At 52.5% G+C, this 56124-nt stretch carries 58 protein-coding genes, 3 tRNA genes and 1 riboswitch (2 of these 62 running past the window's edge); of the genes, 48 read left to right on the top strand and 13 right to left on the bottom strand.

The features are described from left to right. Positions 1-242 carry the 3' portion of an LPS export ABC transporter permease LptG gene (lptG, locus tag Q8W32_RS13500; protein WP_305415364.1) on the top strand. The gene continues 823 nt to the left of window position 1, outside the view, so 242 of the gene's 1065 nt are visible here — the last part of the coding sequence; the start codon falls outside the window, past its left edge; it ends in the stop codon at positions 240-242. A gap of 19 nt (positions 243-261) precedes the next feature. Here the strand turns inward: lptG and Q8W32_RS13495 are convergent, their stop codons facing one another. Then, a complete protein-coding gene (locus Q8W32_RS13495; protein WP_303431933.1) occupies positions 262-711 on the bottom strand; it encodes an RDD family protein in 450 nt (149 codons plus the stop codon). Between the two features lie 237 nt (positions 712-948). Here Q8W32_RS13495 and pdxH point away from each other — a divergent pair, with 237 nt between their 5' ends. From pdxH to Q8W32_RS13480, 3 genes are all read left to right on the top strand, one after another. Next, entirely contained in the window at positions 949-1587 is a 639-nt protein-coding gene (gene pdxH, locus Q8W32_RS13490) for a pyridoxamine 5'-phosphate oxidase (protein ID WP_305415363.1), read from the top strand. A gap of 430 nt (positions 1588-2017) precedes the next feature. Continuing rightward, positions 2018-3064, top strand: a complete 1047-nt coding sequence (locus tag Q8W32_RS13485) for a YHYH protein (RefSeq protein ID WP_305415362.1) — start codon at positions 2018-2020, stop codon at positions 3062-3064. Then, on the top strand, positions 3061-3381 hold the full coding sequence (locus Q8W32_RS13480) for a hypothetical protein (protein WP_305415361.1): 321 nt from the start codon (positions 3061-3063) through the stop codon (positions 3379-3381). Before Q8W32_RS13485 ends, Q8W32_RS13480 begins: the two co-directional genes overlap by 4 nt. A 309-nt stretch (positions 3382-3690) precedes the next feature. Here Q8W32_RS13480 and Q8W32_RS13475 read toward each other — a convergent pair whose 3' ends face one another. Beyond that, entirely contained in the window at positions 3691-3966 is a 276-nt protein-coding gene (locus Q8W32_RS13475; protein WP_305415360.1) for a helix-turn-helix transcriptional regulator, read from the bottom strand. A 254-nt stretch (positions 3967-4220) separates the two neighbouring features. On the opposite strand from Q8W32_RS13475, the gene Q8W32_RS13470 reads away from it, so the two are divergent. The 12 genes from Q8W32_RS13470 (at position 4221) to Q8W32_RS13415 (ending at position 12290) form a co-directional block, all read left to right on the top strand. Next, positions 4221-4412, top strand: coding sequence for a hypothetical protein (locus Q8W32_RS13470; RefSeq protein ID WP_305415359.1), 192 nt, complete (start codon positions 4221-4223; stop codon positions 4410-4412). Between the two features lie 17 nt (positions 4413-4429). Beyond that, positions 4430-4648: a helix-turn-helix domain-containing protein gene (locus Q8W32_RS13465; RefSeq protein WP_305415358.1), complete on the top strand. Its 219-nt coding sequence runs from the start codon at positions 4430-4432 to the stop codon at positions 4646-4648. Between the two features lie 62 nt (positions 4649-4710). Next, positions 4711-5010 carry a hypothetical protein gene (locus Q8W32_RS13460; RefSeq protein WP_305415357.1) on the top strand — a complete coding sequence of 100 codons (300 nt, stop codon included), beginning with the start codon at positions 4711-4713 and terminating at the stop codon, positions 5008-5010. Positions 5011-5020: 10 nt separating this feature from the next. Further along, positions 5021-5284, top strand: coding sequence for a hypothetical protein (locus Q8W32_RS13455; protein ID WP_305415356.1), 264 nt, complete (start codon positions 5021-5023; stop codon positions 5282-5284). Positions 5285-5520: 236 nt separating this feature from the next. After that, a complete protein-coding gene (locus Q8W32_RS13450) occupies positions 5521-5757 on the top strand; it encodes a hypothetical protein (protein ID WP_305415355.1) in 237 nt (78 codons plus the stop codon). Positions 5758-5763: 6 nt separating this feature from the next. Continuing rightward, positions 5764-5961, top strand: a complete 198-nt coding sequence (locus tag Q8W32_RS13445; protein WP_305415354.1) for a hypothetical protein — start codon at positions 5764-5766, stop codon at positions 5959-5961. Positions 5962-6153: 192 nt separating this feature from the next. Beyond that, complete coding sequence (locus tag Q8W32_RS13440; protein WP_305415352.1) at positions 6154-6384, top strand: major coat protein; 231 nt, start codon at positions 6154-6156, stop codon at positions 6382-6384. Between the two features lie 43 nt (positions 6385-6427). Continuing rightward, positions 6428-8362 (top strand): hypothetical protein, encoded by a 1935-nt coding sequence (locus tag Q8W32_RS13435; protein WP_305415351.1) that lies wholly within the window; start codon positions 6428-6430, stop codon positions 8360-8362. 4 nt (positions 8363-8366) lie between these two features. Next, positions 8367-8702, top strand: coding sequence for a DUF5455 family protein (locus tag Q8W32_RS13430; protein ID WP_305415350.1), 336 nt, complete (start codon positions 8367-8369; stop codon positions 8700-8702). Next, on the top strand, positions 8702-9898 hold the full coding sequence (locus Q8W32_RS13425; RefSeq protein ID WP_305415349.1) for a zonular occludens toxin domain-containing protein: 1197 nt from the start codon (positions 8702-8704) through the stop codon (positions 9896-9898). The genes Q8W32_RS13430 and Q8W32_RS13425 overlap by 1 nt, the downstream gene beginning before the upstream one ends. Positions 9899-10032: 134 nt before the next feature. Continuing rightward, positions 10033-11319, top strand: coding sequence for a hypothetical protein (locus Q8W32_RS13420; RefSeq protein ID WP_305415348.1), 1287 nt, complete (start codon positions 10033-10035; stop codon positions 11317-11319). Beyond that, a complete protein-coding gene (locus tag Q8W32_RS13415; protein ID WP_305415347.1) occupies positions 11316-12290 on the top strand; it encodes a tyrosine-type recombinase/integrase in 975 nt (324 codons plus the stop codon). Before Q8W32_RS13420 ends, Q8W32_RS13415 begins: the two co-directional genes overlap by 4 nt. Positions 12291-12345: 55 nt before the next feature. On the opposite strand, the gene Q8W32_RS13410 is transcribed toward Q8W32_RS13415, so the two are convergent. Continuing rightward, positions 12346-12422 (bottom strand) — tRNA-Met (locus Q8W32_RS13410). 563 nt (positions 12423-12985) lie between these two features. Here Q8W32_RS13410 and Q8W32_RS13405 point away from each other — a divergent pair. Further along, positions 12986-13606: an FKBP-type peptidyl-prolyl cis-trans isomerase gene (locus Q8W32_RS13405; protein ID WP_305415345.1), complete on the top strand. Its 621-nt coding sequence runs from the start codon at positions 12986-12988 to the stop codon at positions 13604-13606. A gap of 59 nt (positions 13607-13665) precedes the next feature. On the opposite strand, the gene Q8W32_RS13400 is transcribed toward Q8W32_RS13405, so the two are convergent. The 4 genes from Q8W32_RS13400 to galU all read right to left on the bottom strand — a co-directional run bounded on the left by Q8W32_RS13400 (position 13666) and on the right by galU (position 15239). Further along, positions 13666-13917, bottom strand: a complete 252-nt coding sequence (locus tag Q8W32_RS13400) for a hypothetical protein (protein WP_305415344.1) — start codon at positions 13915-13917, stop codon at positions 13666-13668. A gap of 171 nt (positions 13918-14088) precedes the next feature. Next, positions 14089-14165, bottom strand: a tRNA-Pro gene (locus tag Q8W32_RS13395). A 10-nt stretch (positions 14166-14175) separates the two neighbouring features. Next, positions 14176-14251, bottom strand: a tRNA-Asn gene (locus tag Q8W32_RS13390). Between the two features lie 154 nt (positions 14252-14405). Then, positions 14406-15239 carry a UTP--glucose-1-phosphate uridylyltransferase GalU gene (gene galU / locus Q8W32_RS13385; RefSeq protein ID WP_303431939.1) on the bottom strand — a complete coding sequence of 278 codons (834 nt, stop codon included), beginning with the start codon at positions 15237-15239 and terminating at the stop codon, positions 14406-14408. Between the two features lie 432 nt (positions 15240-15671). Between galU and zwf the strand changes: the two genes are divergently transcribed. From zwf to Q8W32_RS13370, 3 genes are all read left to right on the top strand, one after another. Then, positions 15672-17129 carry a glucose-6-phosphate dehydrogenase gene (gene zwf / locus Q8W32_RS13380; protein ID WP_305415343.1) on the top strand — a complete coding sequence of 486 codons (1458 nt, stop codon included), beginning with the start codon at positions 15672-15674 and terminating at the stop codon, positions 17127-17129. A 10-nt stretch (positions 17130-17139) separates the two neighbouring features. Continuing rightward, positions 17140-17841, top strand: coding sequence for a 6-phosphogluconolactonase (pgl, locus tag Q8W32_RS13375; protein ID WP_305415342.1), 702 nt, complete (start codon positions 17140-17142; stop codon positions 17839-17841). A gap of 159 nt (positions 17842-18000) precedes the next feature. Further along, positions 18001-19731 carry a sugar phosphorylase gene (locus tag Q8W32_RS13370; protein ID WP_303431942.1) on the top strand — a complete coding sequence of 577 codons (1731 nt, stop codon included), beginning with the start codon at positions 18001-18003 and terminating at the stop codon, positions 19729-19731. Positions 19732-19778: 47 nt separating this feature from the next. Here Q8W32_RS13370 and Q8W32_RS13365 read toward each other — a convergent pair whose 3' ends face one another. The 3 genes from Q8W32_RS13365 to Q8W32_RS13355 are packed head-to-tail and all read right to left on the bottom strand — an operon-like array spanning position 19779 to position 22769. Continuing rightward, on the bottom strand, positions 19779-20996 hold the full coding sequence (locus tag Q8W32_RS13365; RefSeq protein WP_303431943.1) for a glycosyl transferase: 1218 nt from the start codon (positions 20994-20996) through the stop codon (positions 19779-19781). A gap of 11 nt (positions 20997-21007) precedes the next feature. Then, positions 21008-21820 carry a mannosyl-3-phosphoglycerate phosphatase gene (locus tag Q8W32_RS13360; RefSeq protein ID WP_303431944.1) on the bottom strand — a complete coding sequence of 271 codons (813 nt, stop codon included), beginning with the start codon at positions 21818-21820 and terminating at the stop codon, positions 21008-21010. Between the two features lie 22 nt (positions 21821-21842). Continuing rightward, positions 21843-22769 (bottom strand): hypothetical protein, encoded by a 927-nt coding sequence (locus Q8W32_RS13355; protein WP_305415341.1) that lies wholly within the window; start codon positions 22767-22769, stop codon positions 21843-21845. 366 nt (positions 22770-23135) lie between these two features. On the opposite strand from Q8W32_RS13355, the gene Q8W32_RS13350 reads away from it, so the two are divergent. Continuing rightward, the gene (locus tag Q8W32_RS13350; RefSeq protein ID WP_303431946.1) at positions 23136-23993 is read left to right on the top strand and encodes a prephenate dehydratase; all 858 of its coding nucleotides are present in this window, start codon (positions 23136-23138) and stop codon (positions 23991-23993) included. Between the two features lie 301 nt (positions 23994-24294). Here Q8W32_RS13350 and Q8W32_RS13345 read toward each other — a convergent pair whose 3' ends face one another. Continuing rightward, entirely contained in the window at positions 24295-25953 is a 1659-nt protein-coding gene (locus tag Q8W32_RS13345; protein WP_305415338.1) for an alpha-amylase family glycosyl hydrolase, read from the bottom strand. A gap of 230 nt (positions 25954-26183) precedes the next feature. Between Q8W32_RS13345 and Q8W32_RS13340 the strand changes: the two genes are divergently transcribed. The 11 genes from Q8W32_RS13340 (at position 26184) to Q8W32_RS13290 (ending at position 37008) form a co-directional block, all read left to right on the top strand. Continuing rightward, positions 26184-26684 carry a PaaI family thioesterase gene (locus tag Q8W32_RS13340; RefSeq protein WP_303431948.1) on the top strand — a complete coding sequence of 167 codons (501 nt, stop codon included), beginning with the start codon at positions 26184-26186 and terminating at the stop codon, positions 26682-26684. Then, complete coding sequence (locus Q8W32_RS13335) at positions 26681-27172, top strand: PaaI family thioesterase (protein WP_303431949.1); 492 nt, start codon at positions 26681-26683, stop codon at positions 27170-27172. Before Q8W32_RS13340 ends, Q8W32_RS13335 begins: the two co-directional genes overlap by 4 nt. Before the next feature lie 19 nt (positions 27173-27191). Further along, positions 27192-27294: riboswitch (TPP riboswitch) on the top strand. Positions 27295-27449: 155 nt separating this feature from the next. Continuing rightward, positions 27450-29393: a phosphomethylpyrimidine synthase ThiC gene (thiC, locus tag Q8W32_RS13330; RefSeq protein ID WP_305415337.1), complete on the top strand. Its 1944-nt coding sequence runs from the start codon at positions 27450-27452 to the stop codon at positions 29391-29393. Then, a complete protein-coding gene (locus Q8W32_RS13325; RefSeq protein WP_305415336.1) occupies positions 29386-30564 on the top strand; it encodes an FAD-dependent oxidoreductase in 1179 nt (392 codons plus the stop codon). The genes thiC and Q8W32_RS13325 overlap by 8 nt, the downstream gene beginning before the upstream one ends. Beyond that, positions 30561-30764, top strand: a complete 204-nt coding sequence (locus Q8W32_RS13320) for a MoaD/ThiS family protein (RefSeq protein WP_303431952.1) — start codon at positions 30561-30563, stop codon at positions 30762-30764. The genes Q8W32_RS13325 and Q8W32_RS13320 overlap by 4 nt, the downstream gene beginning before the upstream one ends. Positions 30765-30767: 3 nt before the next feature. After that, on the top strand, positions 30768-31589 hold the full coding sequence (locus Q8W32_RS13315) for a thiazole synthase (RefSeq protein ID WP_305415334.1): 822 nt from the start codon (positions 30768-30770) through the stop codon (positions 31587-31589). Between the two features lie 31 nt (positions 31590-31620). Beyond that, positions 31621-33351, top strand: coding sequence for a thiamine phosphate synthase (locus Q8W32_RS13310; RefSeq protein ID WP_305415332.1), 1731 nt, complete (start codon positions 31621-31623; stop codon positions 33349-33351). Positions 33352-33547: 196 nt separating this feature from the next. Next, on the top strand, positions 33548-35452 hold the full coding sequence (gene htpG, locus Q8W32_RS13305; protein ID WP_305415330.1) for a molecular chaperone HtpG: 1905 nt from the start codon (positions 33548-33550) through the stop codon (positions 35450-35452). 169 nt (positions 35453-35621) lie between these two features. Then, positions 35622-36197, top strand: a complete 576-nt coding sequence (locus Q8W32_RS13300) for a YfaZ family outer membrane protein (protein WP_303431956.1) — start codon at positions 35622-35624, stop codon at positions 36195-36197. Positions 36198-36209: 12 nt separating this feature from the next. Then, complete coding sequence (locus Q8W32_RS13295) at positions 36210-36692, top strand: DUF6586 family protein (protein ID WP_305415328.1); 483 nt, start codon at positions 36210-36212, stop codon at positions 36690-36692. 67 nt (positions 36693-36759) lie between these two features. Next, positions 36760-37008, top strand: coding sequence for a hypothetical protein (locus Q8W32_RS13290; protein ID WP_303431958.1), 249 nt, complete (start codon positions 36760-36762; stop codon positions 37006-37008). 71 nt (positions 37009-37079) lie between these two features. On the opposite strand, the gene Q8W32_RS13285 is transcribed toward Q8W32_RS13290, so the two are convergent. Both Q8W32_RS13285 and lexA read right to left on the bottom strand, forming a co-directional pair. Continuing rightward, entirely contained in the window at positions 37080-37523 is a 444-nt protein-coding gene (locus Q8W32_RS13285; protein WP_303431959.1) for a cell division inhibitor SulA, read from the bottom strand. A 57-nt stretch (positions 37524-37580) separates the two neighbouring features. Next, positions 37581-38183: a transcriptional repressor LexA gene (gene lexA / locus Q8W32_RS13280; protein WP_303431960.1), complete on the bottom strand. Its 603-nt coding sequence runs from the start codon at positions 38181-38183 to the stop codon at positions 37581-37583. Positions 38184-38692: 509 nt separating this feature from the next. On the opposite strand from lexA, the gene Q8W32_RS13275 reads away from it, so the two are divergent. The 16 genes from Q8W32_RS13275 to Q8W32_RS13200 form a co-directional block, all read left to right on the top strand. Then, the gene (locus tag Q8W32_RS13275) at positions 38693-39070 is read left to right on the top strand and encodes a hypothetical protein (RefSeq protein ID WP_303431961.1); all 378 of its coding nucleotides are present in this window, start codon (positions 38693-38695) and stop codon (positions 39068-39070) included. 68 nt (positions 39071-39138) lie between these two features. Next, entirely contained in the window at positions 39139-39870 is a 732-nt protein-coding gene (locus Q8W32_RS13270) for an SAF domain-containing protein (protein ID WP_303431962.1), read from the top strand. Between the two features lie 462 nt (positions 39871-40332). Continuing rightward, positions 40333-41004 (top strand): OmpA family protein, encoded by a 672-nt coding sequence (locus Q8W32_RS13265; protein ID WP_305415324.1) that lies wholly within the window; start codon positions 40333-40335, stop codon positions 41002-41004. Then, positions 41001-42836 carry a pilus assembly protein N-terminal domain-containing protein gene (locus Q8W32_RS13260; RefSeq protein WP_305415322.1) on the top strand — a complete coding sequence of 612 codons (1836 nt, stop codon included), beginning with the start codon at positions 41001-41003 and terminating at the stop codon, positions 42834-42836. Before Q8W32_RS13265 ends, Q8W32_RS13260 begins: the two co-directional genes overlap by 4 nt. A 71-nt stretch (positions 42837-42907) precedes the next feature. Continuing rightward, positions 42908-43594, top strand: coding sequence for a M48 family metallopeptidase (locus Q8W32_RS13255; protein ID WP_305415320.1), 687 nt, complete (start codon positions 42908-42910; stop codon positions 43592-43594). Continuing rightward, the gene (locus tag Q8W32_RS13250) at positions 43591-44829 is read left to right on the top strand and encodes a CpaF family protein (RefSeq protein ID WP_305415318.1); all 1239 of its coding nucleotides are present in this window, start codon (positions 43591-43593) and stop codon (positions 44827-44829) included. The genes Q8W32_RS13255 and Q8W32_RS13250 overlap by 4 nt, the downstream gene beginning before the upstream one ends. A 13-nt stretch (positions 44830-44842) precedes the next feature. Next, the gene (locus Q8W32_RS13245) at positions 44843-45730 is read left to right on the top strand and encodes a type II secretion system F family protein (protein ID WP_305415316.1); all 888 of its coding nucleotides are present in this window, start codon (positions 44843-44845) and stop codon (positions 45728-45730) included. Next, positions 45727-46554, top strand: a complete 828-nt coding sequence (locus Q8W32_RS13240; protein WP_303431968.1) for a type II secretion system F family protein — start codon at positions 45727-45729, stop codon at positions 46552-46554. Before Q8W32_RS13245 ends, Q8W32_RS13240 begins: the two co-directional genes overlap by 4 nt. A 38-nt stretch (positions 46555-46592) precedes the next feature. After that, positions 46593-47753, top strand: coding sequence for a hypothetical protein (locus Q8W32_RS13235; RefSeq protein WP_305415313.1), 1161 nt, complete (start codon positions 46593-46595; stop codon positions 47751-47753). Positions 47754-47874: 121 nt separating this feature from the next. Continuing rightward, a complete protein-coding gene (locus Q8W32_RS13230) occupies positions 47875-48774 on the top strand; it encodes a phosphate/phosphite/phosphonate ABC transporter substrate-binding protein (RefSeq protein WP_305415312.1) in 900 nt (299 codons plus the stop codon). 6 nt (positions 48775-48780) lie between these two features. Further along, a complete protein-coding gene (locus tag Q8W32_RS13225) occupies positions 48781-51816 on the top strand; it encodes a response regulator (protein ID WP_305415311.1) in 3036 nt (1011 codons plus the stop codon). A gap of 20 nt (positions 51817-51836) precedes the next feature. Continuing rightward, entirely contained in the window at positions 51837-53279 is a 1443-nt protein-coding gene (locus Q8W32_RS13220; protein ID WP_305415309.1) for a sigma-54 dependent transcriptional regulator, read from the top strand. Positions 53280-53482: 203 nt separating this feature from the next. Further along, a complete protein-coding gene (locus tag Q8W32_RS13215) occupies positions 53483-54133 on the top strand; it encodes a TetR/AcrR family transcriptional regulator (protein ID WP_368501365.1) in 651 nt (216 codons plus the stop codon). A gap of 81 nt (positions 54134-54214) precedes the next feature. After that, positions 54215-54721: a L,D-transpeptidase gene (locus Q8W32_RS13210; protein ID WP_305415308.1), complete on the top strand. Its 507-nt coding sequence runs from the start codon at positions 54215-54217 to the stop codon at positions 54719-54721. Next, positions 54703-55752, top strand: a complete 1050-nt coding sequence (gene nagZ, locus Q8W32_RS13205; protein WP_305415306.1) for a beta-N-acetylhexosaminidase — start codon at positions 54703-54705, stop codon at positions 55750-55752. Before Q8W32_RS13210 ends, nagZ begins: the two co-directional genes overlap by 19 nt. Positions 55753-55824: 72 nt before the next feature. Beyond that, positions 55825-56124, top strand: partial view of an S-methyl-5'-thioinosine phosphorylase gene (locus tag Q8W32_RS13200; RefSeq protein WP_305415304.1) — the 5' portion only. Its footprint extends 447 nt past the window's final position; the window shows 300 of its 747 coding nt (coding positions 1-300); it begins with the start codon at positions 55825-55827; its stop codon lies off the right edge, out of view.

Below are 56124 nucleotides of genomic sequence, written 5' to 3'. Positions count from 1 at the left end.
AGCCGCTGGGGACTCTGGCACTGGTGGTACTGGGGATTTCCTTTATCTTCGGGCCGCTGCGAGCGGTCACACCCGGTTATCGGATTTTTTCCGGCATTCTGGTTGGGTTGATGTACAAATACGCGGAAGAATTATTGGCACCTGCCAGTATTGTGTTCGGGTTTGAACCTGTGTGGGCCAGTGTGGTGCCAATCGCCGGCTGCATGGGAGTGGGGCTGCTGCTGCTGCGTCGCACCGGATAAACCGATGCTGTTGTTCCGCTTATTTCCCTGTTTTCGGGATAAACACAATACGGGTCAGCGAGGCCATGTCATGCCAGCTGCGGCCGCGGGTATCGAGCAGTGACCAGAAAAATCCCAGTCCGAACACTGCCAGCGAGAAAAACCCAATGCCTGTGCGTAACATGCAGTGGGACAACTTGACGGGCTTGGCATCTTCAGTAATCAGTTTGAGGCGCCAGGCTTTCATGCCAATACTCTGGCCACCACGGCGCCAGGATGAGCTGAAATAAAAGAAACTGATACAGAACATTACCGACAGGTTGACCGAGGCAGGAAAAGCCCCGGGCGGTTGTCCATCGTTGGCAGCGGTCGCAATACCTACCAGCACAAAACCAGTCACAATATAGAGCGCCAGCAATACCAGGCCATCATAGGACAGGGCTGCCAGGCGGCGTATCAGGGATGCAGTCGGGTAGTTCTGGTCTGACATGATGGTGCTCTTTGGGTTGGCTGGGTGTGAGTCGAAGTGAGAGGTCAGTACGTATTCTCAGCTGACCGGCAAAACCGGGCAAGAATGGTAGCAGATTTGTCCAGAGCTGGCTTTGATGGCGACACGTCAATGCAGAGTGGTTGCCAGGGTGACACACTGCTACTGACGGTACATCTGACAAATAGTAACGGTCACGTTAAAAGTGCCGGTTTGAATCATTATCGGAGTAAATAGAATATGGTTGATCTCAGTGACATTCGCAAGGAATACACGCAAGGACGACTCGACGAGTCCAAAGTGGCTGAGCACCCGGTGACGCAATTTCACGCCTGGTTTGAGCACTACCGTGCCACCGTGCCGGAAGAGCCGACGGTGATGACGGTCGCCAGTGTGGATGCGCAAGGTCAGCCCTGGCAACGCATCCTGTTGCTCAAGTCTTACGATGATGACGGCTTTGTTTTTTTTACCAATTATGAAAGTAACAAGGGCCGCCAGTTTTCCCATAACCCACGAGCCAGCCTGCATTTTTTCTGGATGACGGTGGAACGTCAGGTGCAGGTGCAGGGAGAGGTCGTGCCAATGAGTCGGGAAGAAGCACAAGCCTATTTCCACTCCCGTCCACGTGAAAGCCAGTTGGGTGCCTGGGCATCGCAACAGAGCCAACCGTTGGCCAGCCGCTCCGAACTGGAAACCCGCTTTGCCCAGTTAAGTGTGGAATACCAGGACAAGGAAATTCCGTTACCAGATTACTGGGGTGGTTATCGGTTACAGCCTTCACGCATGGAATTCTGGCAAGGTGGCGAGCACCGTTTGCACGACCGGGTGGAGTACGTGCTGCAACAGGGGGGCTGGAAAATCCAGCGACTGAACCCTTGATTCCCTCAGCAGAGCTGCATAAAAGCGGCTCTGTTTGCCGCTTTTATATCCGGCTGATATCGGCCGGTATCTTTTTTAATGCCACAACCAATGCCTGGTCATCATAGGTAGCGGACTATTCATTGATAAGGCGTTAACCTGCTTTATGGTGCAATTGTCGGTTTGAATATGACGCATTAGTATCTGATGTCGATGATATAAAGATCGATCATGTTATTTTTTTGTTTTCTGTAATTCGATGATTTCCCCGGTGTTCTGATTCAGGTTTCTTGTGCGGATTACTGGCATTGTCTACTTTTCTGATGGTGTGTTCAGCTTTACCTTGAAGTGTCAGGAGTCTGTATATTCAAGTGTGGTTATTACAGGGATGACATAGGATGCACTTTCTTGAGACTGGCATTTCAGCGCATTATTTCGAAAGAGGGAATCCATGAAAACCGAATATATTATCCCGCTGTTGTTTTCCGGCACGTTGGCCTTGGCGGGCTGTGGCAGCAGTGACGACAGTGAGGTCGTTGATACCACCGACGATTCTGACAGCTCTGTTGATATCGAAGATGATGATGTTGTCGACGTTGACACTTCTTATTTTGATCTGGCCTCTCTGGACTCGATCGAAGTGGTTGAATGTACTCTGTCCAACAACGAGAGCAGTACCTGTTATCAGATAACGGTAAAAGGTTTTCCGGCAGATCGTAGTGAAATCGGGCCATTTTGTCCGGAAGTGATCACAGCAACAGCAGAAGATGCCGGGAAATGGTTTGACGATGGCGTGCTGTATGATTTGACCGGTGAATTTATTGCCAATCTGGATGAATTTTATAATGACAATAACTGGCTGCTATATGACGAAGAGAGTGGTGAAGTCAATATAACCGATACGCAGACTTCGTGCGAGGCAGCAGCCGTTGTGGATGTTGCTGAGGAATACCATAACTACTGCGTCCAGTGTGATCTGGATTATTACAGTGATGTTGAAGGTGAAGGTATTTATAGCACATATCTGATCCCTACCACGCCGGTCGTTCGGGATAGCGCAGGCGATATCGACGGTGAAAACGTTGGTGTAGCGTTTAATGGCGTTAATCTGGCCGCTGCTGCACCTGCTGAAGTTATTCTCAGTGCGTACACCATTGCCGCATTCGACGACTGCGTGGGTCATGTGAATCCGGTTGCGGGCTATCACTATCACGGCGCCAATCATGGCGATGGCGACTGCCCGGCGATTGCTTTTGAAAGTGATGGCCATGGCGGTGCCTTTGCCTATGCGATGGACGGCTTTGTGATCTACAGTATGCTGGATGAAGAGGGCAACGAAGCCACTGATCTCGATGAGTGCCGTGGCCATACCGATGACGTGCGAGGTTACCATTACCATTCTGCCGGGCCGGGTGAAAATGCCTTTATAGGCTGCTTTACCGGAGAGACAGCCAGCGCCGATGATGATAACGAAATGGATGAGAGGCCTGGCCGATGAACAGATGGCATTCTAACGTATGTTACCTGGCCGGGCTGATACTGGTGCTCTCTGTTTTACCTGTGGCTGCGCACGAAGGGCATGGGGATGAACTGCCCTGGGAAGCCTGTCAGGCGTTGGAAAAAAGCGCTCAATGTGCTTATACCAACAGCCATGGCGATGTGTACCGGGGAACCTGCAGAGTGTTTAGTGGTGGACTGATGTGTGTGAGAAACCAGCCAATTATCCATGGTGAGGTGCAACAGACGGATAGCCATAAGGATTATGATGCCTTGCATCAGGGGGCCAGCGAGTCAGGCACAAGTGAAGGCTTGTAGGCCGGGAGCCGGGAGAGAGCTGGAGGCATAAAAAAGGCCCGTCAGTATTAAGCTGACAGGCCTTTGTAATTAGTGGTAGCTATGGACGGACTTGAACCATCGACCCCAGCATTATGAAAAAATAAATACTCTTCATTACTTTTTAAGTATTTGATTTGTAAAGAATATTTTTTATTCTCCTGCTGTGATTTGCTTGCTAAAGCACAGTATTTCATGTGTTTACGGCAACATGGCAACTCATCACGCTTAGTGGGCTGTCAGGTTCTGGGCTTCTCTTTTCCACTCCACCTGGCAGCGGCTTTTGGGCTATTAGCCTGCCTCTGGGCGTGTCTTTAATTCTGCTAGTGCCTTCTTTGTTTCAGGTGATATCTGTCCGGCTTCTGGCATTTCTTCGCCAAATGCTAACCAGTATTTGTACTCTGGGAACGCTTCGCCGATTGCCTGAATATCGTCAATTCTAACCGGCGTCTGTCCAGATAGCAGATTTCTTACCCTGCTGCCTTTGATTCCTGACTTTTCAGATAGGTCGTCAATGGTCAGCTGTTCGGCTGTTCTTAGCTCTTTGATTCTATCTCTAGCGTTCATTATTCCAAATCATTATAGTTAGAATACTAATATTAGTTGATGGTATCCGTAGTAAATATTAGTATCCTAATATTGGTTGATTAAGTGTAACAGTGTGCAGTAATGAGCATAACACGGCTTTGCACCTGGGGGGATAGGATGGATCTGCAACAATTTTTGGCGCATTACTCGCGTTATCAGCCCGTTTCTCTGGTGCTGTCTTTTCGTCGTTCTCGGCTCTCGCTGGCTGTTCAGTCTGCTAACCGGGGGTTCTAATGTCTGTTACTGATCTCTTTTCTGCTGCCTGTAAAAAAGCCATTGAGCTGAAAGGCTGGGCTGTTTCTGAAACGGTTGTTGAATGTTCTGAGCGCTTTGCCTGGGGATTCCTGTTCCCTGAGATGGCTTGGAAAGGTGTTTATAAAGAGTTGGTCGGTTCAGATTGGTTTGACGTTTTTATTGCATGTTGAAAAAAAGGCTAAGGCTTATGTCTGATTACAAAATAATGGCTATTCCTCCGGTTTTGACCCAAGAACAGTTTGCTGATTTGGCGGGTCTATCTCCCGATACTGTTCGCGGTTGGATTTACGCTAAAACAATACCGTCTGTGAAAATAGGGCGTCTACGTCTCGTTAATGCTGATCTTCTGGCGTTGCATATCCGTGAGGGTAAAGAAGTATTCAGTCAGGAAGATTATTCAGAATAACGCGCTTAATGCCGGGGCGCGTATTAATTTCAACCGGCATATCAATTGAAAAAGGTGATTATATGAAACAGTCAATGACTGCAACGCTGTATGGTGCTTTGGATTCTAGAGCGGATCAGAACCGATATACTTATTTGTGGCTTGGCGCTCCTGTTTATAATGAAAAAGAACAGGGTGCTAAGGGTATAGATATGATGAAAATGAAATGTGATCCAGAAGTATATGATTCGCTGTGCTTTAAGAATTATCCGTGTGAGGTGCAAGTAGAATTTATCCTGACGCGTGGCGGGCAAAGCAAGATTACGCAAAAGGCGGTGGCTGTGTTGCCTGCTCGTCAGCCTGCATCAGTGGCTAAATCCTAGGGGGTGGCTTATGTCTGGCTCTGAACGGCTCTCACTGTTTTTGACCTGGTTAACGTGTCCAGTGGAACGGGCGGGTTATATCGTTTTTCAGGCTGGTGCTGTTGTTGGCTGGTTGTCCAGTGTTGAGGTTTGCAGCGTCCATGATGCGGGGTCGGTGGCAGTGGATCGTCAGGGGCGTCAATGGGTTGCAGTCAAGGTGGAACAGGGCCGCGTTCGTTGGTGTGCTTCCAAGATTGCCGATAACAAACAACAGCGGGCGCTGCCGCTGTGCTGATCGAACGGTGCAAAGGCCGTGCGGTGACTGGGGCGTTGCTGGCTGGCTCGCACCTTGCGCCCTTGGCCGGTTGGAACGCTGGTCAACCTCCTGCGGTTGCGCGGGTTGCTCCGGTGTTGCTGAAACCATCATGTAGAAAGTTCGCTGCTGTTGGCCTGTGGAATACGGGGGCTAGTGTGGTCAGGCTGTTTTTAAGCTGTGTGATAAGTGCCCCAGCACTTATCCATGGCTTAAAAATGGCTCTGTCCACACGTTGCGAAGCAAGTCCCCGTAATCCACGGGTTGCTCTGCCAGTCGGCTGGGCGGCTGCACTGGGCGTCTGCTGGTTGCTAGGTGTTGCGGTGTTGCTGCGTTGGGGGCTGGTGCGGCGGATCGGTGAAATTCGTTTGCGGATGGTCTCGGTGTTGCTGGAACGATATGCACAGCGGCAGCGCCCGCTGTTCCAGTGGTCGCCGACCTTTAAAAGATGGTGAACGTGTATGGGTATTTTGCAGGGTTATCGTAAATCCAGCTTGTTGCTGGGGGATCAGCTGAATAATGAACCTGACGGGGTTCGTTATGCGTTAACTGGGGTGTTTGCTGGTGTGATGCTTGGGGTGCATTGCTGGGATTTGCTGATTAACGCTGTGTGTTTGGATGCTAAGGAATGGTTAACCGGTTCTGTAGGTGTTCAGTAATGGATGTGCAAGTTTTTGACCTGCTTTGGTTTGCTGCGCTCGGTATTGCGGCATTGATGGGGTTTGGTCGCGGGGTGTCAGGATGACTGAGTCAGAGGTGGTTTACTTCTTCGGTCAGTTGTTCGGCGCGTATGTAATCGGCTGGTCAGCTGGTTACTTAATTCATGTTGTGAAAAAGTTCTTGGGGTATATATGAAAAACTTTGTATCTGAAAACCGTCGTTATCTCGCTGTTGCCATTGGTTCAATGGCTGTTATGGCTTCCTCGGCTCATGCTGATTTGCCAGCGGCTGCGACGACTGCATTAACTGAGATCGAAACCGGTATTACTGACGCTAGTGATGCCGCCTGGCCTCTGATCGGTGCTGCTCTGGCGGCGGGTATCTTGATTAAGCTGGTCAAACGCTTTGCTAACAAGATTTAATTGTTTGGCGGTTTGATCATGCTGGAAAAGAAAAAGGAGGCATATGCCTCCTTTTTTGAATATTTATTCTGCGGTGGCTGCTGTGAAATATTTAATACTCTTCCTGATATCACTGTCTTTCTCTGAGCTGGCTTATTCGGCTGGTGATGCTTGCCCTTTTGGTTATCGTGATTTAAAAAAATCTCAATATTCTTTTATTGGACAGTGTGAGAATTATATGTTCGGTGTAACTATTGAAGAATGCGCCGATAGACGTGATGACGATTATTTTCCGCCTTATGTCGGTTTTTATGTTGATTCTGAGGATTGTGCGGTTACTCCTGGGGATGATTCAAAACAAGATGGTTGTTATCCTGAGGATGTTTTAGATAATGGGTATTGTAATGAAGTTAAGGAGTGTGAGTCTCCCACTGGCAATACTTATAAATTAGCTGTCACTAAATCTTGTGATGATTATTGTACCGGTGCTTCGTATGGATATGATTCTAATGGTGCGGTTACTTCTAACGGTGATCCTTTAGTGGTTCCTGCTGATGGTCCTACGGGATCGGCTTCTATTCACCAATGTGGCACTAACCCTCCTGGCTATGATGGTGATCAACTATCGTCAGAGAGTACAGAGCAAAGTAACGACTATGCTGAGTGTGGCGCCTTTCAGCATTGGAATGGTTCCTCGTGTGAATCCATTCCTGATAACTGCGGTTATTTGAATGGCGTCTATGCCTGCGCAGATGATAACCAAAATTGGTATCAGTGCGGTGCCGGTGGTGATGCCAGTTTACCGGTTTGCAGTGGCGATACGTCGGCAACCGAAGATGAAGGTTATATTTGTTCTGGGGCTGATTGTCTTGATGATTATGATTCTGGCTCAGGCAGTGATACCGGGTCAGGTGGTGATACTGGCGGTGATACTGGCTCAGGCGGTGATACTGGCTCAGGTGGTGATACTGGCTCAGGTGGTGATACTGGCTCAGGTGGTGATACCGGCTCAGGTGGTGATACCGGCGGTGATGCTGGCTCAGGCGGTGATACTGGGTCGGGTGGCTCTAGTGACCTGGGCAATTATGGTAATGGGTCGCTGGCAGATTATGCTGATACTGACGGTGATGGCGTTCCAGATGATTTCGTGATTTCTGATTGCTCTGAATTGACCAATGCTAGCTGTGCCTGTGATGCGTCAGGGGTTTGTTATGAATCTACGCTAGATGATACGTCAGGGGTTTGTGTGTCTGATTTCTATCAGGTAGGCACTTTTACTGGGGCGTGTGAATACAACTGGGATTGCCCTGTTGGTGAATATGATCCTGACGGTTTTGGATGTGTTGAGATTCCAGATGACTACAAAGGAGACGACAGCAACGACGACAGTAACGGTGACAGCAACGACGACAGTAACGACGACAGTAACGACGACAGTAACGACGACAGTAACGACGACAGCAACGACGACAGCAACGACGACAGCAATAATTATTCTGATTTTGATGTGTCAGGGCTAGAGGATAGATTAGATAGACTAATACAAGAAACTGAAACGACTAATTCTAAAATAACAACGGCAGACACTAATAATACCAATGCATTGAATGCAATTAACAATACGCTGAAAAATGGCATTGATGTTAATGTGGACTTTGATGATATTTTGGACTCTGTTGCCGATAATGAGGCGTCTTTAATTGTTGGTGATGTTGATTCATCGGGTGATGTTGCACTGGATGGCGTTGGGGTTGAATATACTGAATCATTAAGCGAGTCTGTCACGGTTGGTGATCCGTCTGCTGTTGCTGAATATATTTCTGTTGTTCCTGATTATTCGGCGTGTGAGCAATTTTCTGTTGATATGGGATACGTTGTTCTTGATTTGCCCTGTGAAAAAATAGAATGGTTTAAACAGTTGTTTGGTATGTTTCTCTATGTCATTACTGTTATTGCTATTATTGATATAGCATTAACCCCAGTTAATAATAAGGTTTAATAAAATGATTCCTGTCATTACTGGTATTCCGTTCCTTGCCGGTCTGATCGGTGGGCTTTTTTCTAGTGTATTTTCATTCGTAGCTAAATATTTAACCAAACGGCTTGCGGTTGTCGTTGCTGCTATTGCCGCTGCCGCTGCGGTCACGGCTGCTTTTTTGGCTGCTGTTGAGGCGGTTATTGCTACACTGACTGCGGTATCACCTGAGTATTTAACATTGGCTATACAGTTGGTTGTTCCCGATAATGCGACCACTTGTTTGTCTGCTTATTACTCTGCAAAGGCTTTGCACTGGGCGTATGGCTGGCAAGTGCGTGTGATTCAGTGGAAGTTGTTCTAATGGCTTTTTATTTTTTAACTGGCAAATTGGGATCAGGTAAAAGTCTGGTTGCAATTGCTCGAATTAGAGAAAAATTGGCTTTGGGTTGTCCGGTGGCTACCAATATAGATTTGAATTTGCTGGATTTAACAAAAAATAAATATAACAAGTCTGTTTGTGTCCGGTTGCCCGATAAGCCCAGTGTCTTTGATCTTGAATCCTTGGGTAATGGCAATACTACTTATGATGAATTAAAAAACGGCTTGATTGTTCTGGATGAGTGCGGGACTTGGTTTAATGCCAGAAATTGGAATGATAAAAGCAGAAAGCCAGTCAATGACTGGTTTTTGCATGCTAGAAAACTGGGCTGGGATGTCATTCTCATTGTTCAAGATATATCAATTATTGATTCTCAAGCGCGGGATGCATTAAGTGAATTCACCGTGTTTTGTCGTCGAATGGATAACTTTTCAATTCCGTTGATCGGTGGGCTGTATAAATTCTTGGTTGGTTCTCGGCTAAAAATGCCAAAAATTCATGTGGGCAAAGTCGTTTGTGGTCAATCAATTAGTGATCCTGTTTCGGATCGGTGGGTGTATCGGGGGCATGATTTATATTCAGCTTATGATACTAAACAAGCGTTTTTATCTGACTATCCTCACGGTGTGCATTGCGTGCTGCCGCCGTTTTATAAATTTGATCGAATTAAGGCAAAAAAAGATTGGGGGTTTATTGTGAGATTAACCAAAATTTATTTGAGGCGTTTTTCTGTGCCGGTCTCTGCTGTATACGGTGGTCTGTTCGGTATTTTCGCTGCCTATATGATGACGCTATACGTAAATAATCAATTCTTTGATGAATATAAGCGGCTTGCTGAAACCATCAAAAAAGCGGAACAGGTTCAGCAAATGCAAGAACAAGAACAATCGGGATTGACGGGTGTAATGCCTGCCGCTGCATTGGTCTTGCCCTTGCCTGAATTCAGTCGTTATCAAATTGTGGGGTATTCACAAGTGAATGAGGCGCGTGCCTATGACTTGGCGTTACGTGGGCAAAGCAAGCAACCTGTGGGCGGCGCTGAGGGGGATTCTGGCGCACTGGATATTCAGACGTTATCAACGGCTGAGATAGCAGGTTCGTTTGATGTGCAGCCTGTCAGTCCTTGTCATGTTCGCATTTCCAATGGGCCGGACTATGCAGATGTTTTTTGCTTTTAGCTGCTGCCGGCCGCCATGGGCGGGGCGCTTGCGGTTTGGTCATGGCGGCCGGCAGCAGGTACGCGCCTGTAACACGTACTTATAAAACCATATTACGAAGCACAATATTACACAGTGATACATGAGGCATAAAAATGAACTGTTCATCTCAAGTATTGAAAGCAAAAATGTTTGGCCGTTTTGGTGGTCGTTTTTTTCAGTCTGAACATACCAGTTATGACCTTCGTCCTTTGCAGTTCCTGCATTCTGGTGTGGACACTCTCAAGCAACTGTTTAGCTGCAATCTTCGTTCAGACGTGCTCATGCAACTGGAAACCCACTTTGATCATCATTCGTCCGACCTGATCAATATTGATGGTTATGATTTCATCCTGGGGCGTTCTGGCCGTGCCAGTGGCTATAAGTATGTTTTGAAAAATCTGGAAGCGGGTTTTGTGGTGTTGGTTAAGTCCCATTACTGTGAAGGTGATCAGAATGGTTCTCACCTGAAAATTGAGGTGACTCCACAAAAGCTGTATGAAACCTCTCCAGATGACCTGACGGCAGAGTTGCACCAACTGGCCTACGTGTTTGCAACCAATGTTAAGGCAACGGGTGTGGCGGCTCATATTTGTGTGGATGTTCATGGTCTTGAACTGCCTGAAGACTTTGAACGGCGTGTGCAAACCAGTGCAAGGCGGCAATTCAAAGTGAATGGTATCAGTGAAGCTACTTTTAATGCGTCGGCTATGTCGTTGGTCTACGGTCGAACAGATACCTATACGTTCGGCAGTCAGGGCGCTATACAAATGTGCTTGTATAACAAGACGTTAGAGGTTGAAAGTTCAGATAAAAGTCATTTTTGGCATAACGTTTGGGGGGCTGTGCCAGACGTTGATGATTATGAAAAACCGGCCTTTCGTCCCGGGGATACAGTCCACCGTTTAGAGTTTCGCTTTCATCATACGGTCATTGAACAGTTTGAACGCCATTTGCAGGCTGAAGGCAAAGCGGATTCTGTTCGGACTTATGCTGACCTGGCTCCTCATCTGTCCGGCTTGTGGTTGTATGCCCTGAACAATTTCAGGTTGATGGAAGATAAAGGTTATATCCATCCGCTCTGGCAAGTCCTGGCAGAAGATGTGCGGTTTTTTCACACTGAGCCATTGTTTTGCTACAAACGAGAATACAAAAAGGCTGACGTGGTTGTGGGTCGTCGTCATGTGGCGCACTACCTGGGCAATTACATCAAGTTAGCGGCTCGTAAAAATTTAAAGCCTGAATTGGTGGCTCATAAAATCCTGAATGATGCGATTGAACAGGACTTGTGCGATTACTTTAATGTGAAGCGATACGGTGACGGAGACTTGTTGCCGGTCGTGTTGCATGAGTTTGTCACCACCAGAATGATGCAACACCGAATGAATGGTGTGGGTGTATGACGGTTAGAAAGCATCGTGATGGCTGGATGGTTGATGTTACGGTTAAAAATCAGCGACATAGGGAACACGGTTTTAAAACTCGCACGCAAGCAAAACGGCGTGAAGACATTATCAGGTCAAGCGGTGGTATTGCCGGGCGTCATGTCTTGCTGGTTGAATTTGTTGATAAGTGGCAAACCTTGCATGGTGTGCACCTGCGTGATCGGTACCGGTATTCTCGTACTCGTGCCATTGCTGAGCGGATAGGTGGCTTTGTTCATAACTTTACGGCGGCTGATTTTGCCGATTATCGAATTGAACGCCTGAAAACGGCTTCTGTGTGTACCGTGAATCATGAGACGCGTTACTTTCGTGCGTTGTTCAATGAGATGAAACGTTTGGGCCATTACTATGATGAAAATCCAATGGCTGGCATCCGCGTGATTCCTGAGATGGAAACAGAATTAAGCTACCTGACCATTCCACAAATTAATCAGCTTATTCCTTTGTTGGATCGTTCACGTAATCCGCATGTGGGGATTGTTGCTCGTGTGTGCCTGGCAACGGGGGCAAGGTGGGCTGAAGCGAATGGACTTACTGAAAACGATTTGATTGATCGGCCGTCGGGTTGCTTGGTTCGGTTTACGCGTACCAAGAACGGCAGAACGCGGTATGTGCCTGTTGATCGGTCATTGATGGATCAGATCAGAGAGAAAGGGGATGCCGGCGGTGCGTTGTTTTTGCCTGCTCGTGATGCGTTCAGGTCGGTTGTTGCGCGGTCGGGTTTTGAGATGCCAAAGGGTCAGATGACGCATATATTACGCCATTCGTTTGCGAGTCACTTTATGATGAACGGCGGGGATATTCTGACACTGCAAAAGGTGCTGGGGCATTCTGACCTGAAGCTGACCATGCGTTATGCGCATTTGAGTCCGGATCATTTGTCGTCTGTGGTGCTTTTGAATCCGCTGGTCAGTATGACGGCAACATAGCGGCAACAAAATAAAAAAGGTTAGCAAGTATTAACCTGCTAACCTTTGGAATTAGTGGTAGCTATGGACGGACTTGAACCATCGACCCCAGCATTATGAATGCTGTGCTCTAACCAACTGAGCTACATAGCCACTGCACTCTTGATGCGATCCAACAGATGGAGGCGCTGTCTCGATCAAGTGGCGCGTATTATGCCAGTGTAATATTTTCTGTCAAATATTTATTTGCGATTTATTTCAACGGTTTAGCCTGGAGTGGGTGTTCATTGGTGATGGCCCGGTCTGGTGCAATTTGAGCAAGAGTAGGGGTTTTCAGGCTGGACAGGCTTCCTTGGCTGTGGGAGGCTTCGCAACCGTAATAAATACTCGTTTTTTATGAGCAAGTGTTTGGCTATTCTGGTTTGTCTGGCGATATCGTCAGTCTTGTTCTGGCGGCGGCGTGTGATCGATGAATGTCGGTAGGTTCATGTGGCCTCTGCAATATCAGAAACGACGTCTGGCAGTTCTTGTAATCAGCGCGGCTGGGTATCTTTACAGTGGTTCGATTATGCAATAATTGAAACTTTTCGATTGTATGGTTGCCAGTCCAGCATTCATTTCAATAAACGTGAGAGACAAGCATGAGTTTTATTAAATCAGTACCTGTCGTATTGGCGGGTACTCTGTTGTTGGCCGCATGTGGTCAGGAGGAAGTTGTGAAATTGGAAAACCACATTGACCAGGCAAGTTATGGCGTGGGTCTGAATATTGGTCGCCAGTTGTCTCAGGAAGATGTTGAAATGAACGCCGAGGCCATTGCAGCAGGTATCAAGGATGCGCTGTCAGAAGCGGATCAGCGTATTCCTGATGAAGTGATTCAGGGTGCTTTTGAAAAAATCCGTGAAGAGCAAATGCGCAAACAAGAAGCTCTGGGTGATGCGGTTGCCAAGGCAGGAGAAGAATTCCTGGCTGAGAACGCTGCCAAAGAGGGTGTAACTGTCACCGACAGCGGCTTGCAGTATGAAGTGATGACTGCTGTTGATGGTGATGCAGCACAACCGACTGCAGCGGATACCGTCAGTGTTCATTATCACGGTACCCTGATTGACGGTACTGTGTTCGACAGCTCTGTTGAGCGTGGCGAGCCTGTTCAATTCCCGCTGGGTAATGTTATTCCGGGTTGGACTGAAGGCGTACAGTTGATGAAAGTGGGTGAAAAATTCAAATTCTTCATTCCTGCTGAATTGGCTTACGGCGCACGTAGCCCAAGCCCTAAAATACCAGCCAACTCTGCACTGGTATTTGAAGTTGAATTGCTGGAAATTGTTGCTGAGTAATCAGCAGTCAGTCAAAAAAGTCGCTTCTGGCGGCTTTTTTTATGCCTGTTTTTTGAGTATCAGGAGAGTTGGTTGTCTTCCAGCATTATTTCTTCGACTGGTTCTGGTTCCGGCAGAGAGATATAGCCTTTCAGATCGGACAGCGTCTGTTTGGCCCTGCGTTTGAGTAATTCATCACTGGTGAACTGGTGGCCACAGTGTCGGCAAGTCAGCTGCTGACTGTTGATCAGGCTGTGGAGGGTATGAGCGGTATTGGCACCACACTCGTGGCAAGGGACGGGATATTGTACAGATCGGGCCAGACGAGTCATGTTTTGCCACCGCGCTATCGCATTAAAATTATTGGAATGTGGCGTTGTAGGCTAATAGAAAAGTATGAAGATAAGAAGGCTCATTTGTTGTATCTGGCACTTTAAAGTGTAAAGGATTGCATAATGCAGATATGAGCTGTATTTGACCAACCAGGAGAACCCTGAAAAAGTTGGTCGGGGTAGAGAGATTCGAACTCCCGACATCCTGGTCCCAAACCAGGCGCGCTACCAGACTGCGCTATACCCCGAAGTGTTAATTGGCTCCCCGAGCTGGACTTGAACCAGCGACCAATAGATTAACAGTCTACTGCTCTACCAACTGAGCTATCGGGGAACTTCTCAACAGCGAGACGTATAATACGGATGGGTTATGTTGCTGTCAATGCCATTTTTGAAATTAGTTTCGCTGAGCTATCAAGGCATGACTGGCTCGTGCGTTTTCAGTTGTTCCCGGCGGAGCCGAAGCTCGCCGGGACAACGGGTCGGTCTTAGTCTTTCAGGAATACATTCTGATAGACGTAGTTGGTTGCTTCAACAAAACCATCGATGCTGCCACAGTCAAAGCGGCGGCCACGGAATTTGTAGGCGATAACCTTGCCTTCCTGGGCCTGTTTCAACAGGGCGTCGGTGATCTGGATTTCGCCATTGATACCACTGCCAGTCTCTTCAATTTTAGGGAAGATGTCTGGAGTAAGAATATAGCGGCCAATGATTGCCAGGTTGCTTGGTGCTTCTTCCTTGGCTGGTTTTTCAACCATGTTGCTGACGCGGTAAACACCAGGCTCGATTTCTTCACCGGCAATGACGCCATATTTGTGAATGGTTTCTTCTGGCACTTCCTGGACTGCGACAACAGAGCAGCCATATTTTTCATGAATCTTGACCATTTGAGCCAACACGCCTTCATCGCCTTCGTCGGCGATACAGAGGTCGTCTGCCAGTACAACACCAAAGGCTTCGTTACCCATCAGGTATTGACCGGTCAGGATGGCGTGACCCAGACCTTTCATTTCATTCTGGCGGGTATAAGCAAAATCATTTTCATTCATCAGATTGCGAATTGATGAAATCAGGGCTTCTTTGCTGGTGCCCTGGATTTCATGCTCGAGTTCATAGCTGATATCAAAGTGATCAGCGATTGCCCGCTTGCCACGACCAGTGATAAATCCCATGAAATGCATACCAGCTTCGCTTGCTTCTTCTGCGCCGTACTGCACTAGGGGTTTGTTAACAATAGGCAGCATTTCCTTAGGCATGGCTTTGGTAGCCGGAAGAAAGCGGGTACCGTAGCCGGCGACTGGGAATAAACACTTGCGAACCATATTCGATCCTTCTTATTAGCAATTAAACAAAAATTTCCGTGAACACTAGAGCGGGTATATGTCATTTGTGCGACATATCACAGATGTTCCACTGATCATGTCCCAAAGGTAACCAATTGTAAACGATATGTCTGTCGGGATAACCTTGGCATTGATCTGATGTGTCACGGTTTGCAGTGGAGAGGCGGGATGCAGATGCCATGCCTGATTGCAGGCGTTGTGAATATATCGGCACGATTGGCAACGAATAAGTCTTGATAGTGAATCGACCGAAGTGGTCATTTCCGGCAGGTATTTCATGCTTGGTTGCCGCATTGCAATCAACTTGTGGCACTCTGCTTATATGTTTGGTGCAGCCGCTGCTTTTTCTGATTATCAGCTGAAGCGGCTGTGATTCTGGTTTTCATTGGACAGACAGAGCTTGGAGGATATATGCAGATCAGCGCACCGTTTGAATTGGTACTTTTTGGGGGCATGGGCGATCTGGCCCAACGCAAGCTGTTGCCAGCGCTCTACCTGTTGCAACGGGATGGTCGCTTGCCTGAAGGTAAAATCATCTCGGTAAGTCGCCGGGATATTACTCACGATGATTACGTTGAGCAGGTCCGTAAGGCGGTGACAACACATGTCGCCAAGGAATACCTCGAAGAAGCCGTCTGGCATGACTTTGCCAGCAAGCTGCTGTGTGTCAGCCTGGATGCAACCGATCCGTCGTCCTATCAGGTACTGAATGACGTACTGGTTCAGGGCAGCGCTAACCGGGTATTTTATCTGGCCACTGGATCGGCCTTGTTCACCCCGATCTGTAAAGGACTGCAGCAAAACAACTTGCTTGAGTCGTGCACCAATGTGGTGCTTGAAAAACCGATCGGGCACGATCTTGAATCGGCGCTGGCAATCAATCGTGCAGTGGCCGAATACGTCGATGAATCACATATTTATCGGATTGATCACTATCTGGGCAAAGAAACCGTACAAAATCTGCTGGTTTTGCGGTTCGCCAACTCACTGTTTGAATCCCAGTGGAACCATCAGTATATCGATCATATTGAAATCACGATCGCAGAGACAATCGGGGTGGAAAAACGGGCCGAGTTCTACGAGCAAGTCGGAGCCATGCGCGACATGTTCCAGAATCATTTGCTGCAGCTGCTGTGTATTGTGGCGATGGAACCGCCGTCAAAACTGGAAACCGACGCGGTTCGTGATGAAAAAGTCAAAGTGCTCAAGGCTCTCCGGCCAATTGTTGGAGAGGCCATCAATCGTAATGTCGTGCGTGGTCAGTACGACGCAGGTGTTGCGGATGGCCAGCCCGTACCGCCTTATCGCGCCGAGCCGGGTGTTCAGCAAAAAAGTAATACTGAAACCTTTATCGCTGCCAAGGTCGAAATTGATAACTGGCGTTGGGCGGGCGTGCCGTTTTATTTACGTTCCGGCAAACGATTGGCGGAGCGGGCCTGTGAAATTGTTGTCAGTTTCAAGGAAATCCCGCACTCTATTTTTCCGTTACAGCACAAGAGCACCATGGCAAACAAACTGGTGTTCCGCTTGCAGCCGGATGAAGGTGTCCGGTTGATGTTGTGTGAGAAACGGGTCGGGCCGGGTATGAGTGTACGGCCAATGAACCTGAGTCTGAATCCGGCAAACCACCGTAAAACCCGGGTTCCCGAAGCCTACGAACGTCTGTTGTTTGATGCCTTGAGTGGTAACGCGACCCTGTTTTTACGGGATGATGAACTGCAAGAAGCCTGGCGCTGGGTAGATCCTATTATTCAGCATTGGCAAGAAGTGGATCTGCGCCCTGAGCCCTATACATCGGGCACCTGGGGACCGGCGGCATCGACCTTGCTGCTGGCCAGGGATGGACGCTTGTGGATCGAAAACAGCTAGGAGTGCATGTATGAGCGACAATCGATTTGACTCCGCCAGTATTCTGGCAAAACAGTTAGCCGATGCGGTCAGTCTCTGCCTGAAAGAGCGGGTTGCGCAAAAAGGCAGAGCCTGTCTGGCCGTGAGTGGTGGTAACACCCCGAAAGCCTTTTTTGAAGAACTGGGCAAGCGGGCGTTGCCCTGGTCCCAGATTCTGGTGACATTGGTGGATGAACGCTGGGTTGATGAAAGTGATCCGTCCAGCAATGCCGGCCTGGTCAAGGCGCATTTACTGCAAGGCCCGGCTGCTGCCGCGTATTTTTTACCCCTGAAAAATGCAGCCCTGACGCCGACTGCCGGTTTTATGGACTGTGAAAACAGCCTGCATGAGCAAATTTCGCGGCTGGATGTAGCGGTACTGGGGATGGGAACCGATGGTCATACGGCATCCTGGTTTCCACAGTCAGCCGCATTGGAGCGATGCCTTGATGAAGGTGGTTCAGCCTGGAGCTCACCAGTCGTTGATGCTGAGCTGGCACTGCCCCGAATGACCCTGACCTGGGCGATGTTAAGCCAGTGTCAGAATATATTCTTACACTTTGAAGGGGCGGAAAAACAGGCTGTCTTCGAGGCTGCCTGTGATCCTGGCCAGCAGCAAAATATTGCCGCCATGCCGGTTCGTACCTTGTTATATCAGTCTCAAGTGCCGCTGAGTATATTTCGAACGCCTTGAAAGGAAGAGGCGGCCGGGATTTTTTGAGGGGTGCAGGAGTGATTGTCTTTTCTCTCTGTATCTTTTTCCTCTCTTGGCTGGCTTCCGCCCCGCTCGTGCCATTACGGCATAAAAATGGCAGTGAATTCAGTCTATTGCGACAGTTAACCAGGAAAGTATATGTCAAATGACCTGATCACCAGGCTTACCAGACGTCTCCAGAAGATCTATCTCGATGCCACTGTAGCAGCCGACACCGCGGCTGATCTGGAGCGTTTGTGCCTCAAGTTTCTGGAAGGCCGCAAGAGCCAGCCGGGAGAAATGACCAATGGACAACGCTGGAGCCAGGAAGACGTTATCCTGATCACTTACGGCAACAGCATCCAGCAGGCGGGGGAGGTGCCATTCCAGACTCTCAGCCGTTTTCTCAAGGACAATGTGGCAGACACCTTGAATGCGGTACACCTGCTACCATTTTCGCCCTACAGTTCGGATGATGGTTTTTCCGTGATCGATTACCGTCAGGTCAACCCTGACTGGGGCAACTGGGAAGATGTTGCCAGTATCGCTGAAAACTTCGATCTGATGGCTGACCTGGTGGTGAACCATTGTTCGCGAGAGAGTTTGTGGTTTATCGATTATGTCGCTAACTGCGAACCTTACAGTGACTATTTTATCGAGGTCGAAATCGGTACCGATGTGTCCGGGGTAACACGACCACGTAATACACCCTTGCTGACGCCGGTACATACCCACCGGGGTGTTCGCCATGTCTGGGCGACCTTCAGTGAAGATCAGATTGATCTCAACTACGCCAACCCCAAAGTGCTGGTTGAGATGATGAACATCATGCTGTTTTACGTCGAGCAGGGTGCCCGTTTTGTACGGCTGGATGCCATTGCCTACTTGTGGAAACAGCTGGGTACCAACTGCATCCATTTGCCGCAGACCCATGAAGTCGTCAAGTTGATGCACGATATCGTCGAAGCAGTAGCCCCTGAAGTGGTACTGATAACCGAAACCAATGTGCCGGTTGCCGAAAACCTCAGTTATTTTGGTGACTCGGATGAAGCGCATATGGTGTATCAGTTTGGCTTGCCGCCGTTGGTCTTACACGCGCTGAATCGGGGGAAATCTGACTATCTGGCTGATTGGGCCAGCAAGATTCCACCGCTGCCGGAAGGCTGCACCTATCTTAATTTTACTGCCTCCCATGACGGGATTGGCGTGCGTCCGGTAGAGGGCATCCTGCCGGCTCATGAAGTTGAAAACCTGATTGAATGCATGCACAAATTTGGTGGTTTCGTCAGTATGAAAGCGAATCCGGACGGCACGGAAAGCCCCTACGAAATCAATATTGCCCTGTTTGATGCCTGCATGGGAACCCGTCGTGGCCCGGATCACTTCCAGGTGCCACGTTTCCTGTGTTCCCAGGCCATCATGCTGGCGATGCAGGGGATTCCTGCGGTGTATATTCACAGCCTGACCGCCAGTCCAAATGATCTGGCCCACGTGGAGCAAACCGGCCGTACGCGCTCGATCAACCGCCGTATCTGGAATTGTGAAGAGCTGGAAACGCTGCTGAACAATCCGGTAACCCCCCAGGCCGAGATCTTTAATCGGTTACGGCAGATGATCCGGATACGTCGACGTCAGCCAGCGTTCCACCCTGACGCCCGTCAGGAGGTGATTCGTATCAACTCTGACCTGTTTATTATTAAACGCAGCTGTGGTGACCGCGGCCAGACCGTTTTTGCTATCTCCAACGTCACGGAGCGCAAAATGGCGTTGCCACTGGCGAGTCTGGGGTTCCTGGTATTGGGTATGACAGATTTGCTGGAAGAGGAGGCCGGACCACTAGGAGATACTCTGACTCTGAAGCCGTATCAGACCGTGTGGCTCACCAGTTGAAGCAAGCGTCGCTGGTGAGTGGTTGACTCACCAGCGACGTCGTGTTGTCAGGACTGGATATTATCTTCCTCAACGGCTTCGTAAAGACGATCGAGAATATCCGGGATGGCGGAAATAACGCGATTCCAGCTTGGGATAAACGGAGTTTCCATTGGGTTTTCGAGGAAATAATCACCGGCAGACATAATATTCTCTGCAAACAGTTCGACCGCGGCCTCTTCCTGGTGGCGGTCCAGTGTCAAACCGTTCATCAGAGCATCGTTGTAGTAGGTTTCAACAAAATCCAGTGCGACCCGGAAATAGGTTGCCTTGATGGTGCGGAAGGTTTCGTTGGTGAAAACCTCGCCCTGGGTGGCCAGTTTGCGGAAGATAGCCTTGCAGATATCGGTACTCATTTTGGAGAGGCCCAGCGCTGAATCTTCTGCTGACAGTGGTTGATGCTTGTGATCATAATTGTCACAAATATCCACCTGGCAGAGACGATTGGTGCTGTAATTGCGGTTCATCTCAGACAGCACACCAATTTCCAGCCCCCAGTCGGTCGGAATCCGAAGGTCATTCAGGACGTCGGCGCGCATCGAAAATTCACCCGACAATGGGTAGCGAAAGCTGTCGAGAAAATCGAGATATTCCTTTTGCCCCAGCACTTTTTTCAGCGCTCGAATCAGTGGCGTGACCAGCAGTCGGCTGACACGGCCATTCATCTTGTTGTCTGCAATACGGGCGTAATAACCTTTGGCAAATTCGTAGTTGAAAGCCGGGTTGGCGACCGGATAAATCAGTCGGGCCAGTAAGCTGCGATCGTAGGTGACGATGTCGCAATCATGCAGGGCAACGGCTTCTGCCCGACCGGATGCCAGTACATAGCCATAGCAATACCAGACGTTGCGACCCTTGCCCATTTCCTTGGGAGCCAGGCCTTTTTCTTCCAGTAAGGAATTGATTTTGCGCAGCCGTGGACCATCATTCCAGAGCACGCGATGATGTTGCGGCAACCGGGAAAACTCATCTTTGGCGTGTTGGTATTCAGACTCATCAGCCTGATCGAGACCAATAACAATCTCGTTGAGATAAGGGACTTCACTGATTTCGTCAATGATATGGCCAAGAGCTGGGCCTTGAAGTTCAGAGTAAAGCGAAGGCAGTACCAGGGACATCGGACGTACGCGGGAAAAGCTCAGCAGTTCTTTTTCCATTTCTTCCAGTGGACGATCAACCAAGTTGTGCAGGGTGGTGATTGTTCCATTCTGGTAAAAGTCAGCCATGACCAGGCTCCTTATGATAATTGTTCTAATAATGTGAGTATTTCAGTATTCCAGCCCGCTGGCCCTTTGTGGGCCGCCGTTCTGGCGGAGGGATGCTGCAGTGTCAGGGTCTGGTTTTCGCCCGGAATAACGATCGGATAATCGGCAGCTTCCAGCATGGCGCGATCATTTTCGCCGTCGCCCAGCGCGGCAACCTGTGGCGTGAGCTGCCATTGGTGTTGGTAATACTGACGGAAAAAATCCAGCCCGCTGGCTTTGTTGGTGGTACCCATGACGTGGTAAAAACGGCCACCTTTGGTGAGTGTCAGCTGATACTCAGCCAGCCGCTGGCGGAAGCGTTCGAGAGCTTCGTCGCTGTCGTGCCAGAGCAGTGGCTCAGAGGCTTGCCGTTTTTTGGCCAGCCAGGCGTTGTCTTGCGACAATCCGGTCATGGCCGCCACTTCCGTGGCCGGCATATCGTTAAACCCGCGAAAATGAAAACCTTCGTGCTGCAGTTGATGCAGGGCTTTGAGGATATCGACATAGCTGACACCAAGCACTTCGCTGTTAAAGCCTGTGGCATCGGGTTTGGGGATATGGATAACGCTGCCGTTTTCACAGACAAACGGATAACGGTTGTCCAGTTCGTGGCGCAAGCCACTGACTTCGTCACAGGTTTTGCTGGTATTAAACAGCACAGGAATATGCAGGGCCCGCAGGCGTTTCAGTGCAGGCAGGGCTGCATTGGCACTGTAGTTGTGGTGATCGAGCAGGGTTCCATCAAGATCGGTCATCACGACCAGAGGTACCGTCGGAATGTCGCATTGGCTGGTATTGCTTGACATGACGCGCTCCCGGCAATAGTAATCAATGGATGTGGTTAACGGCGTGCTGGTTGTTCAGTTCCAGTACCAGATCAGCATGCCCAGGCAAATCACGCAAGGCATTTTCGGTCAAACGCTGATAATGCTGGATAAATCGTACCAGTCCAGCGTGATCAAGTCCCCGATCGTGTTGTCCTTTGGCGTGCTTGCGGTTTTCAACTTCCTGCTGGCCGCGCCAGTTCAGTACGGCTTGCATGCCGGGGACTTTCAGCATGACCAGACGATCCATCATGGCAAACCAGTCGGCGTAGTCCTCGGCCAGGCGCTGGTTGACCCAGCGGCGCCATTGGCCGTCGGTGTCTTCCGTTGCTTCGAGCTGGTTGGCGGGTTCATCCAGCTGGCTGTCCTCGACGGCATGACAACCAACACACCAGCCTTCAAACAGAATCAGGTCAACAGGGCCAACAATCTGGTGCCAATCGGATGCTGGCAAACGATCGTCCGAAACCTTGTCGAAGGCTGGAATGGTCAGACACTGGCCAGGCTCCAGTTGTTTCAGATCGGTAAACAACTGGCGACCCAGGGTGGCATCGTGAGTGCCGGGAACCCCCCGTGTGGCCAGTAATGGGTGCACTGACTGGCCTAATTGCTGACGCTGATCATGACCGAGGTAAAGGTCGTCAATGGAGACGATGACACAGTTCCAGCCCAGCGCGGCTTTGTATAAGCTGGCCAGGGCCTGGCTCAGGGTCGATTTGCCGGAGCCCTGGCCACCATGAATGCCGATGACCGGAACACCACCCAGTTCATTTTTTTGCTGCGCCACCCAGGTGGCGACGGGTAGCCAAACATCAGGCCATTGTTTCAGCCAGGGCTCTGGTAACGACTTTAACGCGGAATAATTACTGGCGAAGGTGGTGCGGAGGTGTTCATCAAGAGGTCGTGTTCCGGGCCAGAGTGTGGTGGTCATGATAGTCCTCGCAAGTCGGTCATGCGCTGCTGAAGCCGCGTATTAAGGTTGGCCTCTATCGCGGGTTTATGCTGATATATCAGAGGCTTGCTGTATGCTTTGTAGCAGAGACCGTGCCAGACTATATGTCAAACTGGCCAATGTATGAACTTTGGTTCCAGTTGATAGTAAAGCCCCGTACTGACCGATGGTCAGCGTGACATCTTGCTGGCGGGGCGGGAGTGGGTCGGTTGGCGGCCTCACTATTTCAGAAAGTATTGTAATTTATTGGTGCATAATGCGCTCTTTTTTGGTGCTTGTGTTTTTTGTTGGTGCAAACCACTTGATTCAGCGGTTATCGCTGTAGTGGGAATTCAGGAGAACGTCATGGCTGGCCGTGTTGCTTATCAAGGGACTGCGGGTGCCTATTCTCACCTTGCGTGCAGCCGGGTATTTCCGGATTGGGAAGCGGTTGCTTGTGAAGATTTCCAGGCCGCGCTGGAGCTGGTCAGTGCTGGTCAGGTTGACCGGGCAATGATCCCGCTGGAAAACTCGACTGCAGGTCGGGTTGAGGAAATCTATCGAATTATTCCGCGCACGCGCTTGTGCGCAATTACCGAGCATTTTGAGCCGGTCAATCACTGTTTGCTGGCATTACCAGGGGTGCAGCTTATGGATATTGAGTCGGTGGCTTCGCATCCCCAGGCGCTGGCTCAGTGTCATCAGCGTATTGTGAATCTGGGGATGAAAGCGGTGCCGACCATGGACACCGCCCAGGAAGCCGAGGATCTCTCAGCCAGTGGTGATCGCCATCGAGGGGCAATTGCATCGGCCTTGGCGGCTGATTTGTATGGCCTGGAAGTGGTGCATGAAAACTTTCAGGATGTGATGGGTAATACCACTCGTTTTCTGGTGTTTGCCCGGGAACATCAGCACGAAATACGACAGCCGGATATCACCTATATCACCAGTGTGTTATTTACCGTCCGTAATATTCCAGCGTCGCTTTACAAGGCATTAGGCGGATTCGCCACCAACAGTATTAACCTGTTGCGGCTGGAAAGTTATATGGATGGCGCCAGCATGGAAGCCAGTCTATTTCATGCCGATATCCTTGGACATCCTCAGGAGGCCAATATGCAATTGGCTTTGAATGAGCTGGAATATTTTGCCCGGGATATTCGTATTTTTGGTATTTATCCATCCCATGCTTATCGCGATCAGCTGTTTGCCGGTCAGCGTTAGGGGGCATCTATTTAATCCGGTGCTCACTCTGGGCTACCGGATGGTTTCGAATCACGAAGCTGACTTGCAGGCCTGACGGGTCAAGTCAAAAGTCGGCGACACCGAGTCGAGATCATCCGGCAGCCCCCGAAGGGCGCGGGTTGCCGCCGTCCAGTGCGGTGTTGACGAATTTGAAAAGGACTCGTCATTTCGCTGCATTCGTCGCCTTGCCCTGAACAACGGCAACACTCGCGCAGAGCCGTGCAGGATTAAATGGATGCCCCCGTTAGCATGGGTCTGACTGGATCAGTGTTGCTGCTAGTCATGGAGCCACTGAGGCCCGTTGCGGAAAGTCCGGATTGATTTCCAGTATCAGTGCCTGTAGTGGCTCGAGTAATAACGAACCGTCCCGGTATGCCGGGGCAGCGGATGCATGGCTGTTGGCGAGGCAGCGCATAACAGCATGATGGTGCAGGTTAACTGGCTGTGGCTGGCTGGAAAAGTTCAGCAATACCAGTAAACGGTGTGGCTGTTCACAACGCTCGTAGGCAAGCACTTCGTCAGGACTGCCAATAAGTTTGAGTTTGCCCCGGTACAAGGCCGGAGTGCGTTTGCGCAGCCATATCAAGTGTCGATACCAGCTCAGCAGGCTGTCGGGGTCATGGCTTTGGTCGGTGACACTTGTACCCTCAATCGCCCTTTCTGGTAACCAGCTGGCCGCGCTGGAAAAGGTATTGGGTATTTGCCACATCATTGGCCGCCGGCAACCGTCGCGGCCAGGGTGAAAGGGCCAGTAACGTTTGCCCACCGGATCTTGTCGCTGGGGCAGGGAAACCGGTTGTTCCGGCATGCCAATTTCTTCACCGTAATACAAAAAGGGTGTACCGCGTAGTGTCAGCAGCAGCATCGCCAGCAGACGTGCCCGTTCGAGGCTGTGCTTGTGAGGTGGTTGTTCAGCCTGGGTGCGGTCTGAGTGAGCGGCATAACGGCTGATATGGCGTTTGATATCATGGTTGCTGAGGGTGTAATTCGGCCAGTTCTCGTGCCCTAGCAAGTCGATCCACTGATGAATGACGGCACGGAATGCTCGGGCTGAAAATGGAGCCCGCAAAAAAGCCAGATTAAACGCCAAGTGCAGTTCATCACCATTGCCGCAGTAGCTGGCGGGCAGGCTGGCATCATCTGAATCGGCGATAAATATTTCTCCGACCATCATGCGGTCCGGGTACTGATCAACCCACGAGCGCATCTGTTTGAGCAGCTCGTGCATTTCTGGCTGGTCCCGGTCGTGAATATGTCTCTGACGGTCGTAAGGCCGTGCCGGTTTGAGCCAATCTGTCGGGTTGTTCTGCAGGTCTCTGGCCTTGTAAAAAAGATTGACCACATCGAGACGAAAACCATCGACGCCGCGGGCCAGCCAGAATTCCATCACGGCTTGTATCGCTTGCTGTACCTCAGGGTGACGCCAGTTCAAGTCTGGTTGTTGGGGCAAGAACGAATGAAAATACCAGGCTTTTCTGACGGGATGCCAGCTCCAGCCAGAACCACCAAAGCATGCCTGCCAATTATTCGGACGGGTGTTACCATCGTGCCAGAGATACCAGTCGGCCTTGCTGGATCCAGGTTGGCAGCTATCGATAAACCAGGGGTGTTGATCCGATGTGTGGTTGGCGACCAGATCCAGAATAATACGAATATCACGCTGATGGGCCTGTTGCAGCAGCTGGTCAAAATCGGCCAGGGTACCAAATACCGGGTCAATAGCCTGGTAATCACAGATGTCGTAGCCAAGATCCAGCATCGGTGACGGGTAGACAGGTGAGAGCCAGATAGCATCTATACCCAGCGAATCCGGCGTTCCGTCATTAAGGTAATCGAGGCGGCTGATCAGTCCTTGCAGGTCGCCAATACCATCATTATTTGAGTCCTGAAAACTGCGTGGATATATTTGATAAACGACTCCATGTTGCCACCAGTTCATCCTCTTGCTCCTGTCGCGAAAACCTGACGGTAGATTCCGGCCGTGACAGGGATATGACGAACCTGTCAACAACCGTCAGAGTGAGCAAGGGGACTGGTTTTACCGCAGCGCTGGATGGTGCCGGGGCCGATTGGTGTTGACCTGAAGGCATGGTTGGCATGGATGTCTTGCGTGGTGGACTATCTTGGGTATTATTCCAAAAAGTTAATTATAAAAGAGACGAGTGAATTATGGGCAATAATGAAACCGTCGAGCCGATTTCTGACGCCGAGCGTTTTGCACGCGCAGCGCGTTTTATCTCGGTGTTGCGACATTGTCAGGTACTGGGTATCTCTCTGGTTTCTGCGGATGCCAACGGGCTGGTCATGATGCTGCCCTATGCGCCTGAACTGGTTGGTAATCCGATCACCGGAGCCTTGCACGGCGGCAGTTTGACGACTCTGATGGATACTGCCTGTGGCACCGCGGTAGTCAACGCCTTGCCGGGATTTGAGTTGTGCCCGACGCTGGATTTGCGGGTGGATTATATGCGTTCGGCTCGCAGCGGTCAGAACCTGTTGGCTCACGCCAGTGTGCAGCGGGTCACTGCCTCGGTGGTGTTTGCCGACTGTCGGGTGGTGCAGGCCGATGATGGTGAAGTGATCGCCAAATGCAATGCAACGTTTATGCGCTTGACGCATTTGCAACCGGCCAATGCGCTGGCAACGGGTATTCAGGGAGACAACGGATGACGGATCAAACGACCACCCAGCAGGATGATTTTGCCAGCAAGGTCCAATATGCCCGCGCCAGTGGAGACTATCAATCCTTGATGAATGCGATTCCCTATGCGGCGGTTATCGGTGCCGAAGTATTGCAACAAGAGGGAGAATTATTATTTCGCTTACCCAGGAACCCGGACAATATTGGTAATCCATTATTGCCAGCCATTCACGGTGGCGTGATCGGTGGATTTATGGAGTTGGCAGCCTCGATTCAGGTGCTGATCCGTGCGGAACCCATGGGTTTGCCCAAACTGATCGACTTCTCGCTGGACTATCTACGGGCCGGGCGCGATCAGGATACCCTGGTTGATTGCCAGATCTGGCGACAAGGGGTGCGAGTGGCCAATGTGGCTATCACTGCCTGGCAAAGTGACCGGCAACAACCGATTGCCACGGCCCGGGCACATTTTCTGCTGAGTGCTTCTTTTGGCGTAGAAGGCTTGTCGCCGTCATAAATAGCGTTTAATCTGCTCGAACATTCTGTCGGGGTGCCTCATTGGAGGCTGAGATCGCAATTGCGGATCCCGTTGAACCTGATCTGGTTAGTGCCAGCGTAGGGAACAGAAAAGTCACGTATGATCCGGCATCCTTTTACTGTGATGGATGTTTGGGTTCTGCATGAAGGTATCAGTCGCCCGGCTGAACCTGATACGTGATCGGCCATGACCCGCCTCTTTTCTTTCTTGTACCGCTGCCTGCCTGATCCTTTCCATATTCAGAGAGGTATCAAGTATGGCTTCCGCCAACAATGAAACACACGACAAAACACACGGCAATACCGCCAATGCCGAGTCGCCACTGACCCAGGCGCAGCTGGATCGCTTGAGTTATCCGGCCTCACGCAAGGTCTATATTCAGGGCTCCCGGGACGATATACAGGTCGGAGTTCGGGAAATTGAGCTGACGCCTACCCAATTGAGTGATGGCAACACCGAGCATAATCCACCGGTGCGGGTTTACGATATGTCGGGCTCGTACAGTGATCCGGCGCTTGATCTGGATCTTGCCAAAGGCTTGTCCGCACTGCGGCAACCGTGGATTGACGAGCGCTCCGATACGGAAGTGCTGGCCCAGTCCAGCTCATATTTCAGCCAGACCCGCGATATGGATTTGCGTTACGAGCAGTGGCGTATGAAAACCGAACGCAAGCCACGGCGTGCCTTGCCGGGCAACAATGTCACCCAGTTGCATTATGCCAGGCAGGGGATTATCACCCCGGAAATGGAATACATTGCCATCCGTGAAAACCTCGGGCTGACCGAGCAGGCGTTAGCCGATGCGCTGACACAGCAGCATCAGGGGCAAAGCTGGGGTGCCAATATTCCTGCCTTGATTACCCCGGAATTTGTTCGTGATGAGGTTGCGCGAGGACGGGCGGTGATCCCGAATAATATCAATCACCCGGAAAGCGAGCCGATGATTATTGGCCGTAATTTCCGTACCAAGGTCAACGCCAATATTGGCAACTCGGCCGTTACCTCTTCCATTGCCGATGAAGTGGAAAAGCTGGTATGGGCAACCCATTGGGGAGCCGACACCATTATGGATTTGTCGACCGGGCAAAACATTCATGAAACCCGTGAATGGATTCTGCGTAACTCGCCGGTGCCTGTTGGTACCGTACCTCTATATCAGGCGTTAGAGAAATGCGGAGGCATCGCAGAAGACCTGACCTGGGAATTGTTCCGCGATACCTTGATCGAACAGGCTGAGCAGGGGGTGGATTATTTCACCATCCATGCCGGGGTGCGGCTGGCACATATTCCACTGACCGCCAAGCGGGTAACAGGCATCGTCAGCCGAGGTGGTTCGATTATGGCCAAGTGGTGCCTGGCACATCACCAGGAAAGCTTTCTGTACAGTCACTTCGAAGACATCTGCGACATCATGAAAGCCTACGATGTCTGTTTCTCTTTGGGGGATGGCTTGCGCCCCGGTTCGATTGCAGACGCCAACGATGAAGCCCAGTTTGCCGAATTACACACCCTGGGCGAACTGACCAAAATTGCCTGGCAGCACGATGTGCAGACCTTTATCGAAGGGCCTGGTCATGTGCCAATGCATATGATCAAGGAGAACATGGATGAGCAATTAAAGCATTGCCAGGAAGCGCCGTTTTATACCCTGGGACCGCTGACCACTGACATTGCGCCCGGTTACGACCACATTACATCCGGCATTGGCGCCGCCCTGATCGGTTGGTACGGCTGCGCCATGCTGTGTTATGTCACCCCCAAGGAACATCTGGGCTTGCCCAACAAGGAAGATGTCAAACAGGGCATGATGGCTTATCGCATCGCGGCGCATGCGGCGGATCTGGCCAAGGGACATCCCGGTGCCCAGATACACGATAACGCCATGTCCAAAGCACGGTTTGAATTTCGCTGGCAGGATCAGTTCAACCTGGCGCTGGACCCGGAGACAGCCCGGGCCTATCACGATGAAACCATGCCAAAAGAAGGCCATAAACTGGCGCATTTCTGTTCCATGTGTGGCCCCAAGTTTTGCTCCATGAAAATATCCCAGGAAGTACGAGACGCTGCTAACGCGGAACAAGCCCAGCAAGCGATGGCCGACAAGGCTGAAGAATTTCGCCAGCAAGGCAGCGAGCTTTACCATCCCGCCAGTAGCACCGATCAGATGAGCGAGGTTGACGAGGCACTGGATAATGCATAACCGCTGCGAGTATGACTGGGAGGCGTGGAAAGCCTCCGGAGCCGAAATCTGTATTGCCGGAGCTGGCTTGATCGGGAGCCTGATTGGCTGGCGACTGGCACGTCAGGGTTATCGGGTACACCTGTTTGAAGCCAGTGAGGAAGAGCCCCTCGCACCAGCAACTCCCCGGGCCGCGGCACATACCGCCGCCGCCATGGTGGCCCCCTACAGTGAGTTGCCGCTCTGTAGCCCGAATCTTTTCCGGATGGGATTGCAGTCGCTGGAACTATGGCCAACCTTGTTGCAGGCGTTGTCGGCCGACACTGGGGAAACGATCGATTTTTGCCGGGGAGGGACTCTGATGGTGGCCCATCCCGCCGATAATGGTCTGCTGGATGATATGGGGCGATGCCTTGCACGGCATCATGTTGGAGCCGAGCAGGGTATTGCCTGGCAAAATCGCCAGCAAATCGAGGCGCTGGAGCCGCACTTGTCGGAGCAATTCCGGCGCGGCCTCTGGCTGATGCCGGAAGGTCATCTGGAAAATCGCCGTCTATTGGTTTTGTTACATCGGGCCATTATTTCCGCTGGTGGAAAAATCAGTCTGAATAGTCCGGTTGATTACGTTGCTGAAGACGCGCACAGCCATTGGTATGTGAACCAACAGGCTTATCCGGCAGTGTTATGGATTGATTGCTGTGGTGTTGGCGCCCAGCGTTGGCGGTCACAAGTGCGCGGTGTGAGGGGCGAGGTAATCTGGATTGAGGCACCGGATGTTGAAATTCAGCGGCCGGTACGATTACTGCACCCCAAATACCATCTGTATCTGGTTCCCAAGGAGCAGGGGCGCTACATCTTGGGGGCCACTGAAATTGAAAGCTCTGATCGATCTCCCGTCAGTGTGCGCTCAGCGCTGGAAATGCTCAGTGCCCTGTATGCCTTGTCACCAGCGTTGGCAGAAGCCCGCATCCTGGAGCTGGCCTCCAATTTACGCCCGGCACTGAGCCACCATGAACCTGAAATCACCCGCTCTGCCGGAACGCTGGCAGTGAATGGTTTGTACCGCCATGGGTTTTTATTGTCGCCGGCGCTTCTCGACCGTTTGCAGCAAGAGTATCAGGTACCGCTGGGGTTGATGCCGCTAGCGGCGGCCAGTCGTCAGACCAGCGCAACAGCGGAGGCCGCAGTATGAAGATATGCCTCAACGGAGAATGGTTACAAGTGAGTGTATTACGGTTGGATGAGCTGCTGCAGCAACAAGGGTTCGCTGCTGCCGCGGGCAATTTTGTGGTTGCCGTGGACCAGCGCCTGATCCATCAGGGCCAATATCATGAGCTGGCACTGGTTGATGGTATGCAGGTTGATATCTTGGGCGCAATGACAGGAGGGTGATGCATGATCGTACCAACAGTAAAACAGACGGTAACACTGGCCGAAGAGGACATTGCCGGACGATTGTGGCTGGGCAGTTCATTATACCCTTCGCCAGACCTGATGGCCGAAGCGATCACCGCTGCCAGCCCCGGCTTTGTGACGGTGGCATTACGTCGCCAGACGGCTCGCAATATTGAAGATAACGGTCACTGGGCCTTGCTGAAAGAAACGACCAGTCGGACGGGTGCCCGGTTATTACCAAACACGGCCGGGTGTTTTACTGCCAGAGAAGCGATTCTGATGGCAACGCTGGCCCGTGAATTGTTTGCCACATCCTGGATCAAGCTGGAAGTGATGGGAGATGACTATACTCTCCAGCCCGATCCGTTTGAGCTGCTGGAAGCCGCCCGCGAGCTGGTTTCCCAGGGCTTTAAGGTATTACCGTATTGCACCGAAGATCTGGTGCTGTGTCAGCGCTTACTGGATGCCGGTTGCGTTGGCATCATGCCTTGGGGGGCACCTATTGGCAGTGGCTGTGGTCTACAACATCCGGAAGGGCTGAAACGTTTGCGGCAACGTTTGCCGGAAGCCTTTATGGTGATTGATGCCGGGCTGGGGAAGCCATCCCAGGCAATGCAGGCCATGGAGCTGGGCTTTGATGCCGTGCTGCTGAATACCGCCGTGGCCCAGGCAGAGCAACCAGTGGCCATGGCTTCTGCGTTTGCTGCGGCTGTTTCCGGTGGGCGTATGGCCTACGAAGCCGGGTTAATGACCGAGCGGCCGCAAGCCAGCCCGTCAACACCGCTGCTCGGGTTGCCTTTCTGGCACCAGACAAGTTCTTAATACACAACGTTTTCAAGGAGGTAAACGACGCGTGACAACGCTTTTTTCAGAATGTTATTGCGGCACACCCAAGGCACCGTCCGAACGCGCCAGAATCTGGTCAATTACAGCGTCTGACTGTTCGGCGGGAGCGGGTATGCAGGCCGATGTGTCGATGGCACAAGCCATGGGGGTGGATTGTGCCACCCTGGTGATTGCGATCACCGCGCAAAGCAGCCGCGGCGTACAGGCGGTTGAGCCGGTGACGCAATCAATGCTGGATGCCCAATGGGTGGCATTACAGGATGATGGCTGGCCCCAGGCGGTTCGTCTGGGCTGGATTCCCCCCGACCCGGAGTTGTTCCGTTGGCTGTTACAACGGCTACAACTGCTGAAACAGCGTGGGGTTCCGATTATCTGGGACCCGGTGCTGGGGGCAACCGGAGGCGGTCTGGCCAGTTGGCATTGCCTGGATGAATACGCCGGGTTATTGAAGCTGACCGATGTGATTACGCCCAATGTAACGGAGTTATTACGGCTGACCGGTGATTCGGATATTCATCGGCAGGGGATTTTTACGGCCGCCCAGACCCTGTTGGCGGCTGGTGCCGGGGCCGTTCTGGTGACAGGTATTACGGCGCTGCAACTGGACTTGAAAAGCGATGAGGGACAGCACTGCCGTCAGGGAGAAAATATTCTGGTTGACTGGTATATCGGCCCGGACAGCGAACAGGAAGCCGCGGCGGGCATCGATATCCAGGCGCTGGACCCGGAGCAGCGACTGGCACCGTCATTTATGTTGATGCATTACCGCTTGCCCTGGTCAGCCCATGGCACCGGTTGTCATCTGGCTGCGGCTCTGGCTGCCGGACTGGCTTCCGGATTACGTCGTTATGACAGTGTGATGCTGGCGGTGGCGAATACCCTGGCCAGCCTGGCGGCGTCCAGCCAGCGTGCTTCTGGCTATCATCAGCTGCACGCCGCGGATGTGCGTCAGCTCGCCTTCGCCCAGCTGGGGCTGGAACTGTTACCGCTTACCAGCAGTGCTTCATTGACATCTGACCGGATGTTTTTTTCCCGAACCTTCCCGGCGTTACCACATAGCCTGGGACTGTATGGCCTGGTTGATAATCTGGCACATTTACGGCGGTTGCTGAAACTGGGGATCGACAGCCTGCAATGGCGGGTCAAAAACCCTGGCCCGGACTATCGTGACGAAACCTGGGAAGCCATTCGGTTATGTCGCCATGCCGGTGTGCCACTGTTTATCAATGACGACTGGCAACTGGCACTGGAACTGAAGGCCGATGGGGTACATCTGGGGCAGGAAGATTTGTTGGAAGCCGACCTGGTGGCCCTGTCCGAAGCGGGATTGATGCTGGGGATCAGTACTCATAGCGAGTGGGAAATACTTCACGCGTTGCGTTATCAGCCGTCGTATATTGCTTTTGGCCCGGTGTTCAAGCCACTTTCCAAAACACTCAAGTATCCTCCGCTGGGGTGCGATACCTTGAGCCGTTGGGTGCGACGCAGTGATGCGGTTGCCCTGACCTGTATTGGTGGTATTACCACCGAGACGATTCAGCCGGTTGCTGCCAGCGGGATTCGTTCTGCTGCTATTGTGACCGCACTGGCTGATGACGACGGACTGGAAGACCGGTTACAACAATTGCAGTGCTGGTTTCCGCCTCGAAGAGAGCGTTTTGGTGAGGGGGTAGAAACCTTGAAAATACGGAAATCACAACACCTGTCACCCCGGATCTGTACGATTTGTAAGCACTGAACTGCCTTTATATCGCCTGTTGGCATGGTATTTTCTGACACTGGCGTTGATAGATGTCTCTTTGGGCTTGAAAAGCGATGGGCTGTCCCCACCTTGTAGCCATGACATGTAGCGACCACTCGTATTGTGAGTGGTCGCCGGTTTTTTGATACAGGTAACGGAGTACACCGTGGGTGTACTGAGACAGGAGACAGGCATGACCGTAGCTAGCAAAGAAACGCTTGGTTTTAAAACCGAAGTAAAACAACTGTTGCATTTGATGATTCACTCCTTGTATTCCAACAAGGAAATTTTCCTGCGTGAATTGATTTCCAATGCGTCGGATGCTTGCGACAAATTGCGTTTTGAAGCGTTACAAAACGACGCTCTGTTTGAAGGCCAGAGTGAACTGGCGGTGCATATCGATTTTGATGCCGATGCGCGCACCCTGACCATTACCGATAACGGCATTGGTATGAACCGGGATGATGTTATCAATCATCTGGGTACCATTGCCAAATCAGGTACTGCCGAGTTTCTTGGCAACCTGACTGGTGATCAAAAACAGGATTCCCAGCTGATCGGCCAGTTTGGTGTCGGTTTCTACTCTGCCTTTATTGTGGCCGACAATGTCGTGGTGGAAACCCGTCGTGCCGGAGAAGCAGCGGACCAGGGGGTTCGGTGGGAATCCGCCGGTGAAGGCGATTTCTCGCTGGAGCCAATCGACAAGCCTGAACGCGGTACAAAAATCATCCTGCATCTGAAAGCCGATGAAGCTGAGTTTGCTGATAACTACCGTCTGCGCTCACTGATCAAAAAGTATTCTGACCATATTGCGGTACCGGTTTTCTTGCCACCAGAAATCAGTGCCGATGACGAGGCTGAAGACAGCGAAGCCAGCAAGGCACCTGAAGCGGTTAACCAGGCCAAAGCCATGTGGACCCGCTCCCGTTCAGAATTGACGGATGAAGAGTATCAGGAGTTCTACAAACACATTTCCCATGACTGGAATGAGCCACTGACCTGGATGCACAACCGGGTGGAAGGCAAACTGGATTACACCAGCCTGCTGTATATTCCCTCCAAGGCACCGTTCGACATGTGGAACCGCGACAGTGCCCGGGGCCTGAAGCTGTATGTGCAACGCGTCTTTATTATGGACGATGCCGAGCAGTTCCTGCCGCTGTACCTGCGTTTTGTAAAAGGGGTGCTGGACTCCAACGACCTGTCGCTGAACGTCTCTCGTGAGATCCTGCAACAAGACAAGCAGGTCGACAGCATGCGTTCGGCACTGGTCAAACGTATCCTCGATACCTTGACCAAACTGGCGAAAAACGACAGCGAAAAATACCAGACCTTCTGGAACGAATTTGGTGACGTATTAAAAGAAGGCCCAGCGGAAGACAATGGCAACAAGGAAAAAATTGCCGCCTTGTTCCGCTTTGCCACTTCGACCAGCGAAGGCGAAGCCCAGACCGTTAGCCTGGCGGATTATGTCGCGCGTATGCATGAAGGCCAGACAAAAATCTACTACATCACCGCCGAATCCCACGCGGCTGCCATGGGTAGCCCACACATCGAATATTTCCGCAAAAAAGGTATCGAGGTCCTGTTGCTGACCGATCGTGTGGATGAGTGGATGGTTGGTCATCTGAATGCCTTTGATGGCAAGTCATTCCAGGACATCACCAAAGGTGAACTGGACCTTGATGAACTCGCTGATGAAGATGAAAAGAAACAACAGGAAACCCTGCAGGAAAGCCATAAAAGCCTGACTGAGCGGTTGGAAAAAGTACTGCCGGATGTCAAGGATGTACGAGTCACCTCACGGTTGACCGATTCTCCCGCCTGTCTGGTGGTCGGCCAGTTTGATATGGGTGGCCATATGCGGCGCATGCTGGAAGCCGCTGGTCAGTCGATGCCAGAGCCGGAGATTACGCTGGAAATCAACCCGACGCATCCGCTGATCGAGCGTCTGGATCATGAACAGGATGAAGACCGTTTTGCTGAACTGGCTGGTCTGATCCATGCCCAGGCGCAGTTGGCCGAAGGCAGCCAGTTGAAAAATCCGGCGGAATACGTAGGTAAACTGAACAAACTGCTGCTGGATCTGATGAAGTAAAGCGCGTGCGCCACCCGTGTTGGCGGGTGGCGAACTGCTTCAAATTAGCGTCAGTTTTTGTAATCTGTGCATGTTACCGATTGCCGGGCACTGCTAATATGCCCGCACTTGTTATTTGATGCCCCGGCCGCAGTTCTGCTGGCCGGGGTTTACTGTTTTTGGGGGAATTATGAAAGGAATGACTCTGGCTGTTCGTCGGGTTATGGCTGCTTCTGCACTGTCATGCCTGGCAATGAGTGCCCAGGCGGGTGGCGCTCTGGATCTCAGTCTCGCCAATGATGCTGTCCGTATTGCTTATGATGGTACGCAGGCAAGCTCAGGCTTGCATATGAACCTGTCGGCCCTGCACGATATGGACGATGGCAATATGCTGGGTGCCGGTGTACATGTTGTCGATTTGCGCAAGCCGCACGGTAATCTGTATATCGGAGTGGGTGCCAAGGCCTTTGCTTTTGAAAGTGACCACTACGATGGTGCAGCTCTGGGTGTTGGTGGCTTTTTCCGTGCTGCCATTCCAACTCATCCGGATGTCAGTTTCGCCGCTTACGCCTATTATGCGCCTGCGGTTGTCTCTTTTGGTGATGCCGAAAACCTGATCAACAGTGATTTTCGTGCCCAGTATGCGGTGATTCCTTCCGCCCGTGTCTATGCTGGTTATCGTTATAATGGTATTCGTGTCGAACATATGGATGAACGCTACAAGTTGGGTGATGGCTGGCATTTGGGCCTGACACTGGACTTCTGATCTGTGGCCGCCATGAACTGGGTTGGACAGACCAATCAGCGCCTGTATCAATGCCGGCTGCTGCTGGAGCAATTACCTGCAGCCGCGGAGGCGAACCTGGGTCAGGCTTTGACTCAGGGGTTAAATGATGCAGCGCTGTTGCAGCTGCTGGCCGCTTATCGGTGTTATCTGAATGAGCTGGCACAGGCAGCCGGTGTGAACAGCCGAGTGGAATCGCTGCCACAATTGTTGCAGCAAACGTCTCTGGTGACGGGTGATATGCGCCAGTGGCAGGCGTTGTCCGAAGACGTGTTCAGCTGGTTTTACCGTTTTTTGCAAGCGGTGGAACAGCTGGGTTGGCCAGCGCTATCAGGCGTGGAGCCAATGTTGGCGACGCGCCTGATTACCTCGACGGCCGACGATCCGGTGTCGGGGGATGGAGAGGATGTGTCCGGTTGGCTGGCCTGCTTTCATCAGCTTATCGATGAGCAACGAGCCAATCAGCGCGAATCCTGAAATTCTGCCCTGCGTGTGTTTGTCGCACCTGTGTTAGACTGATCAGTCACTTTTTATGAGACGATATATGGCACGCTTTTTCGAGATTATTGAGCTTTCCAATGGGGATGTTGCATTACGTCGGGCCGATGAGCAAGACGGTGATGCATTAATGCGAATCCACTTTTCAGAGGATGCCAAAGCCAGCTTGAGTGAGCACCATATGGATGTTGCACGTGTGATGTTGGAAGCCGGTGTCCGTAAGGTCAGCGAGCTGTCGGGCATGGATGTGGATGATGACTTTGATGTTGAAGAACACAGCTATCCGCTGCATTAAATGCTTCGCTGGGTAATGAAAAAACGGGTAGCCTGGCTACCCGTTTTTTATGCGCGACTGTTATATGTATGTCAGAGGTTTGGGCGGACCTGTACCAGTACGACATGGCTGCCACTCTGCCGTGCCAGACTATGCAAGCGGCGACGTTCACGCTGGCTGATATTCCCTTGCCATTCAATAATCAGGTGACTATTACCACTGTTGAGAATGCGTTGGCACAACAGTTGTTGGGTATCTGCCTGGAGATCGATATGAATAACCGGTGCCTTGTCGAGATTCATATCAGCCAGTGATCGTTTGTTCAGCGTTCGGTTAGGGCTGAGCCACATCAGCCAGCGGTCACTGGCATTACAATGCGCCAGCATGGGTAATAGCTGCATCGGCTGGATCGCGCTGTCATCAGAGACAATCACTTCGGTCAGGCTGCCACAGGCGTGTGGCTTGCTTGTTATCGGGTTGATACTCGTAAACGGCAATACGGGCTGACGATCGACTGGCAAGCTGAGTTGGCGCATACAAAACCTCGTGAATGACTACTGACCGATACTGGCTGTCTTGTCTGGGCGGATTGATTAGTGATTACGGCGGATGACTCCGACATACAAACCTTCGATATTGAATTCCTGCTGACGCAAATCGACTTCGATCGGTCGGTAGGCGTCGTTTTCGGCGTGTAACAGCACCTTGTTACGATTTTTTTCCAGGCGTTTGACGGTGACTTCGTTTTCGACCCGGGCCACCACAATCTGACCGTTACGGGCGCTTTCACACTTGTGTACCGCAATCAGGTCGCCATTAAAAATCCCGACGTTTTTCATGCTGTCGCCTTGTACTTCCAGCAGATAATCGGCACTTGGCTTGAAGAAATTGGCGGGCAAGCTGCAGTATTCCTCGATATGTTCCTGGGCAAGGATCGGCTCACCGGCAGCCACGCGGCCAACGACTGGCAGGCCTTCCGGTTCCGTGCCGATAATCCGGATACCCCGGGAGGCACCGGGCATGATGGCGATTGCGCCTTTGCGTGCCAGTGCCTTGAGATGTTCTTCTGCGGCGTTGGGGGATTTGAATCCCAGTTCCTTGGCGATTTCTGCACGAGTGGGTGGAAAACCGGTTTCTTCCAGTGCGGATTTGATCAGGTTGAGTACCTGCTGCTGTCTGGCGGTGAGCTTGATCATAGGGTTTCCATATCTGTTTATCTGTACAGTAGATGTGAATATATACAGTAAAAAACACTGTGTAAACCCACAGTAGTTGATCTTTTCCGGGTTGGTTGCCTGCGAGGTTCCGGTACTGGGCTGTTTCTGATTCTCAAATTACTTTTCATTTTGCGAATCAAAAAACGTCATGCCATGGCAAAGTCAGGTATTGAGAGGCATTACGTTTTGTTATTGAGCTGATATTCAGGGTTTCTGGTGCAGGCCAGGATATTTTATAAAATATTCCGGCATCGCTGTAACCCGCATTAATAAAGGGTTTTTATGTTTCTAGGGCTGGCAAATATGGTGTTTTTGTATCGCCGGATACGCCGCTGGAAAGGGTATTTCAAAAATTGGCACAACGGCTGCAATACCCATGTAACCCCGGTTAACGACTGGCTAGAGCAGAGTAAACAAGGGGTTAACAATGAAATGCTTGAACGTTTTTACAGCCTATAAAATACCTAAAATGCAATGAGGATTACATTATGACAACTTCAATTACGGCGCATAAAACCAGACAGGGTGGTTTCGTTATGACCTCGGAGCTGGTGCTGCTGGTGACTACCATGGTGGTCGGTTTGACAGTGGGTCTGGTGACCATGCGCGATGCACTGACAGCAGAAATGGAAGACGTTGCGGAAGCCATTGGCAGCCTGGATCAGACCTACGCATTTAATGGTCTGGTGAATGGCGAAAGTACCGCCGCCGTCGAAGGGTCGGTTTATGGCGACGCGCCAGATGTGATTGCCGGGGACAATACCGAGTTTACCTTCGTCACCGCCACCGCACTGGAAGGTGGTGCAACGGCTGCCAGTCTGGGTGCCAGTTCTGCTGCTGTTGCAGGGACCTTGACTGCTCCTTGATCGCCTGATCAGGTTCTGACCAATGGGTCAGAACCTTTATTCGTTCAGTGGTTACGGAGGAATGGATCATGAAACGCAGATTAAACGGCAGTGCCATTGTTGGTTTGACGGTATTTTCTATTTCAGCGTTGCTGACCGCGGTGCTGGGATATCGCCAGATCGACAAGATGAATTACCACACGGTGCTGGTGGCTAACCAGACCTTGACCGCCGGTACCCTGGTGACTGAAAACACACTGACGATGCGCGAAATTGAAAAAACGGATCGACAGGCGCTGGATGCCAGTCTGGTGGTCGGCAAGGTGCTCAAGGTGGCTAAACAAGCGGGCATGCCTTTTTATTTTGGTGAGCTTGCGGCTCCGGATATCCCGACGTTATCGGAACGACTGGCGGATAATCGTGTTTTATATACCTTGACCGTCAGCCACGGTTCCATCCCGGTTTCGCAAATACAGTCTGCAGACCGTTTTGATGTGCTGGTCAAGAATGCCCAGGGCGTGCGTAAGGCGGCCAGTAATATTCGTATGGTCGGTTCCATGAAAGCGCTGCGGGCAAGTGCGGGTAAATCGGGCAATCATTTGTCGTATCAGGGAGATACCACGCTGGTGATTTCGATCTTGCCGGAAGAGGTGTATCCGCTGGCGGCGATCAATAATTCGGATACCGTCAGTCTGGTGCTGCATAATCCGGCGACGGCAGAGGTGGCCACCCAGGCTGTCTGGATGCCGACAGCACCGCAGAATCATACGATTGATGTTTATTCCGGGCTGACGAAAAAAACCGTCATTGTTCATCGCTAGGCCGGAGCCAGACTCCGGTTTTACTGTTTTTGCCTGAGTGGTGAGTGGGCAGCGGCATTTGTTCCTTGCCCTTGCGCTTGCCGATCAGAGTTTATCCTGTCTCTGTCTCTGTCTCTGTCTCTGTCTCTGTCTCTGTCTCTGTCTCTGTCTCTGTCTCTGTCTCTGTCTCTGTTTTTATCCTCGTTACGGTCTGTGGCGTCGAACTTTGCTGTTCGATCTTCGTGCTCCCTCCTGGGGTTGCCTCCAGCCGTTTATGCGCGACTATTCTTGTCTGTTCTTGCTCGTCCGCATATTGCGATTCGCTCTGGCTGGTTTCGCATTTTGCAATGCAATTTGAGTAATCGCTGTGCGGTTGTATTTCGATAATTATAAGTTATTGAATTTTAAGGTAAAAATTTAAAATACTAGTTGGTATGCGTCCTGCAAACACCCTCTGACTACATTCAACAGAAGGGGGTTGATGTGCCGAACTTTATTCAACAGATGATCGTGATCGGACTGGGTGTCTTGTCTGTCATTGTGCCTGTCAACGCCGCCGGTGAGACGTCTTACCCTGCTACTTACCCGGTTACGGTACCTGCAACAGGGCATCGTGAGCAGGTGTTTGCGCCACCGCATGAGCTGGATTGCCGCCGGGAAAACGGCTTTCAGGTCTGTGAAACCCGGCTGGATCAGGATGCGGTCACAACGCCGATGATTTATTGCTCGGTGCATTTACCGGATGAAGCCAGTCCGTCACAGGCAACCGCGGTGGATATCCAGCGTCTGGTTTATCTGGGTTACAACGCATTCGATACCGATAAGGCAGAAGTAAAAGCCGCAGAAGTTGAGCACCTGCTGGCCTGGGCCAAGCTTAATAAAAACCGTGATGAAGCCATTCTGATTCTGGCGACAACCGATATACGTGGTGATGAACTTTATAACCGCAAGCTGGCTTACCAGCGGGCGCTGGCGGTGTACCAGTACCTGTCGACCTTCGGCATCCGTCGCATCCAGATCAGTATTCAGGGCCGACCGCTGCGGACGGGGGATTATCACGATTATCCGCCTCAACATTCCCATTATCGCCGGATTGAACTGTATCAGGGCGGCGATTCCTGTCGTTCACTCAGACAGCCAGGAGCTATGTCATGAAATACTTTTTTTCGCTGTTGGCGACCCTGGTACTGGTGTCATTACCTGTGGTGGCCGATACCAGCAACCCACTGAATTACATTGAGCAGGCCAATGGTGAGCGCTCGGAAAAAATCGATGAATTGATGCGCTGGACACATGTTCGTTTTGTCTTTAACCGGGAATTGCGCCGCGTTGCGGTAGGGCAGGAGGCGATCGCCGAGATCGATGTACTGAATGAAAAAGAATTGCTGGTGTTGGCCAAAGACGTCGGCAAGACCAGCATGATGGTGTGGTTCGTGGATGGCAGCAGCCATGCCTATATGTTGAGTGTCACGGCCGATCTGTCGTTTCTGGAGACTGCATTAAAAAATATCGACGCCAATATTCGTATCGAAGCGGCACCGGACCGCCAGGTCTTGCTGCTCAGTGGCAGCGTGGGTTATCAGCATCAGAAAGACACCGCCGAGCGGGCGGTATCCCGTTATTTGCAGCGTCAGGGTGGGCTGGTTAACCAGGGGCTGGTGAATGATGCGCCGTTGGCCGATATCTACCAGAACTCGTTACCGCTGATCAACCTGATCCGTGTCCGTCATCAGGCGGAGAAAATTGAAGATCGTATTGGCCGTGCCCTGAAGGAAATCGGCACGGATTCCGTCAGGGTGCGGCGCATTCGGCAGCAGGCCCGTTTTAATGGCGAGGACGATACCTTGATGCTGGAGGGCGAAGTACAAACACAGGCTGAGCTGTCGCGGGTATTGGCGGTGGTGTCGCGTCTGTTTATTCGCCCGGATGAGGATGAAATCTTGCTCAACAGCCTGATTCAGATTTATGCCGACGAAGCGGGTCGTGTGGTGTCGTCGCCCCAGGGGGGCACCAATCAGGGCATTGTTCAGGCAACAACGGCCGAGCTGTCGCGGGCCAATGTACTGTCCATTGCCGGTGGCCGGGTGCTGTCGATGATCCGGGTGAAAGACATTCCCCAGTTACGGGTCTCGGTGCAGATGTATGAGGTCAGTCTCAGTCGTCTGAAAGAATGGCAGCCGGGCATTGGTCTGAGCTCCAATGCTGCCGATACGTCGACGGCACTGGGCAACGACAGTCTGGAGACCGCGCTGAATATCTTTAACGGGGCCTTGTCCGGGCAGTTGCAGATCGCCGGGCAACAGGCGTCGTTGAATGCGCTGTTTTCGATGCTGGAATCAGAAGGCATTTCCCGCACCTTGTCGAAACCAACAATCACCTTGATGTCCGGAGACACCGGTACCATTCAGGTGGGTGGGGAAGTTCCAATCCGGACGACCTACACGAACTTTGGTCAAAGTACCGATAGCAGTGCACTGGGTGACGCGCTGTTAAGCAGTACCGAGTTCAAGTCATACGGTATCGAGCTCACCGTCAGTGCGGTGATCGATGAGACCGATCATATCGCCTTGCAGCTGAACCCCAGTGTCTCCACGCCGGATACCGCGCTGTCCCAGCACATTACCGACAGTACCGGTTCGACACTGGACACCACGGCCTTTGATGTCCGCAGTATCAATACGTCGACCCGGCTGCGTGATGGCCAGCCACTGATATTGGGTGGCCTGGTATCGCGGGATCAGTCCGAGAGTAACCAGTCGTTGCCGTTTCTGTCGCAGATTCCATTCCTGGGCAAACTGTTCAGCTCCGATGTGTCCAGCTATCGCGACCGTGAACTGGTGATTGTGGTGACGCCAACCATTGTACGGGAGCCTTTGCATCAGACGGCCTTGTGGGAATTTGCCGACAGCAGTGAATTGCTGCAATGGGCAGTCAACCCCATGCCGTTGAATCGTCATTCTTCTATCTCCGGGGAGGCACGACCATGAAGCCTGCAACGCCTGTTATAACAACTCTGAAGCTGGCCTTGGTGGGATTATTGCTGACGGGGTGTGCGTCCATGTCTCCTGAGTCCCAAACCGATTATGCCCCGGAAGAAGCCCTGACCCGGCAGTTGGCTGCCTTGCAGTCATCGGAGGATTTCAGTAGCGGTTGTGTGGATCCATCAAGCCAGCGCTCGGGTGTCCGTGACTGTTTGCGCCACCTGCGTGCGCTGGATGAGCTGGTGTTGCTACACCCTTATCATGAACGTATCCGGATGGCGGCGGCGGTGATGCACTACCGCGTTGGTGATGTTAATGCTGCCCAGGAACTGCTGGATCAACTGGTCTGGCTGCCCAGTCCGCGACCGGAGGCCCGTCTGCTTCGCAGCCGGATTGCACTGGAGCAAGGCAACTTGCGGTTGGCAGGCAGCCTGTTGGAAGAAGCGTTGATGCAATCCCCGGATTACCCGGAAATCAGGGAAGGTCTGGCCGCCGTCCGCTATGTGTCGGGTGATTATGTGCAGGCCGAGCAATTATTGGAACAGGCCGGTCGGCTGGGGTCTCCAGCCTGGCGCATTCAGTATCTGCAAGGGCTGGTACAGGAAGCACAATCCCATCCGGATCTGGCGTGCAGCCATTACAGCCAGGCATTGGCGATCAAGCCGGATCATCGGGCCTCCAGAGGCCGTCTGACCGGGCTGTCATACCACCCCGTTTGCTACCAGTATCTGCAAATGAGCCTGGAGATGGAGGTGTCCTTATGACCCAGGCCGAGAGGATGGATGAAGCGCTGATTCCACTGGCATCGGAAGAATACAGCCACCTGCGCCGCCGACTGCATCGGCGGGTGCTGGAAGGGCTGGAAGGTGTGTCCGAACACTCGGTGGTGGATCGGGTGGCCCTGATTCGCCATCTGCAAGAGCATCTGGATGACTTGCTGGCAAGCCATGGCCGTGCATTGGCGGACGGGGTGCGCAGCCAGTTGTTGGGCACCGTGGCCGATGAAATCCAGGGGCTGGGGCCAATTACCGAGCTGATGCTGGACCCACGGATATCCGACATTCTGATCAACGGCTATAACGATATCTGGGTTGATCGCAACGGCCGTCTGGAGCGCACCAGTGTCGCTTTTGATGGCAATGACCATTTGTTGCGCTTTCTGAACCGGATTCTGAGCCAGCAGGGGCGGCATATTGATATGGGCAACCCGATTGTGGATGCCCGGCTGAGCGATGGCAGCCGCCTGAATGCCGTGATTGCGCCGCCGTCTCCCCGTGGCCCGGTGATCTCCATTCGTCGTTTCCGGCTGACACCGCTGACGTCGGACGACCTGATCGCACGAGACTTTATGACCCCGGCGATGTGGGCCTATTTATCGGATGCTATCTGCCAGGGCGCAAACATGGTGATTGCCGGAGGCTCTTCGGCGGGCAAGACCAGTCTGCTGAATGTGTTGTCGGGCCAGATTCCCTTGACCGAACGGATTATCACCATTGAAGAAACCCAGGAACTGACGCTGGATCACCCCCATGTCGTGACGCTTGAATCCCGGCTGGGAAATGGTGAAGGGCTTGGTGTTATCCGCCTGACTGACTTGCTCAAAACGGCGTTACGGATGCGGGCAGACCGCATCATTGTCGGTGAGGTGCGAGGGGATGAAGTGTTCGACATGCTGCAGGCCATGAACGTCGGCCACGATGGCAGCATGACCACCGTGCATGCCAACAGCCCCAGGGATGTGCTTAACCGGTTTGAATATCTGGCACTGAAAAGCCTGCCGACGATGCCTCCGGCCATGATCCAGCAAATGATCGCGTCAGCGATCGATGTGATCGTTCATCTGCAGCGGGATGCTGATGGTCATCGGCGTATCGCCAGCATTGCCACCCTGACCCAGTCGGATACTCGTACCGAACTGGAAATCCGCTTTCAGGCGGCGTCCGCCACGATCAATAAAACGACTTATGAAACGACATCGACCTATGGGCCGAGGAGTTAGCAGAGGTGAGGCAATGATTGATTATCTGGGCGTATTGTTGGCGGCACTGGTCAGTCTGATCTCCGGCGGGCTGTTCTTCTTTCTGCGTGACCGGGCCTGGTCGGAATCCTGTCTGACAATCGGTGCGACGGAACAGCGTTCCGGTTTTCATCGCTGGCAGCACCGCATGAACCAGCGCTTGAGCACGCTTGGTATTCGTTTTGGCGTGCTGCTGCTGGGGACCGGTGTGTTTCTGGTGGCTGCTGCGGTACTGCTGGCGATGCTGACGCTGTTTCCGACGCATTATCTGGCCGCCACCGGTGCCGCCACCGGTGTGGTTATGCTGGCGGTCATTGTTATGAAAGACGGCCTGGCGTTCCAACAGAACCGGTTTGAACAACAACTGTACGAAGCCATGGAATTGATGTCGGCATCGCTGATGGTGGGGGTGCCCATCACCGACGGTTTGCGGACGGTGGCCCATTCATCCAAAGGGGCGTTTCGTCTGGAAATGCAGCGGGTTCTGCATCGTCTGGATGGCGGACTCAGTGCCGATCAGTCCTTCAGTTTGCTGAACCAGCGTTACCCCAATGAAGGGGTGCGGGCGTTTACGGCGGCAGTTGACTCCAGCTGGAACACCGGCGGCGACCCGCTAACCCTGATTCGATCGGTACGCAACCTGCTCAAGCGGCGACTGGATACCCGTGCCGAAATCCGCACCGGGCTGTCCAGCCTGCTGTCGGCATCGGTTTTTATCGGCTTGTTTCCCTACCTGTTGATTCTGGTTTTCCAGTGGAAAGATCCAACCTGGCTGACCCTGATTGTTGAGCATCCGAAAGGGCCAACACTGGTGGTACTGGCGGTACTTACCCAGCTGCTGGGGTTCTTCTGGCTACGTTACCTGGCGAGGCAAAGTCTATGACGTCCATGAATCTGATTGATGCGTTATTACTGGGACTGCTGGTCACCATCCTGCTGGGCGCGATGGTGATCTGGGGGCTGCCGCTACAAGGCAGGGCCAGGCTGGATGCCGATCATTCACTGCTGTACACCAACCACTGGATCGCCCCGCGCAAGCTGGTACGGCAAGCCGGGCTGTCCCCGGATGGCGTTGCACTCTGGTTTGTGCCGTCGAGTCTGATTCTGATGCCGCTGACGTTTTTACTGACCCTGAACGAGTTTGGTCTGGTGTGGCCGCTGGCCTTGCTGGTGGGCATGCTGGCGACCAGCTTGCCGTTACTGGTTTTGTTGTTGTTGCGGGGCCAGCGTGTTGCCGAAGTACGGCAGCGACTGCCGTTTTTTATCGACATGCTGGCTGCCTATCTGGCGGCGGGAGTGAGCTTGCCGCAGGCGCTGAAAACCAGCATCGATGTGTGTCATCGCAAGGATGATGTGCTGGTGATGGAGCTGGGGCTGGTGATGCGGGAAATTGAATTGGGAGTCTCGCAGGACGATGCCTTTGATGCGCTCCGGTTCCGTTTGCCCTGCCTTGAAATCGAACGGCTGGCCGCCCTGGTGCAGATGGGCAGTCGCATGGGGGTTCCCTTGTGTGAAAGCCTGCGGGCGTTTGCGGAGTCCATGAGTACTCGTCAGCAGCAATGGGTGCGCAAGCTGATTGCCCGCCGCAGCCTGGTGTCATTGTTCCCGATGTTACTGGTGGCCTTTCCTGTGTTTGGGGTGCTGGTGGTCTTTCCTGCTGTTCACAAAATATACCGGTTGTTTCAGGAATTGGGCGTCTCGCTTTGATTCTACCACTCTCAATACACCTGATGATGGAGGGCGTTATGAGTCAGGCATCGCCAAAACGGCAGCAAGGATTCGTGATTACCATGGAATTACTGCTAATTACGACTATTTTGATATTAGGGTCTCTGGTGGGGCTGGTAGCAATTCGTGATGCGTTGTTCAAACACAAGGTGCAGCAACAGAACATGACCCCCAAGGTACTGGACCAGCAAGGCCGGCTGCTGGGAGAGCCTGTGGCCTATGATGAGCACGAAGCGCCCTTGCTGGCCTATATCGACCGTAGCACCGATCCGTTGGGACGGGTGCTGATTGGCATCCGGGATGATCGGTTCTCCAGCCGGGAAGCGGTGTATTTCGATAGCGCCAGCTGTCAGGGTGATCCGTGTATCAAAAGTGTCAGTGATGAACTGACCGACAGCCAGGGAGCATCCCGCTTGAACCGGAGCGGTAATGTCAGCTATCTGAACGCCCTGCAAGGCGGAGCGAATTATGCGGTGGGGCCAGGCAGCGATGGTTTGCCGGGTTTTTTGTATCGGGAGAGTCCGGAGCAATGTGACTTTGACCTGGACGACGTGCAATCGCGCTGGCATTCCCAGAGCGTTGTGACCGGGTTGCCCTGCGAGGAGCTGACGGTGGAAGACATGAGTGTCCCGGCATACACCGGGTGCCTGCTGAATGTGACGCCATTGCTCACCGATCCGCTGGACCCGACCAGTCTTGACCTGAATTGTTCGTGCCCTGCGGGGACCACCGACCAGTTTAATCTGATTGATCAGGTAGCGCCTCTGGTCGGGGATTTGTATGACCAGACCTTTGCCACGCTGGGCGTGCTGATTGCTCCACCTTTTGACAGTGATGGGCTGGGCACAATTTGTTGTGAAACACCCTCGGAGTTGAACGAATCCGGGTTGGTCGAAACCCTGGCGTATCTTGTCTTGAAAGACCAGCTGAGCCAGCTGGCCTTGTCTGCCCTGGAGCAGGCCGAGCTGGAGTCGCTGCTGGAATCATTGCTGAGTCCTGCTGAGCTGACCTGCAAACCAACCCTGCCTTTGCGGGCAGCAGAATCGGTTGCCAGTGCGGATGACCCGGCAATGAATGCTCTGGAACCATTTGAGCCGCCGTTTCGGGTCACACTGCCAGCGGCGGCGTCGGATGTCTGGATCAGCACACCACCCGATGGTGTGGAAGGGCGCCCTTGATGGCGAGGGGCACGGCAGGTCGGAGAGAACGATTGGCTTGTGGTTTATAGCAACACAATCAGTAGGTGAGTGTTTTGGGTCAGACATTGCCGGACAAACAACCTTGATGAGGCAACAAGTCATGATGAAACAATGGTTACGCGTGGGAGTGATATGGCTGTTGACCGGCGTAACGATGGCAGTGGCGGCCGGCATGACCCTGTTAACGGCGACGGCAGCGGCTTCAGAGGCTCCGGTGGTCACCGCTGCAGCGGCAGAAACACAGACACAGACAGCAACGCTGACATTCGGTGTGGTGCCGCAACAAGCGGTGACCAGAATGTTGCGGGAATGGACGCCCTTGCTGCGCGTTATCAGTGACGCGACAGGGGTGGCAATACGCTTCGCCACGGCACCCAATATCCCGGCCTTTGAGCAACGTGTGCGCGATGGCCTGTACGACATTGCGTATATGAGTCCGTATCACCTGACGGTGTTTGCCGATGACCCGGGTTATGTGCCCCTGGTGCGGGTACAGAACAGGCAGATCAAGGGCATTATTGTTGTAAACCAGGCGTCGACCTTGACCCGGCTGGACGAACTGCACAGGCAGACGCTGGCATTTCCATCGGTGGGAGCCTTTGCCGCCACTTTGCTGACGCAGGCCAGTCTGGGCCTGAAAGGCATCGATTTTGGCAGCCAGTATGTTGGCTCTCATGATGCGGTTTATCAGGCCGTTGCGGCAGGGTTTTACCCGGCGGGAGGCGGCATTATCCGTACCTTTAATCTGCTGGATACCTCAATCAAGGACCAGCTGAGGGTCTTGTGGACCTCGCCCGGTTATACCCCTCACGCCATTGCGGCTCATCCACGGCTGTCACCGGCACTGCGTCAACGGCTGGTGGCGGCGTTTACTGAATTGCCGCATGAACCTGGTATCGACACCACCCTCGAGGCTTTGGGAATGGAAGGCTTTATCGCCGCCCAATACGCCGACTGGAATGATGTCAGGGCGTTACATATTCAACCTTCCGACAGGTAGCACTCGATGTCCTTGAAACTGAAAACCATTGTTGGCGTCGCGGCTATTGAAGCAGTCTTTCTGATCTTGCTGGTGTGGCAGGCCATGCAGATCCTGACCCTGTCTAATCAGCAGGCGCTGGAAACCCGAGCGCAAGAAACCGTTGGCCTATTTGGCACCCAGGTCGAAAATGCCCTGATCGCCACCGATCTGGCCACTCTGAACGAGATGGTCGATCAGCTGATGGCGCAGGGCAATATTGAATACGTCAGGATACTCGATCAGCGCGGTATTCTGGCCAGTGCCGGTGTCCCTGAAAAGCATGACTGGAACTTTCAGCGCGACCTTAATTTTGGCGATATTCACGATGGCATGTTGGATGTCGACTATCAGGTGTTCGAAGAGGATATTTATCTGGGCACCATACAGCTGGGCATATCAACAACCGGACTGAGTTTTCTGATTAGTGAATCAAAAACGCGGCTGATCGGGATCGCATTGGCCGAATTATTTATGGTTGCGCTGGTTTCATGGATTCTGGGCTGTTACCTGACCCGCACCTTGTCGCACCTGACCCGGCAGGCCCAGCGTCTGTCGAAAGGAGAAATGGTCGAGCCATTACCGGTGAGTGGCCGGGATGAGTTGGCCGTTACCGTCCAGTCGTTTAACGACATGGTGGAGAAGCTGGCCCAGGCGAGAGAAGAGGATGCGATCAAATCCGCCGTTTACGAGGCCAGCCTGGATGCCATGATTACGCTGAACAAGCAGGGTAATATCATCGAATTCAGTAGCGCGGCGGAGCTGATTTTTGGCTGGCGGCGTGAGGACATCATTGGTAAAAAAGTGGAAGAGACCCTGGTGCCAGAAGAGCTGATCGATAGCCATCTGGCGCGACGGAAAGCCTTGTTAAGTGCAAAACAGTACTATGGGCAAGGGGCTCGACGGGAAACCGTTATGCTGACCCGGGCCGGGGAGCGTATACCGGTCGAGGTCTCTTCTGTTATCTTCAAGAGCCAGAAAAACACCTATTTTACGGCGTTTGTACGCAATATCTCCGAGCAGAAAAACAATCAGGCCCAGTTGATAGCGGCGAAAGAAACCGCAGAACTCGCCAGTCAGGCCAAGTCCCGCTTCCTGTCCCATATGAGTCATGAAATACGCTCGCCACTCAACGCCGTGATGGGGATTTTGCAGTTACTGGAGCTGGAATCCTTATCGGCCAGCCAGCGGCGTTTATTGACCATTGCTGATACTGCCGGGAGCAGCTTGCTGGCGGTGATTAATGAAATTCTGGATTTTTCCCGGATTGAAGCAGGCAACTTGCACACGGATTATGCAACGGTTGATCTGGCCGATATGACCAGCTGCTTGCTCACCACACTGGAAAGCAAGCTCGATACCGATCAGGTTGAGCTGTTTTGCCAGATCGAAAACGGCGTGCCCTGTCGGGCAGAGTTTGATGTTGATCATACGATCCAAGTGATTCGAAACCTGGTGGATAACGCCATCAAGTTTACCGACAAAGGATTGATTCGCCTTAAAATCGCCCTGGTGCCTGGCACCGGGCAGACATCGTGTCTGGCGATATCCATCCATGATACCGGTCGTGGTATTCCGGCAGCCCAGTTGAAAGATGTTTTTCATGAGTTTGAGCAGGTCCATGCCCGAGAGGATACCCGCGCCGGAGGCATTGGCCTGGGGTTGGCGATTGTCAAACGTTTGGTTGTCTGGATGGGAGGCACGGTGGATGTCAGCTCAACCCCGAATCTGGGCAGTGTATTCCGTTTTACTGTGCCGCTACGTTCCTTCGAAATGATCCGGCAGGCCACACCGCCACCCTTGCAATTTCGCCGCGTGATTCTGGTTACCGGCAACGAGGCGTTGCAGCAGGCAATTGAAGAGTGTGTACAACCGCTGGAGGTTGCCCTGTCGGCGTTTGCTTCCCTGGCGCACTTCAAAGCCAGTCAGCAGGAACGCCAGCCGACGTCGACCGAGGTGGTATTGATCGATGAGGCCGAACTGCCAGCCACAGGACAAGAACTCGACTGGTATCAGCAGCTGTCCATAAGCAAGGTGCGGCTGACCCGATTGGGGCAGGATCAATCTGTCCCCTGTTCCGAACAGGAAAGCGTGCTGTACAAACCCCTGTCATATCAGAAAATTGAACGTCTGCTGCGCGGGCAAGCCTGCGATGAAGCGGCAACGCCCAGCCAGACTGCGACCGTGACGGGCAGCCATAACCGTATCCTGATTGTGGAAGATATCGAAGCGAACCGGATTGTACTGGGCGGAATACTGACCAAGTCGGGTTATCAGGTCGATCATGCCTGTAACGGTGTTGAAGCCTTGCAGGCGCTGGAAGTGGGTCATTACGATATTGTGCTGATGGATTTGCATATGCCGGTGATGAATGGCATTGCTGCGGTGACCCGGCTCAGGGCCTGCCCCGGTACAAATCAGCATATTCCCGTGGTTGCTCTGACCGCCAATGCCGAGAAAAGCGAAATGCAACGGTGCCTGGCCGCCGGCATGAATGACTTTGTCAGCAAGCCCTTTTTTACCAAAAACCTGCTGGCCGTTATCAACCGACAGGTGTATCAGCATCAACAGCTGCACGATACACCGCCTGAGGCAGTGCCAGACGATGCACCGGGTCATGCTGCCAGTGTGGCCCGTCAGGCCGCGGCGCAGGCAGAGCTGGACGCGCGACTGCTGCACAAGGCAACGCTGGAAAAGCTGGCCGCCGAAACATCTTTGCAGGCGTTACCACGGATGCTGAACAGCTTTATTGCCGAGCTGACCCGGCGGATGGACGATCTGGATCGCGCGCTGGAGAGCAATAACCCGCAGGAACTGGGGAGTCAGGCCCATGCCCTGAAAAGCAGTTCGGCGGTGTTTGGTGCTCTGGCGCTGCAACAGGCAGCGCAACAGCTGGAGCAGCTGTGTTATGGCAATGCAGCGGATTTTGCGCGGGTAATCAGCGCGACTCAGGAACTGATGTTACTGGCCCGGCAAACGCTGGAATGTTATCGCAACTACATGCAGTCGATGGCTGCTGAATAGGCTGAATAGAGAGACAACGGATGACCAAATCAATATCACTGCCCAGGCTGCTATTGGTCGAAGACAGTCAATCAACGGCCATGGTTTATGCGACGTATCTGGAACATCTGTTTGACGTCACCGTGGTGTATACCGGCACAGATGCCATCGATGCGCTGCATCGTCATCGTTTTCAGCTGGCGGTTATGGATGTGCAATTACCGGATATCTCTGGTCTGGAGGTATTGAAAACCCTGCGTGAACGGGATCAGCAGTTGCCGGTGGTGATTATTACCGCGCACAGCACCGTGGAAGTGGCGGTTGATGCCATGCGTCTGGGAGCCAACGATTTTCTGACCAAGCCGTTTGATAAAACCCGCTTGCAGCACACCTTGCAGCAGGTACTGAAAACAGTCCAGCTCAGCTCATTGGTTGAGACCTATGAAAAGACCTTCGACCGCAGTCATTTCTACAATATGGTGGGAGCATCCCTTCCGATGCAGGCGGTGTATCGCATCATTGAAAGTGCAGCATCCAGCAAGGCGACGGTGTTTATTACCGGAGAGAGTGGTACCGGCAAGGAGCTGTGCGCTGAAGCGCTGCACCGGGAAAGCCCTCGCAGCAAGAAGCCGTTTATCGCGCTGAACTGCGCGGCGATTCCGTTGGAGCTTATGGAAAGTGAGATCTTTGGGCATATCAAGGGTGCTTTCAGCGGTGCCAGCCAGAACCGTGAAGGCGCGGCCCAGCGTGCGCATGGCGGCACCCTGTTTCTGGATGAAATTGGCGAAATGCCGCTGTCCTTGCAGAGCAAGTTGCTGCGGTTTATCCAGTTGGGGACGTTTCAGGCGGTTGGCTCCAATCAGGAAGTCACGGTTGATGTGCGGTTTGTCTGTGCCACCAATCGCGATCCCCTGACTGAAGTCCGGGCCGGACGTTTCCGTGAGGATCTGTTTTATCGGCTGAATGTGATTCCGGTCCATATGCCACCATTGAGAGAACGCGGACAGGATATTTTACGTATAGCCAACGCGTTTTTGCGGCTGTTTAACGAAGATGAAGGCAAGTCCTTCCAGAGTATCAGTCGTGGTGTTGAAGAGCGGTTGATGAGTTATCGCTGGCCCGGCAACGTACGGGAACTGGCCAATGTATTGCGTAATATGGTGGTGCTGAACCAGGGGCGACAAATAGAAACGGGGCATTTGCCCGACTTTTTCCAGCAGCAGGAAAAAGCGCCAGCTCCCCGTGCTGCGACCATACCCGAGGTGGTTCCGGAAATAACAGCAACAACAATAACAGTCCCGGTTGCGGTTGAAGCCCCGGTGTTGCCGTTATGGCTCGAAGAAAAGCGCATTATCGAAAGGGCCATAAACCATTATCACGGCAATATTCCCAAGGCTGCGGCGATGCTGGATATCAGCGCCTCGACCATTTATCGCAAGAAACAGTTCTGGGCTGCCCAGGATGCCGAACAGGTACCGGGCTGATATAAACAAGCCCGCGGCGGCTGTCAGCCGGGCTTGTGTTGCTCCTCTCGTTCCTTTCCCAGTGTTTTAACCGCTGCCAATACAGGCGCTGTTGCCTGTTATTCCTGAATGAATTTCCACTGGATATGAATGACTTAGCTGTCTTCATCTTGCATGGGTGTTGTTTTAAACGTATGTTTAAAACCAACTTGTAGGCTGGGAATATGGCTCTGATGGCTCAAAAAGACACCGCTAAAAGTATTCTGGATTCTGCTGAGGAGCTGTTTTCTGAACGAGGTTTTGCAGAAACCTCGTTGCGGAATATTACCACGCGAGCCGGGGTCAACCTGGCAGCGGTGAATTATCACTTCGGCTCTAAAAAAGAGTTGATCCAGGCCGTTTTTGCCCGCTTTCTGACGCCGTTCTGCGACGACCTTGGCAAGGCCTTGAGAGGTTATGAACATGGCCTGGCGGGCAAGTCTCCGGAACTGGGGGCACTGTTGCGGCTGCTGGCTGAAACTTCCATGGCTGCCGGAGGTGGCAACGCCCGGCGGCTGGGTATTTTCATGCGCTTGCTGGGATTGGCTTACTCGCAGGAACAGGGGCACTTGCGCAAATTCTTGCGTAACCAGTACGGCGCGGTGTTTGAGCGTTATATGCAGCTGGTCACTGCCGCCTCTCCTGAATTGAGCGATGAAGAGCGTTTCTGGCGTATTCACTTTATGCTGGGGGCAACGGTGTTTACGCTCTCCGGGGTGGAATCCTTGACCGCCATGGCGCAGCATGATCTGGGTGTCAGTACCGGGATCGATGGCGTGATCGACAAGCTGGTGCCTTTTTTGTCATCCGGCTTTCAGGCACCTCATCAAGACTAGCAGCCGGACCGAATGTAATAGACCTGGAATAACGAGGATATGGCAACCTTGGCAAAGAATGGACCGGACGGACAAGGAATCATGATCGAGATCTCGATAGCGGATCAGCAGTTACGTCTGACGACGCCGCAAACGTGTATTGTCTACCCCATATCCACCGCCCTGAATGGGGTTGGTGAGCAAGAAAATTCCGGTTGTACGCCGCGTGGCTGGCATCGAATTGCCGCCCGTATCGGCGGAGGCCTGCCGCAGAATGCGGTGTTTGTCGGGCGACGTTTTACCGGAGAGCTGTACTCCACTGAGCTGGCCACAAGGCATCCGGCCCGGGACTGGATTCTTACCCGGATTCTCTGGTTACAGGGCATGGAAATAGGCTTCAATCGTATGGGGCGCGTGGATTCGATGCGGCGCTATATTTATATTCACGGCACACCGGATTCGGAACCGATGGGCATTGCCCGCTCCCATGGTTGTATTCGTATGCGTAACCAGGATGTGCTGGCCCTGTTTGATCAGGTGAGCATTGATACACCGGTGTGGATTCAGCCACACAGTTTTTCGAGGATTCCATGTCGCGAGCTGTCTTGAACGATACCGCAGCAGTTGGCGTCGTGGCCGACTTGCTGGGACCACAACTGCTGAAAGAAGATTGGCCGGTGCTGGAGTCGGAAGCTCTGAGTGGCCTGATTCTGTTTGGGCGTAATTACCAGAACCCGCAACAGTTGCAGAGGCTGACGGCCGATGTTCGCCAGCTGCGGCCGGATTTGCCTCTGTTTGTCGATCAAGAGGGGGGCCGCGTCCAGCGCTTTCGGGAAGGATTTACCCGCTTGCCGGCGATGGCACTGCTGGGGCAGCGGTTTCAGTCCGATCCGGAGGCAGCCCAAACACTGGCTCACGATATTGGCTGGCTGATGGCAACGGAGTTGGCCGCATGTGGTGTGGACGTCAGTTTTGCGCCGGTGCTGGATATCGAGCGCGGCTGCTCCCAGGTGATTGGTGATCGGGCTTTTGCCACCCATGCGGCGGTTGTCAGCGTGCTGGCGGCGGCGCTGGTGGATGGTATGGCGGCCGCTGGCATGCAAGCCGTGGGCAAGCATTTTCCGGGGCATGGCGCAGTGATTGCCGACTCGCACCGGGAGCTGCCGGTTGATCACCGCAGCCTGGCCCAGCTGGATTATGACATGCGGCCTTTCCAGCACCTGATTGCATCCGGGCGCATGGCGGGTGTGATGCCGGCACATGTCATATATCCGGCATTGGATAGCGCACAGACGGCTGGATTTTCCCGCCGTTGGTTGACCCTGTTACGACAACAGCTGGCATTCTCTGGGGTTATCTTCAGTGATGATCTGACCATGGAAGGTGCTGCCAGTTATGGCAGTTACCGCCAGCGGGCGGAGCTGGCAATGACTGCTGGTTGCAACGCGCTGGTGGTATGTAATCGCCAGTCTGGTGAGCTGGAAGTGTTACAGCATGTCGAACAGGCATTGGCACAAGGACGGCCACGGCTGGATCTGTCGGATTGGCGATGTTTGCCAGCGACAGCCAGCACCACTGCAGCAACGGATTCGTCACTTGAACGTATTCGTGCCGAGCTGGCAGTATTGACCGCATCCTGATTGAAATCACACTGTTTTGGCGTCCGCTATCGGGCGCATTCCCTTTTTTGCTTGATTAACAGGAGCGCTCGCATGTCCTATCAGCGTATTGGCATTATTGGTGGTACTGGCCTGACTCATCTGGAGGGGCCGGAGGTAACGGCTCGCCATGATATTAATACCGTCCTGGGGACGCCGTCTGGCAGTGTCCATGAGGGTTTCTGGGAAGGGCGTGAGGTGCTGTTTATGGCCCGGCACGGCCATCCGCATTCGGTGCCGCCACACAAGGTGAACTACCGTGCCAACCTGTTGGCATTACAGGAGCTGGGGGCTGAAGCCATTCTCGCCGTCAATGCGGTCGGGGGGATTCACCCGGATATGGGCGCAGGGGCC

The sequence above is a fragment of the Oceanobacter sp. 3_MG-2023 genome, assembly GCF_030688925.1.
Lineage (GTDB): Bacteria > Pseudomonadota > Gammaproteobacteria > Pseudomonadales > Oceanobacteraceae > Oceanobacter.
This window is presented reverse-complemented; position numbering and strand designations above follow the sequence as displayed.

What these genes read in the sequence shown, in the direction of transcription:
- Q8W32_RS13495 (WP_303431933.1), bottom strand. Translation starts at nt 711, where the DNA reads ATGTCAGACCAGAACTACCCGACTGCATCCCTGATACGCCGCCTGGCA.
- pdxH (WP_305415363.1), top strand. Translation starts at nt 949, where the DNA reads ATGGTTGATCTCAGTGACATTCGCAAGGAATACACGCAAGGACGACTC.
- Q8W32_RS13485 (WP_305415362.1), top strand. Translation starts at nt 2,018, where the DNA reads ATGAAAACCGAATATATTATCCCGCTGTTGTTTTCCGGCACGTTGGCC.
- Q8W32_RS13480 (WP_305415361.1), top strand. Translation starts at nt 3,061, where the DNA reads ATGAACAGATGGCATTCTAACGTATGTTACCTGGCCGGGCTGATACTG.
- Q8W32_RS13475 (WP_305415360.1), bottom strand. Translation starts at nt 3,966, where the DNA reads ATGAACGCTAGAGATAGAATCAAAGAGCTAAGAACAGCCGAACAGCTG.
- Q8W32_RS13470 (WP_305415359.1), top strand. Translation starts at nt 4,221, where the DNA reads ATGTCTGTTACTGATCTCTTTTCTGCTGCCTGTAAAAAAGCCATTGAG.
- Q8W32_RS13465 (WP_305415358.1), top strand. Translation starts at nt 4,430, where the DNA reads ATGTCTGATTACAAAATAATGGCTATTCCTCCGGTTTTGACCCAAGAA.
- Q8W32_RS13460 (WP_305415357.1), top strand. Translation starts at nt 4,711, where the DNA reads ATGAAACAGTCAATGACTGCAACGCTGTATGGTGCTTTGGATTCTAGA.
- Q8W32_RS13455 (WP_305415356.1), top strand. Translation starts at nt 5,021, where the DNA reads ATGTCTGGCTCTGAACGGCTCTCACTGTTTTTGACCTGGTTAACGTGT.
- Q8W32_RS13450 (WP_305415355.1), top strand. Translation starts at nt 5,521, where the DNA reads ATGGCTCTGTCCACACGTTGCGAAGCAAGTCCCCGTAATCCACGGGTT.
- Q8W32_RS13445 (WP_305415354.1), top strand. Translation starts at nt 5,764, where the DNA reads ATGGGTATTTTGCAGGGTTATCGTAAATCCAGCTTGTTGCTGGGGGAT.
- Q8W32_RS13440 (WP_305415352.1), top strand. Translation starts at nt 6,154, where the DNA reads ATGAAAAACTTTGTATCTGAAAACCGTCGTTATCTCGCTGTTGCCATT.
- Q8W32_RS13435 (WP_305415351.1), top strand. Translation starts at nt 6,428, where the DNA reads ATGCCTCCTTTTTTGAATATTTATTCTGCGGTGGCTGCTGTGAAATAT.
- Q8W32_RS13430 (WP_305415350.1), top strand. Translation starts at nt 8,367, where the DNA reads ATGATTCCTGTCATTACTGGTATTCCGTTCCTTGCCGGTCTGATCGGT.
- Q8W32_RS13425 (WP_305415349.1), top strand. Translation starts at nt 8,702, where the DNA reads ATGGCTTTTTATTTTTTAACTGGCAAATTGGGATCAGGTAAAAGTCTG.
- Q8W32_RS13420 (WP_305415348.1), top strand. Translation starts at nt 10,033, where the DNA reads ATGAACTGTTCATCTCAAGTATTGAAAGCAAAAATGTTTGGCCGTTTT.
- Q8W32_RS13415 (WP_305415347.1), top strand. Translation starts at nt 11,316, where the DNA reads ATGACGGTTAGAAAGCATCGTGATGGCTGGATGGTTGATGTTACGGTT.
- Q8W32_RS13400 (WP_305415344.1), bottom strand. Translation starts at nt 13,917, where the DNA reads ATGACTCGTCTGGCCCGATCTGTACAATATCCCGTCCCTTGCCACGAG.
- galU (WP_303431939.1), bottom strand. Translation starts at nt 15,239, where the DNA reads ATGGTTCGCAAGTGTTTATTCCCAGTCGCCGGCTACGGTACCCGCTTT.
- zwf (WP_305415343.1), top strand. Translation starts at nt 15,672, where the DNA reads ATGCAGATCAGCGCACCGTTTGAATTGGTACTTTTTGGGGGCATGGGC.
- pgl (WP_305415342.1), top strand. Translation starts at nt 17,140, where the DNA reads ATGAGCGACAATCGATTTGACTCCGCCAGTATTCTGGCAAAACAGTTA.
- Q8W32_RS13370 (WP_303431942.1), top strand. Translation starts at nt 18,001, where the DNA reads ATGTCAAATGACCTGATCACCAGGCTTACCAGACGTCTCCAGAAGATC.
- Q8W32_RS13365 (WP_303431943.1), bottom strand. Translation starts at nt 20,996, where the DNA reads ATGGCTGACTTTTACCAGAATGGAACAATCACCACCCTGCACAACTTG.
- Q8W32_RS13360 (WP_303431944.1), bottom strand. Translation starts at nt 21,820, where the DNA reads ATGTCAAGCAATACCAGCCAATGCGACATTCCGACGGTACCTCTGGTC.
- Q8W32_RS13355 (WP_305415341.1), bottom strand. Translation starts at nt 22,769, where the DNA reads ATGACCACCACACTCTGGCCCGGAACACGACCTCTTGATGAACACCTC.
- Q8W32_RS13350 (WP_303431946.1), top strand. Translation starts at nt 23,136, where the DNA reads ATGGCTGGCCGTGTTGCTTATCAAGGGACTGCGGGTGCCTATTCTCAC.
- Q8W32_RS13345 (WP_305415338.1), bottom strand. Translation starts at nt 25,953, where the DNA reads ATGAACTGGTGGCAACATGGAGTCGTTTATCAAATATATCCACGCAGT.
- Q8W32_RS13340 (WP_303431948.1), top strand. Translation starts at nt 26,184, where the DNA reads ATGGGCAATAATGAAACCGTCGAGCCGATTTCTGACGCCGAGCGTTTT.
- Q8W32_RS13335 (WP_303431949.1), top strand. Translation starts at nt 26,681, where the DNA reads ATGACGGATCAAACGACCACCCAGCAGGATGATTTTGCCAGCAAGGTC.
- thiC (WP_305415337.1), top strand. Translation starts at nt 27,450, where the DNA reads ATGGCTTCCGCCAACAATGAAACACACGACAAAACACACGGCAATACC.
- Q8W32_RS13325 (WP_305415336.1), top strand. Translation starts at nt 29,386, where the DNA reads ATGCATAACCGCTGCGAGTATGACTGGGAGGCGTGGAAAGCCTCCGGA.
- Q8W32_RS13320 (WP_303431952.1), top strand. Translation starts at nt 30,561, where the DNA reads ATGAAGATATGCCTCAACGGAGAATGGTTACAAGTGAGTGTATTACGG.
- Q8W32_RS13315 (WP_305415334.1), top strand. Translation starts at nt 30,768, where the DNA reads ATGATCGTACCAACAGTAAAACAGACGGTAACACTGGCCGAAGAGGAC.
- htpG (WP_305415330.1), top strand. Translation starts at nt 33,548, where the DNA reads ATGACCGTAGCTAGCAAAGAAACGCTTGGTTTTAAAACCGAAGTAAAA.
- Q8W32_RS13300 (WP_303431956.1), top strand. Translation starts at nt 35,622, where the DNA reads ATGAAAGGAATGACTCTGGCTGTTCGTCGGGTTATGGCTGCTTCTGCA.
- Q8W32_RS13295 (WP_305415328.1), top strand. Translation starts at nt 36,210, where the DNA reads ATGAACTGGGTTGGACAGACCAATCAGCGCCTGTATCAATGCCGGCTG.
- Q8W32_RS13290 (WP_303431958.1), top strand. Translation starts at nt 36,760, where the DNA reads ATGGCACGCTTTTTCGAGATTATTGAGCTTTCCAATGGGGATGTTGCA.
- Q8W32_RS13285 (WP_303431959.1), bottom strand. Translation starts at nt 37,523, where the DNA reads ATGCGCCAACTCAGCTTGCCAGTCGATCGTCAGCCCGTATTGCCGTTT.
- lexA (WP_303431960.1), bottom strand. Translation starts at nt 38,183, where the DNA reads ATGATCAAGCTCACCGCCAGACAGCAGCAGGTACTCAACCTGATCAAA.
- Q8W32_RS13275 (WP_303431961.1), top strand. Translation starts at nt 38,693, where the DNA reads ATGACAACTTCAATTACGGCGCATAAAACCAGACAGGGTGGTTTCGTT.
- Q8W32_RS13270 (WP_303431962.1), top strand. Translation starts at nt 39,139, where the DNA reads ATGAAACGCAGATTAAACGGCAGTGCCATTGTTGGTTTGACGGTATTT.
- Q8W32_RS13260 (WP_305415322.1), top strand. Translation starts at nt 41,001, where the DNA reads ATGAAATACTTTTTTTCGCTGTTGGCGACCCTGGTACTGGTGTCATTA.
- Q8W32_RS13255 (WP_305415320.1), top strand. Translation starts at nt 42,908, where the DNA reads ATGTCTCCTGAGTCCCAAACCGATTATGCCCCGGAAGAAGCCCTGACC.
- Q8W32_RS13250 (WP_305415318.1), top strand. Translation starts at nt 43,591, where the DNA reads ATGACCCAGGCCGAGAGGATGGATGAAGCGCTGATTCCACTGGCATCG.
- Q8W32_RS13245 (WP_305415316.1), top strand. Translation starts at nt 44,843, where the DNA reads ATGATTGATTATCTGGGCGTATTGTTGGCGGCACTGGTCAGTCTGATC.
- Q8W32_RS13240 (WP_303431968.1), top strand. Translation starts at nt 45,727, where the DNA reads ATGACGTCCATGAATCTGATTGATGCGTTATTACTGGGACTGCTGGTC.
- Q8W32_RS13235 (WP_305415313.1), top strand. Translation starts at nt 46,593, where the DNA reads ATGAGTCAGGCATCGCCAAAACGGCAGCAAGGATTCGTGATTACCATG.
- Q8W32_RS13230 (WP_305415312.1), top strand. Translation starts at nt 47,875, where the DNA reads ATGATGAAACAATGGTTACGCGTGGGAGTGATATGGCTGTTGACCGGC.
- Q8W32_RS13225 (WP_305415311.1), top strand. Translation starts at nt 48,781, where the DNA reads ATGTCCTTGAAACTGAAAACCATTGTTGGCGTCGCGGCTATTGAAGCA.
- Q8W32_RS13220 (WP_305415309.1), top strand. Translation starts at nt 51,837, where the DNA reads ATGACCAAATCAATATCACTGCCCAGGCTGCTATTGGTCGAAGACAGT.
- Q8W32_RS13215 (WP_368501365.1), top strand. Translation starts at nt 53,483, where the DNA reads ATGGCTCTGATGGCTCAAAAAGACACCGCTAAAAGTATTCTGGATTCT.
- Q8W32_RS13210 (WP_305415308.1), top strand. Translation starts at nt 54,215, where the DNA reads ATGATCGAGATCTCGATAGCGGATCAGCAGTTACGTCTGACGACGCCG.
- nagZ (WP_305415306.1), top strand. Translation starts at nt 54,703, where the DNA reads ATGTCGCGAGCTGTCTTGAACGATACCGCAGCAGTTGGCGTCGTGGCC.